This window comes from Phaeobacter sp. JH20_37, assembly GCF_048056015.1.
In the GTDB taxonomy this organism is placed as follows: Bacteria; Pseudomonadota; Alphaproteobacteria; order Rhodobacterales; family Rhodobacteraceae; genus Phaeobacter; species Phaeobacter bryozoorum.
In genome coordinates this window covers 1-57,671 of the sequence record NZ_JAYMWW010000020.1, presented here as the reverse complement: position 1 = coordinate 57,671, position 57,671 = coordinate 1, and the positions used below count along the sequence as shown (strand labels likewise).

The 57,671-nt window shown below is 57.8% G+C and carries 42 protein-coding genes, 1 tRNA gene and 1 pseudogene (1 of these 44 running past the window's edge); 18 read left to right on the top strand and 26 right to left on the bottom strand.

Annotated features, from left to right (window positions below; translation table 11 throughout):
* Positions 1-1,813, bottom strand: the 5' portion of a protein-coding gene (locus VWZ87_RS16885; RefSeq protein WP_416536384.1) for a Hint domain-containing protein. It extends 1,178 nt beyond the left edge of the window; only the first 1,813 of its 2,991 coding nucleotides appear in the window; its start codon is at positions 1,811-1,813; its stop codon lies off the left edge, out of view.
* Positions 1,814-2,658: 845 nt separating this feature from the next.
* On the opposite strand from VWZ87_RS16885, the gene VWZ87_RS16880 reads away from it, so the two are divergent.
* Positions 2,659-3,081 carry a hypothetical protein gene (locus VWZ87_RS16880; RefSeq protein WP_416536383.1) on the top strand — a complete coding sequence of 141 codons (423 nt, stop codon included), beginning with the start codon at positions 2,659-2,661 and terminating at the stop codon, positions 3,079-3,081.
* Between the two features lie 636 nt (positions 3,082-3,717).
* Here the strand turns inward: VWZ87_RS16880 and VWZ87_RS16875 are convergent.
* Positions 3,718-5,958, bottom strand: a complete 2,241-nt coding sequence (locus VWZ87_RS16875; RefSeq protein WP_416536382.1) for an AAA family ATPase — start codon at positions 5,956-5,958, stop codon at positions 3,718-3,720.
* Between the two features lie 246 nt (positions 5,959-6,204).
* The gene (locus VWZ87_RS16870; protein WP_416536912.1) at positions 6,205-10,050 is read right to left on the bottom strand and encodes a hypothetical protein; all 3,846 of its coding nucleotides are present in this window, start codon (positions 10,048-10,050) and stop codon (positions 6,205-6,207) included.
* 352 nt (positions 10,051-10,402) lie between these two features.
* Between VWZ87_RS16870 and VWZ87_RS16865 the strand changes: the two genes are divergently transcribed.
* Positions 10,403-11,548, top strand: coding sequence for an AAA family ATPase (locus VWZ87_RS16865; protein ID WP_416536380.1), 1,146 nt, complete (start codon positions 10,403-10,405; stop codon positions 11,546-11,548).
* A gap of 94 nt (positions 11,549-11,642) precedes the next feature.
* Here VWZ87_RS16865 and VWZ87_RS16860 read toward each other — a convergent pair whose 3' ends face one another.
* Positions 11,643-11,798, bottom strand: a complete 156-nt coding sequence (locus VWZ87_RS16860; protein WP_416536911.1) for a hypothetical protein — start codon at positions 11,796-11,798, stop codon at positions 11,643-11,645.
* An 81-nt stretch (positions 11,799-11,879) separates the two neighbouring features.
* Here VWZ87_RS16860 and VWZ87_RS16855 point away from each other — a divergent pair, with 81 nt between their 5' ends.
* Entirely contained in the window at positions 11,880-12,917 is a 1,038-nt protein-coding gene (locus VWZ87_RS16855; protein WP_416536379.1) for a MobA/MobL family protein, read from the top strand.
* A 182-nt stretch (positions 12,918-13,099) separates the two neighbouring features.
* Here VWZ87_RS16855 and VWZ87_RS16850 read toward each other — a convergent pair whose 3' ends face one another.
* The 12 genes from VWZ87_RS16850 to pcaQ form a co-directional block, all read right to left on the bottom strand.
* A complete protein-coding gene (locus tag VWZ87_RS16850) occupies positions 13,100-15,256 on the bottom strand; it encodes a tyrosine-type recombinase/integrase (protein ID WP_416536378.1) in 2,157 nt (718 codons plus the stop codon).
* 5 nt (positions 15,257-15,261) lie between these two features.
* Positions 15,262-15,336, bottom strand: a tRNA-Gln gene (locus VWZ87_RS16845).
* Between the two features lie 130 nt (positions 15,337-15,466).
* Positions 15,467-16,462 carry an NADPH:quinone reductase gene (locus VWZ87_RS16840; protein ID WP_416536377.1) on the bottom strand — a complete coding sequence of 332 codons (996 nt, stop codon included), beginning with the start codon at positions 16,460-16,462 and terminating at the stop codon, positions 15,467-15,469.
* Positions 16,463-16,604: 142 nt separating this feature from the next.
* Positions 16,605-18,269: a tetratricopeptide repeat protein gene (locus VWZ87_RS16835; RefSeq protein WP_416536376.1), complete on the bottom strand. Its 1,665-nt coding sequence runs from the start codon at positions 18,267-18,269 to the stop codon at positions 16,605-16,607.
* 395 nt (positions 18,270-18,664) lie between these two features.
* A complete protein-coding gene (locus tag VWZ87_RS16830; RefSeq protein WP_416536375.1) occupies positions 18,665-19,582 on the bottom strand; it encodes an MBL fold metallo-hydrolase in 918 nt (305 codons plus the stop codon).
* Between the two features lie 151 nt (positions 19,583-19,733).
* Positions 19,734-20,894, bottom strand: coding sequence for an ABC transporter substrate-binding protein (locus VWZ87_RS16825; protein WP_416536374.1), 1,161 nt, complete (start codon positions 20,892-20,894; stop codon positions 19,734-19,736).
* Between the two features lie 45 nt (positions 20,895-20,939).
* Positions 20,940-22,883, bottom strand: coding sequence for an AMP-dependent synthetase/ligase (locus tag VWZ87_RS16820; protein ID WP_416536373.1), 1,944 nt, complete (start codon positions 22,881-22,883; stop codon positions 20,940-20,942).
* Positions 22,884-22,914: 31 nt separating this feature from the next.
* Positions 22,915-23,688, bottom strand: a complete 774-nt coding sequence (locus VWZ87_RS16815) for an ABC transporter ATP-binding protein (protein WP_340544168.1) — start codon at positions 23,686-23,688, stop codon at positions 22,915-22,917.
* Positions 23,688-24,455, bottom strand: a complete 768-nt coding sequence (locus VWZ87_RS16810; protein WP_340544166.1) for an ABC transporter ATP-binding protein — start codon at positions 24,453-24,455, stop codon at positions 23,688-23,690. Before VWZ87_RS16810 ends, VWZ87_RS16815 begins: the two co-directional genes overlap by 1 nt.
* A complete protein-coding gene (locus VWZ87_RS16805) occupies positions 24,452-25,537 on the bottom strand; it encodes a branched-chain amino acid ABC transporter permease (protein ID WP_260082436.1) in 1,086 nt (361 codons plus the stop codon). Before VWZ87_RS16805 ends, VWZ87_RS16810 begins: the two co-directional genes overlap by 4 nt.
* A 4-nt stretch (positions 25,538-25,541) precedes the next feature.
* Positions 25,542-26,417 (bottom strand): branched-chain amino acid ABC transporter permease, encoded by an 876-nt coding sequence (locus VWZ87_RS16800; protein WP_340544161.1) that lies wholly within the window; start codon positions 26,415-26,417, stop codon positions 25,542-25,544.
* 234 nt (positions 26,418-26,651) lie between these two features.
* Entirely contained in the window at positions 26,652-27,569 is a 918-nt protein-coding gene (pcaQ, locus tag VWZ87_RS16795) for a pca operon transcription factor PcaQ (RefSeq protein ID WP_416536372.1), read from the bottom strand.
* An 86-nt stretch (positions 27,570-27,655) separates the two neighbouring features.
* Here pcaQ and pcaC point away from each other — a divergent pair, with 86 nt between their 5' ends.
* From pcaC to VWZ87_RS16775, 4 genes are read left to right on the top strand one after another with little or no spacing between them, the layout of a single operon-like run.
* A complete protein-coding gene (gene pcaC, locus VWZ87_RS16790; protein WP_416536371.1) occupies positions 27,656-28,081 on the top strand; it encodes a 4-carboxymuconolactone decarboxylase in 426 nt (141 codons plus the stop codon).
* A complete protein-coding gene (gene pcaH / locus VWZ87_RS16785; protein WP_340544157.1) occupies positions 28,068-28,793 on the top strand; it encodes a protocatechuate 3,4-dioxygenase subunit beta in 726 nt (241 codons plus the stop codon). The genes pcaC and pcaH overlap by 14 nt, the downstream gene beginning before the upstream one ends.
* Positions 28,793-29,440 (top strand): protocatechuate 3,4-dioxygenase subunit alpha, encoded by a 648-nt coding sequence (gene pcaG, locus VWZ87_RS16780; protein ID WP_416536370.1) that lies wholly within the window; start codon positions 28,793-28,795, stop codon positions 29,438-29,440. Before pcaH ends, pcaG begins: the two co-directional genes overlap by 1 nt.
* 9 nt (positions 29,441-29,449) lie before the next feature.
* Positions 29,450-30,286: a 3-keto-5-aminohexanoate cleavage protein gene (locus VWZ87_RS16775; protein ID WP_416536369.1), complete on the top strand. Its 837-nt coding sequence runs from the start codon at positions 29,450-29,452 to the stop codon at positions 30,284-30,286.
* Positions 30,287-30,582: 296 nt separating this feature from the next.
* On the opposite strand, the gene cueR is transcribed toward VWZ87_RS16775, so the two are convergent.
* Complete coding sequence (gene cueR / locus VWZ87_RS16770) at positions 30,583-30,993, bottom strand: Cu(I)-responsive transcriptional regulator (protein ID WP_340544153.1); 411 nt, start codon at positions 30,991-30,993, stop codon at positions 30,583-30,585.
* A gap of 469 nt (positions 30,994-31,462) precedes the next feature.
* On the opposite strand from cueR, the gene VWZ87_RS16765 reads away from it, so the two are divergent.
* Together VWZ87_RS16765 and VWZ87_RS16760 are read left to right on the top strand one after the other, a co-directional pair.
* On the top strand, positions 31,463-32,578 hold the full coding sequence (locus VWZ87_RS16765) for an S-(hydroxymethyl)glutathione dehydrogenase/class III alcohol dehydrogenase (RefSeq protein ID WP_340544152.1): 1,116 nt from the start codon (positions 31,463-31,465) through the stop codon (positions 32,576-32,578).
* A gap of 164 nt (positions 32,579-32,742) precedes the next feature.
* Positions 32,743-33,408 carry a GntR family transcriptional regulator gene (locus tag VWZ87_RS16760; RefSeq protein ID WP_416601202.1) on the top strand — a complete coding sequence of 222 codons (666 nt, stop codon included), beginning with the start codon at positions 32,743-32,745 and terminating at the stop codon, positions 33,406-33,408.
* Positions 33,409-33,434: 26 nt separating this feature from the next.
* Here VWZ87_RS16760 and VWZ87_RS16755 read toward each other — a convergent pair whose 3' ends face one another.
* Genes VWZ87_RS16755 through VWZ87_RS16745 form a run of 3 tightly spaced genes read right to left on the bottom strand, consistent with a single transcriptional unit; the run spans position 33,435 to position 38,222 of the window.
* Positions 33,435-34,943 (bottom strand): SpoVR family protein, encoded by a 1,509-nt coding sequence (locus tag VWZ87_RS16755; protein ID WP_416536367.1) that lies wholly within the window; start codon positions 34,941-34,943, stop codon positions 33,435-33,437.
* Complete coding sequence (locus VWZ87_RS16750) at positions 34,930-36,267, bottom strand: YeaH/YhbH family protein (protein ID WP_416536366.1); 1,338 nt, start codon at positions 36,265-36,267, stop codon at positions 34,930-34,932. The genes VWZ87_RS16755 and VWZ87_RS16750 overlap by 14 nt, the downstream gene beginning before the upstream one ends.
* Before the next feature lie 20 nt (positions 36,268-36,287).
* A complete protein-coding gene (locus VWZ87_RS16745) occupies positions 36,288-38,222 on the bottom strand; it encodes a PrkA family serine protein kinase (RefSeq protein WP_340544146.1) in 1,935 nt (644 codons plus the stop codon).
* Between the two features lie 704 nt (positions 38,223-38,926).
* Between VWZ87_RS16745 and VWZ87_RS16740 the strand changes: the two genes are divergently transcribed.
* The 4 genes from VWZ87_RS16740 to VWZ87_RS16725 all read left to right on the top strand — a co-directional run bounded on the left by VWZ87_RS16740 (position 38,927) and on the right by VWZ87_RS16725 (position 47,553).
* Positions 38,927-42,619: an Ig-like domain-containing protein gene (locus tag VWZ87_RS16740; protein ID WP_416536365.1), complete on the top strand. Its 3,693-nt coding sequence runs from the start codon at positions 38,927-38,929 to the stop codon at positions 42,617-42,619.
* Between the two features lie 100 nt (positions 42,620-42,719).
* Positions 42,720-44,024: a TolC family protein gene (locus VWZ87_RS16735; RefSeq protein WP_102853909.1), complete on the top strand. Its 1,305-nt coding sequence runs from the start codon at positions 42,720-42,722 to the stop codon at positions 44,022-44,024.
* Entirely contained in the window at positions 44,021-46,387 is a 2,367-nt protein-coding gene (locus tag VWZ87_RS16730) for an ATP-binding cassette domain-containing protein (protein ID WP_416536364.1), read from the top strand. Before VWZ87_RS16735 ends, VWZ87_RS16730 begins: the two co-directional genes overlap by 4 nt.
* Complete coding sequence (locus VWZ87_RS16725; RefSeq protein WP_340544139.1) at positions 46,384-47,553, top strand: HlyD family type I secretion periplasmic adaptor subunit; 1,170 nt, start codon at positions 46,384-46,386, stop codon at positions 47,551-47,553. The genes VWZ87_RS16730 and VWZ87_RS16725 overlap by 4 nt, the downstream gene beginning before the upstream one ends.
* A 200-nt stretch (positions 47,554-47,753) precedes the next feature.
* Here the strand turns inward: VWZ87_RS16725 and VWZ87_RS16720 are convergent, their stop codons facing one another.
* Both VWZ87_RS16720 and VWZ87_RS16715 read right to left on the bottom strand, forming a co-directional pair.
* Complete coding sequence (locus VWZ87_RS16720; protein ID WP_340544138.1) at positions 47,754-48,467, bottom strand: trypsin-like serine peptidase; 714 nt, start codon at positions 48,465-48,467, stop codon at positions 47,754-47,756.
* A 458-nt stretch (positions 48,468-48,925) separates the two neighbouring features.
* Positions 48,926-50,167 (bottom strand): MFS transporter, encoded by a 1,242-nt coding sequence (locus VWZ87_RS16715; RefSeq protein ID WP_416536363.1) that lies wholly within the window; start codon positions 50,165-50,167, stop codon positions 48,926-48,928.
* 79 nt (positions 50,168-50,246) lie between these two features.
* Here VWZ87_RS16715 and VWZ87_RS16710 point away from each other — a divergent pair, with 79 nt between their 5' ends.
* Both VWZ87_RS16710 and VWZ87_RS16705 read left to right on the top strand, forming a co-directional pair.
* Positions 50,247-50,645, top strand: a complete 399-nt coding sequence (locus tag VWZ87_RS16710; RefSeq protein ID WP_416536362.1) for a helix-turn-helix domain-containing protein — start codon at positions 50,247-50,249, stop codon at positions 50,643-50,645.
* Positions 50,646-50,765: 120 nt separating this feature from the next.
* Entirely contained in the window at positions 50,766-52,037 is a 1,272-nt protein-coding gene (locus tag VWZ87_RS16705) for an MFS transporter (RefSeq protein WP_416536361.1), read from the top strand.
* A 55-nt stretch (positions 52,038-52,092) separates the two neighbouring features.
* On the opposite strand, the gene VWZ87_RS16700 is transcribed toward VWZ87_RS16705, so the two are convergent.
* Positions 52,093-53,148: a YihY/virulence factor BrkB family protein gene (locus VWZ87_RS16700; RefSeq protein ID WP_416536360.1), complete on the bottom strand. Its 1,056-nt coding sequence runs from the start codon at positions 53,146-53,148 to the stop codon at positions 52,093-52,095.
* A 111-nt stretch (positions 53,149-53,259) separates the two neighbouring features.
* Between VWZ87_RS16700 and VWZ87_RS16695 the strand changes: the two genes are divergently transcribed.
* The gene (locus tag VWZ87_RS16695) at positions 53,260-54,588 is read left to right on the top strand and encodes a dihydrolipoyl dehydrogenase family protein (RefSeq protein ID WP_416536359.1); all 1,329 of its coding nucleotides are present in this window, start codon (positions 53,260-53,262) and stop codon (positions 54,586-54,588) included.
* 79 nt (positions 54,589-54,667) lie between these two features.
* Here the strand turns inward: VWZ87_RS16695 and VWZ87_RS16690 are convergent, their stop codons facing one another.
* Positions 54,668-54,829 (bottom strand): DUF1328 domain-containing protein, encoded by a 162-nt coding sequence (locus VWZ87_RS16690; RefSeq protein ID WP_340544129.1) that lies wholly within the window; start codon positions 54,827-54,829, stop codon positions 54,668-54,670.
* A gap of 119 nt (positions 54,830-54,948) precedes the next feature.
* Positions 54,949-55,788: a formate/nitrite transporter family protein gene (locus tag VWZ87_RS16685; protein ID WP_340544127.1), complete on the bottom strand. Its 840-nt coding sequence runs from the start codon at positions 55,786-55,788 to the stop codon at positions 54,949-54,951.
* A gap of 117 nt (positions 55,789-55,905) precedes the next feature.
* Between VWZ87_RS16685 and VWZ87_RS16680 the strand changes: the two genes are divergently transcribed.
* Together VWZ87_RS16680 and VWZ87_RS16675 are read left to right on the top strand one after the other, a co-directional pair.
* Positions 55,906-56,790: a mechanosensitive ion channel family protein gene (locus tag VWZ87_RS16680; protein WP_416536357.1), complete on the top strand. Its 885-nt coding sequence runs from the start codon at positions 55,906-55,908 to the stop codon at positions 56,788-56,790.
* 168 nt (positions 56,791-56,958) lie between these two features.
* A complete protein-coding gene (locus tag VWZ87_RS16675; RefSeq protein ID WP_416536356.1) occupies positions 56,959-57,465 on the top strand; it encodes a fascin domain-containing protein in 507 nt (168 codons plus the stop codon).
* A gap of 128 nt (positions 57,466-57,593) precedes the next feature.
* Here VWZ87_RS16675 and VWZ87_RS16670 read toward each other — a convergent pair.
* A pseudogene (locus VWZ87_RS16670) lies at positions 57,594-57,671 on the bottom strand (epimerase); the annotation flags it as partial.

The window sequence follows — 57,671 nt, the reverse complement described above, 5'->3', positions numbered from 1 at the left end:
CATCGGCCTGCTCGGTCAGGTTCAGACGCTCGATCTCCGAGAAACTGACCGTATCGGTTCCGTTGGTGATCGTCCCCATCTCGTCGCCGGTATAGGTCACAGTCACTGGCCCGGTCAGGCTCGACATGGAAAGCGTATCGCTGTCGTTGCCCCCTTCACCACCAACAATGGTGTCGTTGCCGAAGCCATCCTGGAGAAGGATGAGGTCCGCGTCGTCCCCGGCATCTATGCTGTCAGCGCCGGTTCCGCCCGCAATGGTGTCATTCCCGGCACCGCCATAGATGACGTCTGCGCCGGCGCCGCCAATGATGCTGTCGCCCGAGGTATCCGTGTCACCCGGCAGAGCATAGTCGGCATCTACCCGGGTTGCGGTGACGTTTGAGTAGCCGACAACGACACTATCAAGCGAAATACTCTCGATCGTCTTGCTGGTTAGAAGAACGTTCTCGGCGTTGTTCGAGGCTTCCGGCATCATGTAGACGTGGCCGTCCGTGGTCTGGATGACCACAGCCGTGAACGTCCCGGTGGTGCCGTCGGTGAACGTTACCGTTGCGTTATAGACCATGCCGGTGTCGACGAGCTTGTCTACACCGTTGATATTGATCGTTTCCGGCGCGGCTTCGTCATCGAAGTCGATGCGCGTATTCGCATTATCGTCTGACGCGATGGCAGTCTGGAAGTTGTTATATAGCTCTGCCCCCGCGCTCCCGTATGTCCCCAGCAGAGCGTTCGGGTTTTCGTTGGCGGCGTTCCCCTCGACGCTGTCGACCTCGGACGCCGTCCCAAGATGAATGACCGTGTAGGTGTTCCCTGCGGTATTGCTTCCGCCGACCGAGGTTGCCGGGTTTTCACCCCCGTAGATCGTGTCGTCGCCCAAACCCCCATCGATGGTGTCAGACCCTGTGCCACCGTAGATGAGGTCGTTGTCGTCCTGACCAAAGAGCCTGTCGGCCCCGGCGCCGCCGTCAACCGTGTCGGCCCCTACCCCGGCCCAGACAAGATCGTCGCCTGCGCCGCCGTCGACCACATCCGCTCCCGCGCCGGTCGATATCGTGTCATCACCAGCCCCACCCGTAACACTGTTGGCACCGCTGCCGGTTTGCACGTTGAGCGCCGAAGTCGCCGCAGATCCGTCCAGCGTGTCGTCTCCCGAATGGAGATAGAACCGCTCAAACTCCCAGAAATAGGCCGTCTGCCCCGCAAATGTGACGGTTCCGTCCCCATCGCCGGTAAAGGTGACGTTGACATCAACACCCGCATAATCGCCGTAGACCTCAAGCATATCGCCCAGGGTCTCTCCGGTTTCGCCACCGTAGAGCGATTCGCCATCCATGTTGTCATAGATTGCAACCCAGTCATCGCCGCCCTCACCGTAGAAGGTGTCATTGCCGGTATCGGTATCGTAGTTATCGTTCCCCTCGCCGCCGAAGATAATGTCATCGCCCGAGGAGCCGGTCAGGTAGTCATCACCATCACCGCCATAGATAACATTGTCATTGGCGTCGCCGTTGATTGCGTCATTACCCGATGTGCCCGACATCGAATTAGCAGGGATCGTCGTCGCATTGCCGGATCCGCTGGTCGTGTACCAAGTATCTGGAACAAAATAGACATTCCCGTCACTTCCATAGTGATAGGTGCCAGTGTCACTGATGTTTGAGTAGGTCTGACCGTCGCCCTGATAGACACCGCTCCAGGTCCAGCTGCCAGTCCCGATGACGTCGGCTGAAGTAAAGTTGGATTGGTTCGCAGAAATCCCGTCGCCGGCATCCAGTGTGCCGTCGCCAAGAGTGACAAGATACCCAACCGTCATGGCCAGCCTCCGAGTCTACCGTTCCTCGAGTGCGCGCCGGTGGGCCTGCCGCGTCTCGACGGGTGCATCAGGTTAGGCTGTTATGGTTGAAACAAAATGAATACAGGGCTTGCAACGGTCCGAAAATCGATACTGCTTTGTAAAATATATTAAAATTTAAATAGTATTTGCCTCTTATCCATTCTGATTTGACGAGCACCAGAGGCATTCAGCACGGATATCGCAGCTGAACAGAGCGAGACTACAACCGTAGAGCGCGCCTCCCCTCGGTCTTCACCTAAAGACGAATATGCCGCGAGGTATCAGTTGGCCACACCGAAACGCCGATTGTGGCCAGAGGAGCCAGACCCTCAAAAGCATCAAAAATATGTGGAAAAATGGCTGGGGTGGTAGGATTAAAAGTCGATCTTAAAAGTGTTTGAAATCAGTATGTTGGGCGAACTCTCGTGTAGGAATGTTGCGGGATTTGTTGCGGGAAATGTTGAGTGATGTTGCGATATTAAAGTAACGCAACATATTTTCCACATATCAAGTGCAAGAAGTGCTTTGATTCGCGTCCTAGATCGATCTACCGCCAATCATTTTCTGAACTTAATCGTTGAAAATAAAAAATTTTCCACGCTTCAAGGGTGGAAGTATTATGAAATCAGACTCACATATCATCTTAACATAGTTAAGATGATATGTGAGTCTGAGCAAAATGTCAATGCTGTAATTTATTGATTTTAAAAGATATTATGATTTATGGTCTGGAGTGTTCGAGATTTCCCTCGGTATTGCTAATATAATCGAGATGTGCGATGCGTTTATTCATGATGCAACGAGATGGCATAATCAGTCGGCGCTTGGAAGTAATTGAGCAAGAAATATACGACCTCGAATGCGAGAGGGCGTTATGGATTTCGCTTGGTCCAAAGCTGGTTGAGCGGGATGGGCTGCTTAAGGAGGGTGACAAGCTAACCGCTCGGTTTGCGGGTAAGTTCAAAGTTCTGGCGTTGGTCGCAGAGTATTTGGGCGGAGAGGATTGCCTGCTTTATGGTGGGGCTAGCACACGTGAGCTCTATCAGCACGTTGAGCAGGAGGTGTCTGAAGCTGACGCGGTCAACTACAATACCTTTAGGAGCCACATGGCTCGTTTTCTTAGGGAGGGCCGCCTCTACTACAATAGCGAAACTCATCGGTGGAGAGTGGGTAGGGATGAGCTCACTGTCAGCGAGGAAAATGTGGATGAGGAGTATGAGGAGTATCGGGCTAGCAAGGCCACTTAAAAAATGAAAGCTCGTGTCATGCCTGACGCGAGCCTTCAAATGAATTCTGTATCGTGCGACCGGGGCTTGACGATGCAGAGCCTCTCGGTAGCGCAAGCCAGTCTCCGAACAAAGACAGCTTTAGCGCATATCGGGTTAAAGGGCAATATACGCCCCAAGGGGGGATGGTGAAGTGACAAAGCGTACTTTCACCCCGCCACCCGGATATCGGTACGTTTTCCGCCCCTGGCGGACGTGTCCGAAGACCGGGCAGCGACTCTACGCGAAGGCGTTTGGGTTGCGCGCGTGGCCGATCTTGGTGCCTGAATAGGTCAACCGATCTGAGTCGAGTGCATAGTCATGGAAGGGGGCGGTCTGCGGGCGGCCCCTTCTTTGCGTTTACAATGTTGCGGGATTTGTTGCGGGATTGGGTTTGAATGACATAAACGGATTCGAACTCTGGGAAATTTTTCCCAATAAAATCAACGGATTATGTGAGAAAATGGCTGGGGTGGTAGGATTCTACATTTGGTTTCAGTTATCTAGCAAATCCACAGGAAGTGGGTTCGTTTGTCAAGTTGGCAAAACAGGTTTGAAACTCGGGGGAGTTTGGTCCGGAAAGAAGGAACTCGGCCCCGTGCCTCGCCGCAAGCGGGTTCACCTTGTGGCTGCCATAGCTCCATAGTGAATCGGGTCATGATCTCGAACAGCATCCAACAGTAGTGAAACGACTGCTTGCGCCTCACTCATGTCCGGCAGACGCATTCCCCCTGCGCGATTTAGAGTGTGGGAGTAAAAATGCATGAATTTCCGGGCCCGCTCGCAGTTGACTGGGTCAGTGATGATTTGGTCCAACTTGCTATCGACATTGACATGCTCAAACAGCTTAAAGGCCAAATAACCCTCGATGAAACGCCGCGCCATATTTCCCAGATTGAATATCACTTGAGGGTCGTTCGATGGGGCATCTTGGTAGGCCGACAACTGATGAAACAAAAATAAGTATTCAGATCGGTAGAGTTTGATAGCATCTGGGCATTCGATTATGCGCGAGCAGACCAGCCCGTTCGCATCAGTGCGTTCAATCAGGAAGGCTGAGCTATGCTCCTTCTTCATCTTGCTCATCCAATCCCATGTGAGATGGAAAAACTCGTAGTTGTGCGTAGACACAAAGAGCTGCTTAGCTAAGCAAGTATGCTTAGGGTTTGCCGTTGGGTCAAACTTGTAAAATGTATCTCGAATAAACGCGTTGATATGAAGGAGATGGTGTGAATCGAGGCTGGAAATTGGATCGTCGATGTAAACCACGGTGTCGGCAAGCTCATTGCCATTCTCTTGGAGCTTTGTGACGAAATAGCAAAATGCGATGGCTGTGCGTTCACCCTCACTCAGATTTCGCGCCTGCTGGGTCCCTCTCATCAGAACATACTTATCGTCTTGAGTGACTTTGACTTGCAGGTCAGCCTTTCCGAAAAAGCGCACCAAGGTATCATTGATCGCTACCGCGCCCTTGTTTGCCTGTGACAGTTGGGCCTGGAGAGACGAAATCTCGGCTTCGAGAGCGGCCAGACTGGTTGATGCAGACTGCTGAACAACCTTATGCTCTTGGATTTCAGCTAATAACTTGAAGCGATCAATTTTCCGCATTGCTTCAGAAGCATAGTACCTTTTCAACGTCTCAATCGCATCATCTCGTTCTTTTGAGAACTGCTCGGTGCGGTCGTTGTTTCTTTGAATTAGGGATTGGGCTTTCTTCACTGCCAGCTTGACTGGTTCCAGGTTTGGCACTTCGACGTCAAATTGAATTTTCTCGAATGGATTGCCATTTTTTTGGTTGAGGGCCTCAATGAGTTTTTGAAGCGAGTTGTTGAGGTGTGCGGTAGTTTGATCGAGTTCTTTCCATATCTCAGAATATTCGTCCTGAAAATCGACGTAAAACGCCGATTGGGGGTAGTCGATGGGTGAAAGATCCACGATGCGCTTTTCTAACTCGGAAATGGCAATTGTTACTTTGGATTTCAAACGCTCGAACTCGTCAGAAAAATGTTCATTCAGGGCTTTCAGACGTTCTGGAGAAAGTGGAGCCTCACAAAACTCACAGTGATCTTTATCCTTATGAAGATTGTGACCTTCCTCGACCCACGCACCGATTTCTGGGTGGTCAACCAGCCGGGAGATGGTTTCTGAAGAGCCAATTTCTTTGGTTAGGTGACCAACTGCCAGTTTCCAAATTCCATCAATAGCTTCGGTGTTTAGCGACAGAATTTTGATCGGCTGTTTTTGCTCCGCGGAGACCTTGGCGCGCGTAGTTTTTATAGTTTCGGCGTCCAACTCAGGTGGAAGAAACCCATTCCACTCAGCAAAAATCGGCCTCAGACTCGTTTTTATGAAGCGACCAACCGGCAGCTCCTTGGAGATTTGCGTGGCGCAGTCTGTCTCTGCCTTAGAAATAACCGTTTCGCGCTTTTTGACCTCCTGTCCTGCCTCATCTCTTTCGATCACCAATGCAGCGTGTTTCGCTTCTTTTTCATTTAGGTCATTGGTTAGGTCTATGTTCTCACTACCCAACAGGAAGATTGGATTGAACCCATCGGCTTCATCCCAAAGCAAATTTTCTTTCCGAAAATCCTCATTAAAAACTCGGACGATGCAGGGAAGCGCATAACGTTGATCATGGGTTGTTCCATCCATATCTTCGAGACTGAAGCTGGCGTTGGTGTAGTCGGGATGATGTTGACTATTTTCCAGGCATCGAAACATACGCGAAAGAGTTGTCTTTCCGGAGTAATTCCACCCGTAAATCAAGTTAAATGGCGCGAACTCTGGAAGTGCTGCACCAGAGAAGTTGTGAAACACACCAAGGTTTTGAATGTTAGTGATTTTCTTGAACATTTGCATTAGCGCCAGTCTACTTTGACAACCCAAACGTGGTTGCGAACGTGAGCCTATCCATTCTGAGGTTGACTTCAAGTCTCCACTTGCAATTTTAAGGGGGGAGACTTTTCGCCGCGCCGAACACCTAATCTGATGCTGAGATGGATGGCCACCCAGAATCTCTGGTGCGCCGGTCAGTGGCCCTTGCCGCTGCAAAATCGAATTAAATTTCAGGTTAGACGCAGAGATTTCCTGCAGCCTGAAGTGCGCTTACTCGAAACTTTGTTCCTTATCCTTGTTTCGCTTGGCTTCCCAGTCGCGTTCTCGATCTTCAGCCTCTTTCGCCCTTGCCAAAAACCTAACAGCCGCATCACGAACCTTCTGGTTGCTGTGTTCCAGCACTGCTTCCATAGATTTGGCACGAACGGCAATTTGCTCAGCAAGGCTACCCCACCACGATGATGGAGACAGATGCTCCAGGAAGCCATCAACCACGAGGTTTGGGTCTGGGGCTGTTTCCAGCAATGCATAAGCCTGTTTCGATAAGGAAAACGCTTCGTTGGCCGATTTATCAAATGAGGAAATCACTTGTGCGATCAGGTTCCAGCGGTGTTGATCATTTCCTTCCTGGCACCATTGAACAAGTTGCTCTGGAGGAATACCGGCTAACGGAGGAATCTCTCGTGCCGAATTCCGAAACAGACCAAACCGCTTATATTCTTCGATGGATGTATCCAGCAACGCGCGCTCCAGAAATGCTTTAGGCAGATGCTCAGCAATCACCTGGATGGAACCTTCGAAGTCGGAGAAAAAGCCGTATGAGTTAGCGACGCGCTCAAAGAGACCGTCCATCAACGCGTTCTTCTGTTTGTCATTTCCTTCGAAGCTCAGGCAAGCACGCAACACCTTTTGCATGCTGTAATCCTTCGAACCGCCCGGATCTGAATCTGAATTAGCGATAAGTTGGGTCGCAGAAATCAAACCTAATCGCCGGTGCTCCAGCCCAAGAGTATCAACCTCTTGGTCCTTGCCGTGAAGTTTCATCGAATAGGCCTCAAGAAGCTCACTCGCTCCCCCTTCCGAGGCCAAGATCTCTTCTGCCAATTCAATCATTTTTTGAGTTGAAACGACGTCATATTCAGATCGCCAGAGGAAACTTCCAATTCCTATTTGCGGTTGGCCTGCCTGTTTCAAAACAGTTACGCATCTGTCAAAATCGACCTCATTAAAGTCTTCGAACGGATGCAGGCGAATAATGCAAGGTTGCAGCAGTTCATCGGTGGCGCACTCATCTAATATTTGCGAGGCCAGCGACTTGTTTGTCTTGCCAATCTCCTGAAGAGCTCCACTAAGCACGTCAAAACTGAAGTGTTCGACTTCAGTTTTCCGCAATGCGATCACGAGCTGATCCCATGTTGCTCGGGCGTTAGGCGATCCTGCTACAAGGCCGCGTCCAAAGTCCTGTCTGTAGGGCGCGTGGATCGGTTCGAACAAATCACCGGCAATCAGGTCAAACAATCCTTCTTCAGAGCAACAAACCCGGCCAAGTTCAAAGGCCTGCTTTGCCTGCCGCTCTGCAGACTTTCTGTATTTTTGGGGATCATCGGGGTCGAATTCGTCGTCAAGAGACCAGATTTTTTGACCGGATCCAAGAACCAGCGCCCGGATTTCCCCAGCTAAATCGCTGGGCTTTAACTCCCTTTCGAGAGCCTCCAAAAGGTCTTTTTCGGTCTCCGATTGCTTCCGTCTTACCTTGGAGATACGAGCAAAATGGAGAATAGACCGAACACCGCGCCACCCTTCCAACCAAGGTGAGTCTGCGTTCAGGTTTCGTGCGACATCGGGCAAAACTTCTTGAAGATCCCTAATTCGCCAAAGCTCTCGAAAGCGTTCCGCCAAAACGCTTCTCGCAACCCGCCTACTCTTTGCATCCCCACCTCTTGCGATTGCTTCCGCAAATGCCAGGAAGGTTTGAAGCCATTCTACACTTTCGTCATGATTAGGGCGCCAGCCAAAGTCCCGTGGTCTGGCTCCAAAGTCTGAGGTGTCAGTCCCAGAAAATCGCTCGGTTCGAAGTGTTTCAGTTAGGAGTGAAAGACCAACTTCAACTACACTGGCGTCGTCGTGTTCTAAGCAGAATTTTACAAATGCAAGCCGTTGCTCAGTGGAGGCGTGTGTTCCAGAGTGGAGCAGGCCAAAGAATGATTTGATTTTCGATCGGGCATCATCGTGGTGACCGACTCGCCCTTCTTCAACGGCAAAGCGCAGAAGCATCATCATAGATCTTTCGAAAAGACCGGGATCGTAAGCGATCTTGGCAAGCAGAGTGAGCACCGTCACTCGTCTGGGGTGATGACGCGCAGATGAGAGCGCGGCAACAATTTCGTCAATTTGCGTCTCAATCTGTTCAAGAACGAGCTCTGGAGACACCGGAGCGACGTGCATTAGCATTTCAGCACCGTGCTCGTTAAGGCTGAGGAACTTGTTAAGAATTCCCCCTTCTTGAAGCCATTTTTCCACAATGTTCTTGGCAACGTCATGTTCATGAAGATAGCCGAGGCGTCTGCTAAATGACTTCAGAAGGCGCAAGCCTGCTTTGGCTTCAAATATCTCCAGAATCTCAGATTCCGGGATGTTCCTCAAGGCATCTGCGGCAAGTCGATTGGCGATTGCATGTGGCAGCACCGCGCGCCAGGGCCCGCGTTGTTGTGCAAGCTGTCTGTCTACCAAAGTCTGAGCGGCTCTGTGCATTCTTCGTCTTGAATGCTCGCACACCCCTCCAAGAATTGCTAATTCGTCAATACCCTCTTCATTCTCTTGGACTGAAAAGGAGTATACGAGGGAGAGAGCTTCAGCTTGCTCCTTGAGGTCTTTATCCGAGTCGTGGCGCTGGTAGAAAAGACGCTCGAAGAGTTGCCCGTCTGACAGTTCAGCCAAGCTTTCACCCGATGGAGCGGCGTCCGCAAGTGCAAGTGATAAGCGGCAGTTTCCCTCTGCAAACTCAGCAATTCTACGTGAATTTGGTCCAGAAAGTTTAGGGTGCCGCCTTGCAACCAAGCGTTCAGCGATCTCGGGCCCATGCGCCTTTATTCGAATGACTTCGGTTGTCTGGGGCTTGTCCTCACGAATATCATACTCAATTGTGACCAGCTTGATATTCTTGCCCTTACTTGCCAGGCGCGCCGCGAGAGAACCATGGAGGTCACTTGGGCAATTATCGAGCACAAGTATGACATCGCGCTGATCTGCAATAAGCGTGTCGAGCAAATTCGTTGCTGAGGGATCGGGGCCGTCGCCGATATCTGCGTAAATGACCGTAGTCCGATCTAACGGCTCGGTTGCGCCTACGTCCTCGAAAAACGCTTGAACAAATCTCGTTTTCCCAACGCCGGAAAGACCCGCGATCCGAATTGCTTTTGAGGAAGCCTTGATCAGTTCTCTCGCCGCAGGGATAGCATCTTCTAAGGAAAGCTCTGAGGTCTGACCGGGAACTGATACTGCTATTCCATCATGAAAAATAACAGAATCATCTGTGCCTTCTGGTGTCGCCGTCCATTTTTCGAATGGCCGCCAACAGCTGATTTTTTTGCCCAGAATTTTTCGGACCCAGAGTTGAACTGAAACATGTTGCCTCAACCATTGTGCCAGCCGTGATCGGTCGTAGAAATCCACATGAACGTTGGGATCTCCAACAAGTGCAGACAATTCCGCTTCCATCTTGTTTTTCCGAGCCTGGTAGTTTGGCGGAGCAGTGTCATCGCCAAGGCTAACGATAACAAATGCACCGGCTGCAGTGTTTAGGCGACCAAAAAGCTCTTTAGCGTTGTCTTTTCCCGTCATTTCCTCCGCTATCTTCGCTGGAGGCATGGATGGTTTCTTAACTTGGAAAACGGTCTCTGGACGTGGAACAAAGTCTCCGCAAAAATTCTCATCGGGCACAACCACCTGAACATCAATGCCACCATCTGGTGCGGTCAACGCCCCCATCCAACGAACGCAACTAACTGGATGCTGTGCTCTCGCTACTTCTGCCTCACTTAGGCGCGCGACCAGCTCCTCAAGCTGACCATCAGTCAGATTTGCGAGGTCATTCTTTTCGAGCTCAAAAATCGGCATCAATCGGTTCCTTTCAAAGCTCGGAAATTTCGATGGGAAGGCCTTGAGTTGGCAAGTTGGCTTAATACAGGCATCTCTCGACAGGGGTGTGCAACAATATCAGAAGTCATCTCAAAATTGTCCAGATCACAAAGAAGTTTCGAACCCACTTCTGAAAAATTCTTTGGGCTCTGCGGTCGCCGATCCGACAGGCCCAATGGACGGACAGACCAGCGCCCCCTAAGGGGGGCTTAGCTAGTCTGTCCGTCCATTTATAAAAAGTTCAGCGGTTTGTTTCTCAATTTTCCGAACAGAACAATCTCCAGTTCACCTGAGCGGCAAGGGGTCGCTCGGATGAACACTGGAGATTTCCATGACTACCTCAAACACGCAATCTAATGCGGCCACCGGTTTCGCTGACGGTAGCGCGTCCAATGCTGCAGCCCACAAGCCAGACTTGGACAAGAAATACATCGTCAAGCATTGGCTCCAGCCAGGGCACGTTGGCATGCTCGCAGCCCCTCCGGCACATGGAAAGACCGCAATCGTTGCGGCGCTGTGTGCAAACTTGGCGCTCGGCCACTCTTTTGCGGGCCTAAATGTTCGTCGGACTGCGATCTACTATTTGGCTCCCGAGGACCCGGTTGGCGTCAAAGATCGAGCATACCCATACTTGTCCGGAGCCCCTGCTGCGACAACACATTTCTACGTTGTGGATAAAACGCCGGAATTCCTGGATGAGCAACACATCGAGGGCATCATTGAAGACGTCGTTAAAATGAAGGTTAGGGCGCAGACTGAAACTGCCCTGGTTGTCGTGGACACGACCAATCTTTCAATCGGAAATGCGGATGAAAACTCATCTTCAGCAATGGGTGTTGTCATGTTGAATGCTCACCGAATTGCGCGAGAAGCAGGGTGCTACGTCTTGTTCATTCACCACACCTCTCACGCAGATAGCTCACGAGGCCGAGGATCGTCGGCCTTCGGTGCCAACGCAGATGACACCTTCCTCTTGCAGCGCCCCAAACAGGACACCGCTGAAAAAACCGTCCTGTTGACGCCGACAAAGCAAAAGGGTGTGCAATTGCAGTCGGCCATTTCCTTTCGGATCGACGCTTTCAAGGTAGGCCAAGATAGTGAGGGCGACGACGTTACCGTTCCAATGGCCGTTCCACTTGAAAGCAAAACTGACACTTCTGTGGCACCGGCTAACTCAAACCGTGCTCCCCAAGTAAAATCCTCCGGGGAAGCCCGCAAGGAAGACATGTTGCGTGTTTTGACGGAACTGCATCATGAAAACCCCGAGGCTTGGCACGAAGTCAAGCTTCTGCAGCGCCTTGCGGGAGATTCCTTCAACTCGTCACGTAAGAAGGCGGACTCTCTGCGCGTGGCCGTCAATCGTGCTCTGGCTTTGCTGGTCGAGGCAGGGAAAGTTGAAGCGAACGAGCGCCGCTTCCGACTCCTGGGTGAAGCTGCTGGACCCGTTGATGAACCAGGTCAGCACGTCAGTGATTGAACTCCCGAGGCGCGGGGCGCAGGTGTCTTTCACCTGCGTCGTCGCCCGGCGCTGTATCGGCCCGTGGGCCCTGGTTCGCAGTGAGGCATTCAATCTATTGCTCGAAATAATCCAGCGTCGCGGTGATCACCTCGCGTCGTTGGTTTTCTGGAAGGCGTTCGATTGTGAGATCAACCAGGCGATGCTTCCGGCAGTGGCTGGAAAGATGAATGATCAGCCGGTCAAGTGAGTTGTAAAAGTTTTCGTTCATGTGGTTTGGTTCCTATGTCCAGTTTGAAGGCGCACATCGGACAAAATCTAATGATTTTGTCCCACAAACCAAAACTGAGGCATGGCACTATTTTCTTTTCGACACAGCACAAAGACATTCTCCCCCAAAGTTGAGAGTGAAGCCCGCAAGGCACAGAAGGGGCAAACGGCAGCGCATCTTCGCTATATAGCGCGGCCCAAAGCGGCGCGTGTAGTGATCCAAGAACGCCTGCCCGCCTCTTCATTCGCCGCCACTGCTTGCGTGGTTGAGGACGCGGCTCAGAAGCGAAAAGGCCGCGTCTGCGAGCGCCTTGTTATTGCCCTTCCAGTCGAAGCCACCGGCACCCAACGAGAGGATCTTGTGCGCTCCTTTTGCGTGTTCATGACGAAGCAAAAGGCTGGTTATGTCGCTGCAATCCACGACCAGAGCGGCAACGACTTACGAAACCCACACGCCCATATTGTCCTATTCGACGAATATGAGCGCAATGGCGAGCGTGGACGCCCCCGGAGCGTGATTGGCATGGCCCGCAAGCACGCCATCGAGAACGCGGCGCGTGACTGGGCACAGTTGCACAACCGGATGATGCAGGGGTGGGGCTACGGCAAAAGCTCGATGATTGACCACAGGTCATATGCGGCACGTGGGCTTGAGCGCATTCCCACTATTCACGAGGGGCCTGCAAGCAGGGCCGTGCGCGCGAAGGGAAAGAAGCCGAATTCGAACCCGGCTTGGAAAAATATCGACGCCGGTCAAAGCCGCGCAGACGCAAATGCACTTATCCAAGAAATCAATGAAAACATGGAGAAGCTGAATGACCCAAATCGACTGGGAACGCACAATGAAAAATACCGAGACAGCCGCAAGGGCAGCGTCCAAACAAGCCGAGCGCGCCGTGGGGGGCTGGCACAGATGCTCGAAATACAACGCCGCCATTCTTCGGATCTCAAGAGCCTGAAGCAGGCCGTGGAGCGCTTGGAGGACCTTGTCACGCCCCTCTGCTCCGCGCCGACAGCAAGCCCCGAACCGAACACAGACCGTGTCCCTCGCGCGCGCCTGTGGCACTACCTGGGATTTTTCGCCGTTGGAGGCGGGTGCGGCGTGTTTTTCGTGAGTTGATGCTGCTGAGCGACACCCTCCGAGCCCGGCTCTCGCTTTATGATACGCAGAGCCAGACTTTGGAGATCGTAGAGTTCGACCGCCCCGCAGTGGAAAGGGACCTACCGCATTCGCCGAGAGTGCGATTTCCCCAATCGCAAGAGCGCATACGATAGGACCGCGTCATCACCGCGAACCCTACTTTAGGCAGCGGTGGAGTTGCCAAACGCCATGAACCTCTCAAAGGCTTCCGCCTGTGCGGAATTCCCAGGCGGGATCAAGGCATGTTCGGTGGTCAGGTCGTGCATAACCTGCGCGGCACGCTCGCGTGATACACGATCAAGGCCATGCCACTTCGGTGCACGAAGCCCGACCGAAGACTGGACGTAGACCGCGGCCAATTGCATGCCGTCAGCCTCCCGTGTAACACGCGCCGCTCCTACGCAGCCCTCGGCGTCCAGAGTGATTTCAACGTTTGCAGGCAGCCCTGTTACCAAACCACAGTCCGCGATGACCGGGAATCCATGAACACGGAAGTTGAAAACTTTCAGCCTGAAATCAGCCAGATCAAGCATCGACTTCAGCACCTGCATGTCAGGCGTTGTGTAGTGCTTCCCGATCACCGTTTTGGATGCGTGTCCGATAATCAACTGGCGGTCTGACTCGCTCACTCCGCCACGCCAAAGAGCCGAGGAAAGGGACATACGAAGTGCATAGAAGTCCTCGCTATGGTCAAGCAGCCCGAGGTTTTTGCGCACCGTCTGAAAGCGCTTTGTGAAGGTTTGATCCGTGAACTTTGGATTTTTCTTGTAGATTTCTGGAAACAGCAGGGCGTTCGGATCAATGCTCTTTCGTTTGATCCATTCTACCAGGCCGAGTTCCAGGAGCACTTGTGGTATTGGGACAATGCGTCGACTGGCATCGGTTTTGCCGTCTTGCTCCACAGACCAGGCAAAGCGAAGACAAAAAACGCCATCTTCGTGCCAAATCAGGTCACCTGATTTCAGTTGCAAAACTTCGGTCAACCGGGTCCCCATAGTCATCACGATCAAGGGCACCCAATACAGCGCGTCTCGAAGGATCGTTTTACCTGCCTGAGTGCGCCGGGACCGGCTGGAGCATCCACGGTAGAGTGGGGAAGTCAGTAGCTTTTTTAGGCGCACGCCACTCCAGCGAGAACGTCTCTTTGGTCGTGTCACCCGGAGAAACAAGGGCTCTGTTTTCCGCAACTCCTCGTCAAAAGCTTTCATCGCCTGGGAAAGCTCGGAATATGTCACTGCCTTTGTTGCACCGGTATACCCAAGATGCTTGGCTGCCGCCCGGAGAATTTCATGCACGCGATCCAGATGCCTCTCCAGGTTGGTTTGGGTCATGCGGATCGACAGAAGATCGGGGAGCACTGCCAATTGTTGGCGTTCACTCGCACCCGGAATCGCGCGCGCCTGGGAATAGCATTCGGAATCGTGCGCATCCGCAGCGGAGATAATGTCATACTTTGAGGGTGCTTCCCCTTCATCCTTGAAGCGGTTCTTGCCGTGCTTTTGGCCATGGTCACGCGGCAACCGATGCAGAAAGCGGGAGAATTCGACAATGCGCTGGGGAACCAGTTCGAGTGATATATCGCCAAAGAACTCCCCCAGCAAACTCGCAGTGGCATCGAGTTTGCGGCACATTTCTTGCGACTTACCTTGTTTTGCAACTGCAACGGCACGCGAGATAGAAACAAATGGCGGAATCTTCCCGCCCTGCGGCACAATCTGAAATCGCGCAAGGAGGCTACTTGCCACCGAAAGCGGGTCCTCGAAGTCTTCCAAGGCTGTCAGTTCCGACTTCCAGACCGATTTCAAAGTCGTTGCGAACTGCCGGGCAGCGCCAGGGTCCATTGAATTGGCTGGCTGTTCTCCAATCCTCTCAGCGGCTGTTAGCGCATGCTGGATGGGACGCGACAAGTCTCTTGCCCGTAACTCACTCTGGAAAAGATCCAGCTCTTCGCGCAACTGCTCAATCCGGGCTTCTGCGTCGAAAGCGGGATCCCCGAGATTGCCGAGTAATTCCTCGAAATTGCTGCGGACGATTTCGCGCGAGATTGCATGGATGGCGTCGGGTGCAACGGGTGTGATCGGCTCGATAAAGATTTTTTGCTCTCCTTCCTTGAGCGTCGTGATGAAGGGCTTCGACGCTGGTGTGGGAAGGAGGTGAGTTCCGGTTTGTCCGGACAGAAACGAGTTTGATAGTTTTTTTGAGTTCCGACCGGAGAACGTATTTGAGGGGGAATCGTAGCGGAAACGGCGAATAGCCGCACTGTACGCGCGGCGCGCATCAACCCTTGGTTGATTGTTGATTTTATTGGATTTTTTCATGGTTTTGGCTGGGGTGGTAGGATTCGAACCTACGATCTTCAGTACCAAAAACTGTTGCCTTACCACTTGGCCACACCCCATCGGTGAGCGGGTGTCTAATGCCAGATTTCAGCAGGTGCAAGAGGGTTTTTGGAAAAAAATGCAGTTTTCATGCTTCCCTTTGGCTGGTCTGTTCTGACCCGGAAACACTCAGCTCTGGTGCTGGGTTTCTCAATCTCTTCCGGTCCTTACAAGGATGGAGCCGGCGCGATGCCCCCGTTCGACGGCGTGATGCGCCTTGGCGGTGTCGACCAGATCGAAAACCTCAGCGATGGGCAGATGCAACGCCCCAGCGGCTGCCGCATGTTCGATACGTTTGATCGCTGCACGACGGGCCACGGGCGGCAGCAGATAGACCAGCATCATCTCCAGCGTCACCGATTTGAACATCAACGGGTAGAACGGCAGCTGCGGTGTCATCTGCTGCGCCGACCCATAGGCCGTTATCCGACCATTTGGTGCAATGACCTCGGTGTCGACGGCACAGTTCGCACCAAACTCAACCTCGACGATATGGTCGACGGGGCGACCATCATTTGCCGCCAGGATCTGCTCTGTCAGGTCCCCGTCGGCATAGGCCAGGGTGGCGTCAGCTCCGGCCTGCCGGACCCGGTCCGCCGCGTGAGATGCGCAGGTCGCGATCACCCGCGCCCCGCCCCATCTGGCCAGCTGCACGGCCAATAGACCAACGGTGCCGGCACCGCCCTGAACGAGCACCGTTCGATCGGTGACATCCCCACCCGAGAACACCGCATGAGCAGCCGTTAGCGCCGGGATCCCCAGAGCCGCGCCCTGTTTCAGGTCAAGCCCTTCCGGTAGCGGAACAGCCTGCTCAGCCGGCAGCGTTATGGAGGTGGCGGCGGTCCCGAACGGCCGCTGCCACTGACCGTTCCAGATCCAGACGGCCTCCCCGATACGCGCCGGATCGACACCCTCGCCGACCTCCGCAATCACGCCCGACCCGTCACTATGGGGAATGATCACCGGATAGGGCAGCTCAGTCACTCCAGCGCGGGCGCCGGCCCTCGCCTTCACGTCAGAGGGGTTTACGCCGGAATAGGTCAGTTCCACACGCAGCTCACCTGGCCCCGGTGCGATATCGGGCAGGTCTTCCAGCTGCAGGACGGTTTCTGCCGCTCCAAACGCGCGATAGGTGACTGCCTTCATGATAGGGACCTCTTCGTACTGGCGAGCGCGATGCACACCCTCTGCTGCCCCCGTAGATGAGCGAAGACACGGCAGGCCTGCAAGCCCCCGCGTCTCCACCGCTCTCACCGGGTCGATGGTCCGCCCGATGGATTTTTACCGCTCAGGCAGGCACACCCGCGGACCGCAGCGCCTTGCTCCAATCCTTGCCGAAGGGGGCATTGGATGCCGCGTGATCTTTTTCGTAACGTGCAATGTTGAACCCCGGCTGCACGGTGAGCAGCGATTTCACGACATCCCGCGCCTTGTCCGATTGCCCCAATGCCTGCAGGGCGATGGCTTTGGTCCGTAACGTTGCCGGGAAGGTCGGGTTGGCCTGCAAGGACCGGTCCGCCAGGTTGACTGCACGCTCGTAATTCTGCGCGCCCAGATTGGCCGTCGCCGAATACGAATCGAAGTAATAGCGCTGCGGTCCCAGCGGAGAGAGCCGCCGTGCGGCATCCGTCAGCCTTACCGCATCCTCCGGCTGGTTCTGATAGGCAAGGGTTGTGCCCTTCAGCAACAATGCCAATGCTTCGTTCGGATTGTCCTTCAGTGCGAGGTCATAGGAATCCTGCGCCAGATCGAACCGGAACATCAGGTGGCTGGCTATCAGCCCCCGTACCGTCAGTGCCAGAGAGAACGTCGGATCCTGGGCAAGCGCCGCTGCCACCAGCTGGTTGGCGAGATGCGCGTCAAGCTGACGATCCGTGGAGAAACCTTTCTGCACGCGCATCACATGCCACATCGCCATCCACGTCAGGGCAACCGGGTGCTGCACTTCACGTTCCAGCAGGACTGCGAGGATTTCCTGCGCCTGGTTGAACTGCGGCATCTGCATGTCCTGCATCAGCGCGATCGCCGCCATCAGCAAGGTATGGCTATCGTGTTTGGACAGTGGCCTGAAGCCAACCAAACGCACCGCTTCACCGACCACGGTCCAGCCGATCTGCGCGGTAACCTCTCGCAAGGCCATGCTGCACCCATTGGTCAGCATCGCGAGGGTTTCGGTGAAGTCTCGCGACCAGATGACCCGCTCCCGCTCGGCGTCATGCAGGTCAACCTGCAAACGGTAGGTCTGGCCCGTAACATTGACGGTCCCCGATACAAGATAGCTGGCACCCGCCATCGAATAGACTTCGCTAGGGCGGATCTGATGCGGATCGAACTGCCGCGACGCCAGATATGACGTGACGCAAAAGGCATGGCTGCGCGACAGGTGGCGCACCAACTCCTCCGAGAGCAATGCCCCAAGCGGAGATTTTGCATCCCCCGGCGCGCGGTGCACAAACGGCAGAACGGCGATCGGCGGCAACAGGCTGTCCAATACGGCGCGGCTGTAGTCACGCAGCATGCCCGTGGCGGCCCGATTGCGGGCATCGGCGCGCGTCAGCTCATTGCGCTGCTGTTCCAACCAGACCGCAAATGTCGTTTCATGCGGCAGCTCAAAGCCTTCCATGAAATCGCCCTTGGCAGGGTCTGCATCTACTTCGATTTTCGACAGATCCAGGACCACGCGCTCTCGATTGGCGGACAGAAAGGACGCACATTCGCTTCCAAGATGCCGACGGAGAGTCGAGAGCGCGGTGCGCAAACTGGCCTTCGCCTGCTCTGGCTGGGCCAGACTCCACAGGGTACGCTCCAAAAACGCTCGTGTTCGCACACCGCCTTCTGCAGTAGACAAAAGTGCCAACAGTGCCTGGTGCTTTGAGCCGAGGAGAAGACTGTCTCCGTCGGGCAGAAAAACTCCAAACGCGCCAAAATGGCGAATTCTAAGTTTATTTTCCATATCCCAAACCCATTACCTCTAGCAATACAACCGGAACCTATAAACCCCAACTCCGACCGAATTGATTACCCACTCATTAACCATCTCACAAGAATCAATAAAAGTCATCACAAATAATACAACCTAAAGGATTTCATCATGTTTGAATAACGCACACTTGTGGAGTATTCCCTCCAACATCCAAACCACTGATCGGCATCCAGCTATTGACCACGGCTGAATGAGACGACAGCCGCAATATATTGTCTCCTCCAGATGGAGAAACTGCACATCCGGTGTCAGGACAGCCGAGCCGCGCAGGCGGAATAGCCGTCACATCCGACGCCGTTCTCTAACAGTCATTGATCGGGAGACCGGATACGGATGCGAAATAATGCACCCTATGATTGTTTTGATTAATTTTCAGATATAAACCGATACCCGCTGCCGACAGTATCGACACGACCCACGCCACCATTCGGTAGGTGATACCCTACAACCATCAGCTGCTCAGATGACAGCCGCTGCAACAGCTTTTGCCGCACCCTGGCCGCGGCGGCCGGGAGTTGATCGGATGCGATTTCCCAGCCCGGCTCGGAGAAGCTGACATGTGCATTGGTGATTGCATCACCCAGCACCATCACGTTATCCGTCCCACCTGAAATTTCAAACGACATATGGCCGGGTGAATGGCCAAAGGTCGCGTGTGCAGCAACACCCGGCAGGATCTCGGCGCCATCATCGAACAGGGTGATACCATCGGCAAGGATCTCCAGACGTCGGCGTGCGCCAACCGCCATGGACTCACGCGCCGCGCCGATTGACCCCACGGTTGCAGTATCAAACCAGTAGTCCCATTCCTTGCGCCCCATAATATGTTGAGCGTTACTAAAGAGCGGTTCGTCAAAATCATCCAGAACGCCCCAGAGATGGTCAGGATGGCAATGCGTGAACACCACATGCGTGACATCCTCCGAGCTGATCCCCACGGCAGCTAGCGCATCGGGCAGCTGTCCAGTCCCATCCTGAAAAGCGGGCCCAGCACCGGTATCAAACAGAATGATGTGATCCTTGTCGCGCAACAGCGTGACATTCACCTCCGGTGTGAGCGGCTCATCAGGAGACATCCCATGCTCCGCAAGGACACGCGCAAGCGCAGATGGCTCCAGATCCCCATACAGAAAAGAGGGCGGCAACTGCATTCGGCCATCTGAGAGGCTGAGCAGCTCCGCTGCGCCGAGCGACACTCTGGTTTCCGCCCAAACACGCCCGAAGGGCACCAGCGCGAGCCCGGCCCCCAACCCCTGCACAAAATGCCGTCTTGTTACTGCCATGGTTCAACTCCCTCTTCCGCAAGAGTAATAATATTCAAATATGTGCATAAAATGAAGCCCAATACGCCGGATAGAGGGCCTGACCCAAGAATAGCAAAAACCGACAGATAGAAACCTGTCGGCTTTTCCTTTTTGTTTTCGAGGCGGTCGCCTATTTCCGGCTCAGCTCTTTCCAGACGCCATTCTCTACCACCGAGATGACAATGACATCGGCGCCCCTATGATCATCCGGCCCATAGGTGATCTGGGTATCGGTCAAGGCATCAAAGAAATCGAGGCTTTCCATCCCCTTGATAAAGCTTTCATGAGTCAGATCGGGGCCTGCGGCCTCCAGCGCATTCACCACGGTATTGGCTGCACTATACCCGAGCATGGCAAAGCCACCGGCGGGCTGGCCGAACTTTGCTTCGTAATCCGCCATAAACTTCGCCGGAACGTCGTCTTCAGCCCGCGCGATCAGGTCAGCCCAGCCAGCCGCAGCATAGAGACCCTCCGTTACGCCGCCGGGCACCGCCGCCACCACCTCAAGAAAACCGGCGGAGGTGTTGAGGAATTTCGCCTCAGTCCAGCCCAGCTTCTTGGCGGTGCCAACCACGGTAATCCCCTGCCGCACGCCAAGAGCCATGGTGATGATATCGCATCCTTCGGACTTCAGCTTCGTCAGCGAACCGACGAAGTCCAGCTCATCCGGCTTATGGGTCGTCTCGGCAGCGAAACTCAGCCCTAGTTCGGCAGCAACATCCTGGCTGCCCTCCTTGATCTCCTTGCCGAAATCCGACGGGATATACATCGAGCAGACTTCTTTCGCATCGAATTCTTCCGCCAGATAGGTCACACCGGCGCGGACCTGATCGTAATAGCTGGAAAACCCGATGAACTTATTGTCGATCGGCTCCTGCAACATCTGACGCGCAGCTGTCAGCGGGCTGATATTGGGAATGCCTTTCGGATCCAGCAATTTGAACCCTGCGATATTCATGGGCGTTCCCAACGACAGGAGCATTGCAAAGACCTGATCGCGATTCAGAAGCTTATTGTAGCCCTGCATGGCCCGCGGAATCTGATAGCCATTGTCTTCGACCACGAAACGAATTTGGCGGCCGTGAATGCCGCCATTGGCATTGGCCTCGTCAAACCGCAAATTGGCGCCGTTTACGGCCGGCACACCAACAGCGGCAAATATTCCACTCAGGTCATTGACCGAGCCGAGCACAATTTCACTGTCGCTCACTCCTTGGGTCTGCGCCATCGCCTGAGGCGCAAGCCCCGCCGCCAGTGCGGCCCCGATAAAGCCCGCTGTCCATCTCTTCATCTGCGCTTACTCCCTTGTGTCCCCCGGCGCGGATGCGCCTGTTTGTCAGTACATCTGGTCGATCAGGTTCTTGTGCTTTTTCTCCACCAGCCCACGTTTCAACTTCATGGTCGCGGTCAGCTCGTCATCCTCGGCCGTGAGCAGAACGTTGATCAGACGGAAATCCTTGATCTGCTCGACACGCGCGAAATCACGGTTGACCGCATCGACCTCACCCCGGATCAGATCAACCACCGGTTCCGCAGCACAGAGCGAGGCAAAATCACTAAACGGGATTTTCCGATCCTGCGCAAATTTCTCGACGTTTTCCTGATCAATCATGATCAGGCAGGTCAGGAATTTGCGCCGGTCACCGATCACCACTGCGTCGGAAATATAGTGGCTGAACTTTAACCGGCTTTCGATTTCAGCCGGTGTGATATTCTTGCCGCCAGCGGTGATAATGATGTCCTTGATCCGCCCGGTGATGGTCAGGAACCCATCTTCGTCCAGCCGCCCGACATCGCCAGTGCGCAGCCAGCCGTCCTCGGTATAGGTCTCAGCCGTTTTTTCAGGCTTGCGCCAATATCCCTGGAAATTGTTGAGCCCCCAGAGCTGAATTTCCCCATCCGCCGCGATACGAATATCAACGCCCGGCACGGCCTGGCCAACAGTGCCCGGCCGATGCGACAACACCCGGTTTGCCGCCGTAAGTCCTGCGTTTTCGGTCATCCCGTAGCCCTCGATCAGCGGCACGCCAATCGACCAATACCAACGCAGCAGTTCAGGCGAAATCGGTGCCGCCCCGGTGCCGCCCCGGCGCAGCCGGTCCAGCCCGAGCATTCGGCGCAGATTACGCAGAACCAGCATATCCCAGATCCGATAGCGCAGGGCGATACCCGCAGGGACGGGTTTTGCGGCCAGCACATACTCGGCCCGCGCAGCCCCCGCAGCGACCGCCCGACCAAAGGCCCAGCGCCCCAGCCAGGTCGCCTCCTGCGCCAGGACCAGAACGCGGGAATAGACTTTTTCCCAGACACGCGGCACCGCAAAGAAGGTGGCCGGCGACACTTCCTGCATATTGTCGAAAACGGTTTCCGGGCTTTCGGCGAAATTCACCGTACTGCCGGCCGCCATTGGCAGGTAGACGGAGACGTTGCGCTCAAGGATATGGCAGAGCGGCAGGAAACAGAGCTGCTCATCCGTGGCGTAGCATTCCAGTGCACGCGCGCCTGACTCCATCGTCGCGAGGATGTTCTCGTGACTCAACATGGCGCCCTTGGGCAGGCCAGTGGTACCCGACGTATAGATGAGCAGCGCGGTTTCATCTGGCCGCGACCGGGCCACCGCGTCCTCGAAAGCGGTTGGATTTGCCATCTTGAAGGCCGCGCCCTGATCATAAAGCTGATCGAGAAACAGGCATCTGTCATGCTCCAGATCATGCAGCCCGTCGCGCTCCAGAATGATAACCCAGCGCAGATGCGGGACCTCGGCTTCGATCTCTAGGAACTTGTCCAGCTGCTCGTCGTTTTCCACCACCAGAAACCGGCTGCCGCTGTCATTGATCAAATAGGCCAGCTGCTGGGCGGAATCTGTCGTATAGACGCCAGACGCAATGGCCCCGGCGCCCTGGATGCCCATATCGAGATAGAGCCATTCCTTGCGGTCTTCGCTCAGGATCGAAACAACTTCACCTCGCTCAAGCCCCAGCGCCATCAGGCCCAGGCCGATCTTTTCCGCATGGTCCCAGTAGTCCTGCCAGGAATAGGCCTTCCAGATGCCCATATCCTTTTCGCGATGAGCCGTCCGTTTGCCCAGTTGATGACAGCGCAGCGAAAACAATTTTGCCACGGTATCGCAGCCATCGACCATGACGGGCCGCTGCCCCGGCGTGGCATTGTAGCTGGCGCCGTTCAGTTCAACCTGAGGAAGCGGGGCCGCATCGCCGCCCGCCTGTGCTGTTATGTCTGCCGCCGACGCTGTCTGTGTCACCGCTGTCCTCGCATCCATTCAGGTCCCTAGTTGATCTCAGTCGCGCCGATCAGCGCCATGTCTTCTTGCGCTTCCAGCGTTTCTCGCTGCGCTGCCCGGCCTCCTGATGGCCGAGGTAAAACGCTTTGATATCCTCGCTGTCCATCAGCCGGTCGGCGCTGCCATCCATGACGATACGCCCGATTTCCATGACATAGCCGACATGCGCCAACTCCAGCGCGATCCGCGCGTTCTGTTCCACCAGCATCATGGTCACCCCCTCATCGCGGTTCAGCCGCTTCAGGATGCCAAAGATTTCCTGTACCAGCAGTGGCGACAGGCCAAGGCTTGGTTCATCCAGAAGCATGATGCGCGGACGGAGCATCAACCCACGCCCGATCGCCAGCATCTGCTGCTGACCGCCTGACAGTGTGCCAGCCTCCTGATGGCGCCGCTCGGCCAGGATGGGGAAATAGTCAAACACCATCTGGCGGTCGCGCTCGATCTCGGCCTGATCACGGCGGGTATAGGCCCCGAGGGTCAGGTTTTCGTCAACGCTGAGCAACGGAAAGACCTCGCGCCCCTCGGGCACATGTACGATGCCCCGGCGGACGATCCGATGCGGTTCCTCACCTTGGATTTCTTCGCCGTCGAAGCTGACCGTGCCCTTCTCAGGATCCATGATACCCGAAATCGTCTTCAGCAGGGTAGATTTTCCAGCGCCATTGGCGCCCAGAACCGTGACGATCTGCCCGGCCTGAACCGATAGCGAAACACCGCGAATGGCCATGATCGGCCCGTAGAAACTCTCAAGATTGCGAATGTCCAGCAAGGCCGCGCCCATCACACCGCCCCCGCGCCCAGATAGGCTTCGATAACAGCCGGGTCGGCCTGCACTTCAGCCGGGGTGCCTTCAGCCAGTTTCGCGCCATCGGCGAGGGCCAGAACCCGGTCCGACACGCTGGACACCAGACCCATGTCGTGTTCCACCATCAGGACAGTGATCCCCATCTGTTTGCGGATATCGTCGATCCACCAGCGCATATCCTGGGTTTCCTCCACCGACAGGCCGGAGGCGGGTTCATCCAACAACAAAAGCCGCGGCCCCGAGGCCAATGCACGGCCAAGCTCGACAACCTTGCGGATGCCATAGGGCAACCCGGCAATCATCTTGTTGCGGTAGGCTTGCAGATCCAGGAAATCGATGACCTCCTCAACAGCAGCCCGGTGCAACCGTTCCTCGCGCCGGACACGTGGCGCAAAAAACAGCTCTTCGATCAGGGTAGTGCGCCGATGACGATGCCGACCGACCAGCAGGTTCTGCAGCACCGTCGCATGATCGAACAACTCGATATTCTGAAACGTCCGCGCAATGCCCAGATCCGCCACCGCATCCGCGTTGCACTGCAACAGGTCACGCCCATCAAAGCGGAACTGGCCGGAATGTGGTTGGTAGAACCTGGAAATCAGGTTGAATACGGTGGACTTCCCCGCCCCATTTGGCCCGACGATGGCATAGACCTCACCTTCCTCAACCGAGAAGCTGAGATCATTCACCGCCACAACGCCACCGAATTTCAACGTGGCATGTTCAATCTCCAACAGGCTCATCTGAGGCGCTCCGTCTTGAGATAGGATTTCTGACGCCGGAACATGTCCTTGCGTGCGAAGGGGAACAGCTCGAACCAGATGCGAATCTTCAGCCAGCGTCCATAGAGGCCCATCGGCTCAAACAGAATGAACAGGATCAGGATCATGCCAAAGACGCCGGTTTCCAGACCCGGAATGGCAACCCCGCTGCCGAGCACGCTGTCTTTCAGGATCGACAGCCCCTGCGGCAGAAAGGCGACCACCACCGCGCCAAAAAACGCGCCATGTATTGATCCCAGCCCGCCAATCACGATCATCATCAGCAGCGTAATCGAGATCACCAGAGAGAAGGTCTCATTGTTAAAGGCACCGGCGTAATAGCCCATCAGCGCCCCGGCCCAACCGGTGATCATGCAGCTTAACCCAAAGGCGGTTGCCTTGGTCCGGGCGATATGTACGCCCATCGCGGTGGCGCTGACTTCACTGTCGCGCACCGCTGCAAAGGCCCGGCCAAGCGGTGACCGTAATAGATTGCGGTAAAACAGCGTTGAAATCACCGTGACACCAAGAACCAGATAGTAAAAGCGCACCGGCATGGTCCAGCGTTCAATCTCGATCCCAAAGAGACGGATCACGTCAGGAAATTTGCCCGACACACCACCGGTCCAGGGTTCAAGCAGAACGATGATGTCATCGGCCAGGATCGACAGGGCAATGGTAGCAATCGCCAGATAGATCCCGTGCAATCGCAGGGCCGGAATGGCGATGATGGCCCCAACAACCCCGGTCAGTACCCCTGCCAGCGGGAACGCCAGAACAAAGGGCACACCCTGTTCAATCAGGATGGTATTGGCATAGCAGCCAATCGCCAGAAACGCAGCATGGCCAAGGCTGGCCTGTCCCGTCTGGCCGGTCAGCAGCATCAGCCCCAGCCCGGCAATCGCCCAGATCAGAACATTGGTGACCTCGCCGATGTAGAATTCGTTGATCAGCAGTGGCAAAGCCAGCGCCAGCACAATCAACGCACCATAAACCAGCAGGCTATGACGGTCAGGAAACAGGCGGATGTCGTGGTCGTAGCTGGTTTTGAACTGAATCCGCATCGCCTTATACCTTCTTTGTGCGCACTTGGCTGAACAGACCATGCGGACGGAAGACCAGCACCGCAAGCAACAGCACATAAGGAGCAATCTGCGAATAGCCAGCCGCCAGGTAACGCGCGGCAAAAGGTTCGATCACGCCGACGATCAACCCGCCCGCCAACGCACCCGGAAGCGAGCCGAAGCCACCGATCACCGCCGCAGCAAAGGCCTTGATGCCCAGCAGCCCGGCATTTGGATCAATCGCGCCCTTCGACGCAAAGAGGATTCCCGCAACAGCCGCCGTCGCTCCCGAGAGCCCCCAGATGAGCCCCTGCACCCGCCTGACCGGAATGCCCATAAAATAGGCCGCCATCTGGTTTTGGCTGGCCGCCTGCATGGCCAGACCTAGCTTGGTGCGCTGAAAAAACTGGTAGAGCGACCAGGTCAACAGCACCGTGACAACAATCACCGCTATATCGGCCAGCCCCAGAACGACGCCGGCAAGCTGTACATCTCCCAGCGCCAGCGGGCTCTCAAGCGTCTGTGGCTCATGGCCCCAGATCGCACCGGCAAAGAAGCGAATGACAAAGCCCAGCGCGATCGTCAGGATGACAACCGCCGTCTGGTTCTGCCCAAAGAGATGACGTAGGATCAGCAGGTCAAGCAGATACCCAAGCCCGGCCATGATTGCGATCGACAGCGGTGCCGCGACCCAGAAGGGTAAGTCCAGATATTCAGCATTGGTCAGTCCCAGCGTAACGAAGGCGCCAAGCATCATGAAATCGCCCTGAGCGAAATTGACCGCCTCGGTCGCCTTGTAGATCAACACGAAGCCAAGCGCGATCAGACCGTAAACACAGCCGTTCGCGAGCCCGCTGACCAGCAGCTGCACTCCGTCCAAATCGTCCTCCCCCACCCGTTCAAGGCGGCTTTTCTTTTTGCGCAGGTCCTATGCGTTTCAGACCTCCTCAAGCCAAAACGCCGCTGCGATTAAACCCAGAGTAGAGAGGTTGAAATTCACCTGTCAATCCGCGCGACACTGCGTCAGCGCCAGAAAAACAGGCTACCGCATTCGAAAAATGCCTCTACCATTCGCGGCGCAATCTTGGGCCTGAACGGTGCGCGAGGTGACCAGTCAGCCGCAGACGCTCTTTAGCGCAGCGCAGAATCTCGCGGCCGCTGCCGACAAGCGGTGCTCACTCCGCAGGCAGAGCCCGACCGGCCCAAGAGTGCTGTCAGTGTCCAGCGGCAGCTCTACCAGGGCGCCGCTGGCGAGGTCAGATTTCACCACTCCATGGCTGATGATCCAGACCGCCTGATGTGCCAACGTGAACTGGCGCCCAAACGTCGACGAGACTGTTTCAATGGCGGCTTCAGGCATCGAAATGCCCTGTTCCAAGAACATGCGTTCAACCGAAGGGCGAATAATTGACTTCGGCGGCGGCATCAAAACCGGAAACGCGCCGAACAGCGCATAGGGGAGATCCTGCGGTGCCAGCTCCGTCAGCGGATGGCCCGGTGCGACGACCACGGTTACCCGCTCACGGAACAGCGGATCGAAATCCAGGCCCACCATATTTTCGGGTGCCGGTAGTCGCCCTACGACCACATCCAGCTCTCCGCGCCGCAACAGATCCAGAAGATGCTGATTGTCTCCCGACATGACGGAAAACCGGTTGCGCGCGCCCTGCGTCCAGATATTGGCCAGTGCCTCCGGGACAACGGTTGCCGAGACCGTCGGCAAAGCCCCAATCGCGACCTTGGATCCTGCGGCCTCGTCCATCCCACGTAGCAATTCGACACCGTCGCGTGTCAGGGCCAGACTGCGCCCCGCATAGTCCCTGAACATCTCACCATAGCTGGAGAGTCGAATGCCGCGACCGTGTTTCTCGACCAGAGGTTTATCGCAGACGGCTTCCAATTCGCGCAGCGCCCGCGTCACTGCCGGCTGGGTCATGCCCAGGCGCTCCGCCGCTTGGGTCACGCTCATCTTTCTGGCAACCTCGACAAAGACCTCCAGATGGCGGAGCTTCAGCTGAGATGAAAGGCGCATATCATTTTCGACATAAAAATATCCACACAAGGGGATTATACAGATCAATTACGATATGAGATAAGGGATAATCCATGGAGGTGCATATGCACAAGCCGCAGTATGACGCAGGGATGAAGGTTCGTCGCGAGGTATTGGGCGAAGCCCATGTGGCCCGCGCAGATGCTGCGACAACAGCGCTGGATGCGCCTTTCCAATCCCTGATTACCGAAGCAGCCTGGGGGACAGTCTGGGCCTCTGAGCAGATCAGCCGACGCGAACGCTCGATGCTGACGCTGGCCCTTCTTGCGGCGCTCGGCAATTTCGATGAGATCCCGATGCACATCCGCGCAACCGCAAATACCGGCGCAACACCCGAAGATATTGCTGAAGTTTTCCAACATGTTGCCATCTACGCGGGGGTGCCGCGCGCCAATCATGCGCTGAAGCTCGCCAAGAGGACCTATGCCGAAATGGCCGCCGAAGAACGAGGCGACGCCACCCCCGCAGGAGACAGCTGTGACGCCCCCTGATTATTTTACCCGCGACCGCCGCTGGCACCCTCCTGCCTTCACGCCGGACTACAAAACCTCGGTCAGCCGATCCCCCCGATTGCCGCTGCTCAGCCTCGAAAACACTGCCAGCGAAATCACCGGCCCGACGTTTGCGCCCAGCGATATCGCGCCCGGAGACAATGACCTTCTGACCAATTTCGCCCACGATGGCGGCAGTCCGATCGGCGAGCGCATATTGCTGCATGGGCGTGTTCTGGACGAAAACGCACGTCCCGTTCCCAATACACTGGTCGAGATCTGGCAAGCCAATGCCTCGGGCCGCTACCGCCATAAAAAGGACGGCTATCTGGGTGCATTGGACCCCAATTTTGGCGGCTGCGGTCGTGTTCTGACCGATGATCAGGGCGCCTATGCCTTTCGCACAGTGAAACCGGGGGCCTACCCCTGGCGCAATGGCATAAACGACTGGCGGCCTGCACATATACACGTTTCGGTGTTTGGCCGCGCCTTTGCGCAGCGGCTGATCACCCAGCTCTACTTCGAGGGCGATCCGCTGATTGCCCGCTGCCCTATCGTTAGCACCATCCCCGATCCCGCCGCCGTTCAGCAACTGATTGCGCGGCTCGACATGAACGAGACGCTGCCGTTCGACATGATTGCCTACCGCTTTGATATCGTGCTGCGCGGGCGTCGCTCTACCCTGTTTGAAAACCGGCCGGAGGGGAACTGATGGTGCCGCCACTGAAGGAAACCCCGTCTCAGACCGCAGGCCCCTATGTGCATATCGGCCTAGCGCCCGGTGCCGCCGGGTTTGAAATCTATGCGGCCGAGCTGGGTCAGGATATCGCCGGGCCAAATGCCAGGGGCCAGCGCATTCGGGTTCAAGGCCGGGTCTTCGATGGCATCGGCGCAGCTCTGAAGGACGTTTTAATCGAGGTCTGGCAGGCCAATGCCGACGGGCGCTATCCGCATCCGGAGACTCCAACATACGATGATGCGCGCGCACAGGTCGAACCCGGTTTTCGTGGCTGGGGCCGCGCGATTTCTGATTTCGACACCGGGGACTGGCAGTTCGAGACCGTGAAACCGGGAGGTGTCTGCGGGCGTGACGGGAAGACCATGGCACCACATATCAACCTCTGGATCGTGGCGCGTGGCATCAACATCGGGCTGAATACCCGGCTCTACTTCGACGATGAGCCGGAGGCCAACGCCAGCGATCCCATCATGGCGCTGATCGAGCAGACCGAGCGGCAAAAAACCCTGATCGCCCGCCGCCAGGATCACGGCAGGGCGGACGATGCGCAGGCACCCGTGACCTATCGCTTTGACATTCACCTGCAAGGGCCGGACGAAACCGTGTTCTTCGATATCTGAGGGCTGATCATGACCAATCCCTGTATCATCTGCGTCGCGATAACCGGCTCTGTGCCTCGCAAGGCCCATAACCCGGCCGTGCCGATCACTGTTTCCGAACAGGTAGAGAGCACACAGGAAGCCTATGAAGCCGGTGCCAGCATCGCCCATTGCCACGTCCGCCAGGACGACGAAACACCAACCTCCGATCCCGACAGGTTTGCTGAACTGATGGATGGGATCCGGCGGCACTGTCCCGACATGATTATCCAACTCTCTACCGGCGGCCGCTCCGGCGCTGGTCGCGAACGCGGCGGAATGCTGTCTCTACGGCCTGATATGGCTTCGCTCTCGGTGGGCTCCAATAATTTTCCAACCCGCGTCTACGAGAACCCGCCGGATCTGGTCGATTGGCTGGCTGCGCAGATGCAGGCCTACGACGTGAAACCAGAAATTGAGGCCTTTGACCTTTCCCATATTCATCAGGCGGTGGCGATGTCGCGTGACGGCCGGTTGAAGGCCCCACTCTACGTCCAGTTTGTACTGGGCGTGAAGAATGCAATGCCGGTGGATCGTGATGTGTTTGACTACTACGTCAAGACCATGCAGCGCCTTGCCCCAGATGCGCAGTGGTGCGCGGCCGGGATCGGAGCCGGACAGATCGAGGTCAACGAATGGGCCATCGCGGCAGGCGGGCACACCCGTACCGGGCTGGAGGATAATCTGCGACTGGACCGGCATACGCTTGCCCCCTCCAATGCCGCACTGGTGCGCCGGACGGCGGATCTGTGCGAACGCTACGGGCGACCCGTTGCTACCGCTCATGAGGCCCGCAGCATTCTGGGCCTGCGCGCAGCCAACGGCTGAAACGGGGCGACCGGCTATCACCTGTCAGCGCAGCAATAGGCCGACCCAAGACACCTCTTTCGGCTGTTTCATGCCCAACCCAACGGACGCGGCGTCAGCCGGCCTGACCCCCTTGTCTGCGCGCATATCGCACCCTATTTCGAGGATGCGCGCGACGCATTCGCAGCAAGAGCCGCTCCTCCCTCGGCTGCTGTAGCCTGATTGCCTAACCCTCCCGAGTTGCACAGGGCTTGGAATGCGCCGCGCGTTACCATCCCTCGCATCCCATTGGCCATGAGATATAGCGCCAAGCCTCCTCAATCCGCGACGTCTTGCTGCTCCGGGATCTGCGACAGATCACGCAATATCGGGCAGTCCGGGCGATTATCGCCGGAACAGCAGGTGACCAGTTCCGACAATGTGTCCCGCATCGCTTCCAGATCCGCGATCTTGAGGTTGATCTTGTCCAGATGTTCTTGCGCCAGTTGTTTGACATCTGCGCTGGCACGGCTCTCATCCTCGTAAAGCGCAAGAAGCGTGCGGCAGTCCTCGATCGTAAACCCAAGCGCGCGGGCACGACCCAGAAACGCCAGCTTGTGAAGGTCGGTCTCCGCAAAACAGCGATACCCGTTTTCGCTGCGCCGCGGTTTGATCAGCCCAATGTCCTCATAGTATCGAATGGTCTTGGCCGGTAGGCCGGAGCGGTTCGCCACATCGCCTATATTCATGGTCGCACCTCTGCCAATTGCTGCGCGCCTCGCGCGTTTGGGAACTTTCCTAAGGGATCTATTTCGGAACTCATTCGACGCAAGCCCAGGCTGTTGCCGAGGCCGGTCACCTTAACGTTCAGTTTTCTGACACGCGCCTGTTCCATGGCTCACCCCTTTCGACATCTGATCATCCCCTTTTGCGGCAGATATGAGGCTTCCAGTCAGGGGAAGGTCAAGGGCAGATAGCGTAGGTTTCTCGAACAGATGACGTGGCCATACTTACGCCCACCGGATCGGCAGGTGACGGGAACGAAGAGGCCCTCGTCGTATTCTTCTGAGGCGCAGCCAGCCGAAGCCGCTAGTGTGGTAGCGCAAGAAATACACATCCCGCGACGGCCGATGGTTTACGCCCCCCCAATGGGTCTGCCAATATGCCGCTCAGCGCAATTGGCGCCTGCCGTCACTGACAGAACAAAGGAATTTCGCAATGATACGCACTCGCGCCGCTGTGGCCGTTGCCCCGGGCAAACCGCTTGAGATCATGGAAGTGAACCTCGAAGGTCCGAAAAAGGGCGAGGTGCTGGTCGAAATCAAGGCAACAGGCCTCTGCCACACGGATGAATTCACCCGCTCCGGGGATGACCCGGAAGGGATCTTCCCGGCCATCCTGGGCCACGAGGGCGCAGGCGTCGTGATCGAAGTTGGCGAAGGCGTCACCAGCCTTGAAGTGGGCGATCACGTCATTCCGCTTTACACCCCCGAGTGCCGCGAATGCGAGTATTGCCTCAACCCAAAGACAAATCTGTGTCAGGCGATCCGCTCTACCCAAGGTCAGGGCCTGCTGCCGGACGGATCCACCCGTTTCTCGATGCTGGATGGGACACCGATCCACCATTACATGGGCTGCTCGACCTTTGCCAATCACACAGTGGTGCCTGAGATCGCCCTGGCCAAGATCCGCAAGGACGCCCCCTTTGACAAGGTCTGCTACATCGGATGCGGCGTCACCACCGGCATCGGCGCGGTGATCAACACCGCCAAGGTCGAGATCGGGTCGCGCGCGATTGTCTTCGGCCTTGGCGGCATTGGACTCAACGTGATCCAGGGTCTGCGACTGGCAGGTGCGGATCAGATCGTCGGCGTCGACCTCAACCCCGGCAAGGTTGAGATGGCCAAGAAATTCGGCATGACCGACTTCGTAAACCCCTCAGAGGTGGAGGGCGATCTGGTGGCGCATCTGGTTGAGCTGACCAAGGGTGGCGCCGATTACACATTCGACGCGACGGGCAATGTGCAGGTCATGCGGACCGCGCTTGAAGCGGCGCATAAAGGCTGGGGTGAGAGCATCATCATCGGCGTGGCTCCGGCAGGCGCCGAGATTTCGACCCGCCCGTTCCAGCTGGTCACAGGCCGCAGCTGGCGTGGCACCGCCTTTGGCGGCGCCGCCGGGCGTACCGACGTGCCCAAGATCGTGGACTGGTATATGGACGGCAAGATCGAGATCGACCCGATGATCACACACAAACTGTCGCTGGACGAGATCAACCATGGATTCGAACTGATGCACGAAGGAAAGTCGATCCGCGCCGTGGTCGAATTCTGATCCACCCGCATACCCGAGATCATGACGCAGGCCGCAGGGCCTGCGTTTTTTTTTCACTTCATCTGCCTGCATTCGGGGAACGTCCTGCCAGCAAGGGGTGGCGAGCCGCGTCAACCAAAGGCATAATTGCCCGGCACCTGCCCCGCTTTGGTTGAGGACCTTGCTTGAAACTACAAGCCGTTGACATCTCCCGGACCGAATCCGCCGCGACGATCATCTTTCGCACCCTGCGCAAGGCGATCATCACCGGTGAGCTGTCGGATGGAACCCCCCTGCGGCAGGATGAAATCGCCAAGGCCTTTCACACCTCGCGCTTTCCCGTCCGCGAGGCGAATGCCCGCTTGGAACAGCAGGGGCTGGTCACCTCCCAGCGCTACAAGGGTGCCGTGGTCGCAACCCTGTCGATGCAGGACGCCTCAGAAATCTTTGAGCTGCGCGCCAAGCTTGAAGCGGATATCATCCGCGCCGCCGTCCCGAATATGACCATGGACATCCTCGCACAGGCGCGCGCGCATCTGGATGCCTTTGCCGCCTGCGATGCGCCAATGCAATGGGGGCCGCTGAACCGAAAATTTCACGGCACGCTCTATAGTGTCAGCGGCTTGCCCTATCACGTCGAGATCGTCGAAACCTCGATGGACCGGATTGATCGCTACCTTCGCGCGCAGCTTGTCATGAGCGACGGCATGGCCCGCAGCAGCAGGGAGCATCGCGCGATACTGGCGGCTTGCGAAACAGGTGATGCCGATCTCGCGGCCCAACTGACAGCAGAGCATATTCTGGCTGCCAAAACCTCGCTTGAGGATCAGCTACGCGCGCAGATCCCCTAACGCCGCACTGCCGCCCTACCGCACCTCTAGGATCCGGCGTCCACCGCCTCAAGGCTGACATCGTAGCCCCACAAGCGGCGCAGATGCTTCAATACCTCGTCGCGGTCATCCTCCGACAGGTGAATGCCGTCGCGCACCGTATGGGTCAGCTTCAGCTCGCGGTCGCCTTTCAGATCGGCATCGGTGACCTGAATATCAGGCTCTAAATAGGCCAGATCGTAGGAATGCGCGAGATCGCGCCGCACCGAGCGATAGCCACTGCGATTGTGGATCTGGCTCACCACCAGATGTGACTGCTCGGCGTCATCAGCGAGGGTGAACAGTTTGAACTTGCGGATGAGATGCGGCGACAGGAACTGCTGGATGAAACTTTCATCGCGGTAATTGGCCCAGGCATCCCGCATCACCCGGCGCCAGTCGGGATCACCCGCGAAATCCGGAAACCATTCGCGATCTTCATCGGTCGGGTTCTCGCAGATGCGGCGAATGTCCTGCATCATCGCAAAGCCCAGCGCATAGGGATTGATGCCAGAATACCGCGGGTCGTCATATTCCGGCTGGAGCACCACATTGGTATGGCTGTGCATCATCTCCATATAGGCGCCTTCGGTCAGGCGGCCCTGCTCGAACAGCTTGTTGATAATGTAATAATGCACAAAGGTCGCGCAGCCCTCATTCATAACCTTGGTCTGTTTCTGGGGGTAAAGATACTGCGCCAGCATCCGCACGATGCGCAGGATTTCAGATTGCCAGGGATCAAGAACCGGGCTGTGTTTCTCCAGAAAATACAGCAAGTTTTCCTGCGGCAGATTCATCAGCTTGCGACGGGCACTATAGGGCTCGTCCCTGATCTGCTCCAGCTTGTCGCCACCCATGGTCGCATCGGTCCAGATATCCAGAACGCTCTGACCGCTTTCATAACCTTCACGCACCTTCTGCATCGCTGCCAGTTCTTTGGTGGTGGGTTTGGGCGGACGCCCATAGCGAAAGACCCCCTGCGATTGCAGCGCATGGGCCGCGTCCAGGATCTCCTCTACTGCGCTGAGCCCGTAGCGCTCCTCGCAGGCGGCGATGTAGTTCTTGGCAAAGGCCAGATAGTCGTGAATGCCGGCCGCATCAGTCCATTGCTGAAACAGGTAGTTGTTCTTGAAAAAATGATTATGCCCAAAGGCCGCATGGGCCATGACCAGCGTCTGCATGGCCATGGTATTTTCTTCCATATTGTAGCTGATACAGGGGTTTGAGTTGATGACGATCTCATAGGCCAGCCCCTGCCGCCCGGTCCGATACAGCGCCTCGTCGCGGGCGAAATGCTTGCCGAATGACCAGTGCTGATACATCAGCGGCAGACCGACGCAGGAATAGGCATCCAGCATCTGCTCGGCCGAGATGATCTCGATCTGGTTCGGATATACATCAAGCCCCAGATCATTCAGCGCAATATCCTCAATCGCGTCCCGCGCAACTTCCAGAAGTTCAAAGGTCCATTCCGGCCCCGTAAACAGTGGCTTCGCGATAGTATCACCCGCCTGCATTCTGCGCCCCTTTTGCCTTGGGGAGGAAGAACTCCCTGAAAATCGGATAGATATGGGAGGGTTGCGACACACGCTGCATCTCAAAATGCGGGACCTGAGCCTTGACCTGCCGGTAGTTCTGCCAGAGATCCTCACCCGCCTCGGGATTGCTCAACAGCATCTCGGCGTTCTCATCGACGATTTCGACATAGGCGTAGTACTGGCAGACCGGCAGCAGCTCTTCCAGAAGCAGCGCCTTGCAACGCGCCGAGTCATTGCCGAAATTCTCCCCATCAGAGGCCTGCGCCCCGTAGATGTTCCACTCATCCGGCGGGTAGCGTTCGGCAACGATCTCCTTCATCTTCTCCAGCGCGGTCGACACGATGGTGCCGCCTGTCTCGCGGGCATAGAAGAAGGTTTCTTCATCAACCTCCTGCGCGTGATGGGTGTGACGCACAAAGACCAGTTCGGTATGCTCATAGCTGCGCGCCAGGAACAGATGCAGCAGCAAGAAGAACCGTTTCGCCAGATCCTTCTCCCGCTCCTGCATGGAGCCAGAGACGTCCATAAGGCAGAACACGACCGCACGGGAGTTGCGGATCTTCTCCGGCACGTGGGTGTCATATCGCAGATCCAGCGGGTCAATATACCCCACCACGCGACGTTTGCGCTCCAGGGCCTCCAACCGGAGCATCAGCTCTTCAAGATAGGCTTCCTGTTCGGTGCTGCGTTCCGCCAGCGCCTGAAGCTCCTCGATCTGTTTTTGCAGCTCGGCTATGGATTTGGCAGTCGGGCGTTGCAGTGCGATCCGACGTCCCAGCGAATTGCGCATCGTCCGCACAAGGTTGAGGTTGTTCGGCGTGCCCGCAGTGGTCAGCCCGGCACGGCGTGTCCCGATGGTTTCAGTCTCTACAGAGGCTTTTTTGACCAGATCTGGAAGCTCAAGGCCATCAAACAGGATCTCAAGGTATTCGTCGCGCGTCAGGGTAAAGGAAAATTCATCCGCGCCATCGCCATCCTCGGACGCCTGTTTGCCCCCCTCTCCGGCGCCCCCCTGCGGTCGCTTGAGCGTGTCGCCGACAACAAAATCCTTGTTGCCGGGCAGCACGTGACGGCGGCGGCCCCCCTTGGCGGAATGGTGAAACCGGGGTTCTTTCAAACCCCGTGAGGGAATAGTGACCTTCTCACCTTCGGCAGGAATACCACCACCATCCTTGATCGATTTGTCGCGGACCGATCTGTCCACGCGCTCCTTGATGCTTTCGCGGGCGCGTTCGAGGAACCGTTGCCGGTTCCCCAAACTCTTGCCCTTGGGATTGGCGCGCCTGTCGATAAAGTGATGCATCTGCCACCCACCCTTTGCTGTTAGCCCGCCTTATTTACGCGCATGTACCATTCCACCAACCTGCGAACCTGCCGGTCGGTATAGCCGTGGCTGCGCATCCGTTCGACGAACTCCTGATGTTTGCCTTCGGTCTTGCTGTCCTTCTTCGATCCGAAGGAGATAACCGGAAGCAGTTCCTCGACCTGGCTGAACATGTGTTTCTCGATCACATCCCGCAGCTTCTCGTAGGAGTTCCATGCCGGGTTCGAGCCGGTATTGGCGCGATGACGCAGGGCGAATTTGACCACCTCATTGCGGAAGTCCTTGGGGTTGGCGATGCCTACCGGTTTTTCGATCTTGCTCAGCTCGGCGTCCAGAACCTCGCGGTCATAGAGCTGGCCGGTGTCCGGGTCCTTGTAATCCTGCTCCTCGATCCAGGCATCGGCATAAGAGATATAGCGATCGAACACGTTCTGCCCGTATTCGGTATAGCTCTCCAGATAGGCTTTCTGGATTTCATTGCCGATGAATTCCTCATAGCGCGGGGCCAGTTCCGTTTTGATGAAGGCAAGGTATTTCGCCTCTGTCTCCGCCGGGAATTGTTCGCGTTTGATCATCTGCTCCAGCACATACATCAGGTGCACCGGATCCGCCGCCACCTCATCGGTGTCAAAGTTGAACGTAGTCGACAGCACCTTGAAGGCAAAACGGGTCGAAATCCCGTTCATCCCCTCGTCGACACCGGCGCGATCCTGATACTCCTGCACGGTCTTGGCCTTCGGGTCGGTGTCCTTCAGGCTTTCGCCATCGTAGACGCGCAGCTTGGAATAGAGATTTGAGTTTTCATGCGGTTTCAGCCTGGTCAGCACCGAAAACCGGCTGAGGATCTTCAGCGTTTCAGGCGCGCATGGGGCCGCAGCCAACTCGCTGTGTTCGATCAGCTTGTCGTAGATCTTAGCCTCTTCGGAAACCCGCAGGCAGTAAGGCACCTTCACGATCGACACACGGTCGATGAAGGCCTCGTTGTTCTTGTTGTTCTTGAACTGCTGCCATTCACTCTCGTTGGAATGTGCAAGGATCAGCCCGGTGAAGGGGATCGCGCCGAAGCTCTCGGTCCCCATGTAATTGCCTTCCTGCGTCGCCGTCAGCAACGGATGCAGCATCTTGATCGGCGCCTTGAACATCTCGACGAACTCAAGAACGCCCTGGGTCGCACGATTCAGGCCACCTGAGAAACTATAGGCGTCGGGATTGTCCTGGCTGTAATGTTCCAGCTGGCGAATATCGACCTTCCCGACCAGCGTGGAGATGTCCTGATTGTTCTCATCGCCCGGCTCAACCTTCGCAACGCAGATCCGGCGCAGCCGCGACGGATAGAGCCGCACCACCGAGAATTTGTTGATATCGCCGCCGAACTCATCCAGCCGCTGGACCGCCCAGGGCGACATCAGCCCCGGCAGCCGGTGTTGGGCGATGCCATATTCATCGCTCAGCAATTTGCCCATCCGCACCGGATCGAAAAGGCCAAGCGGGCTCTCGAAGATCGGCGACAGCTGATCGCCAGCCTTCAGCACGTAGATCGGCTGCTCCTCTACCAGACGTTTCAGACGTTCCGCGAGCGAGGATTTACCACCGCCGACCGGACCCAGCAGGTACAGGATCTGCTTGCGCTCCTCCAGCCCCTGCGCGGCGTGGCGGAAATAACCCACGATCCGCTCGATCGTGTCCTCCATGCCGTAGAAATCTTTGAAGGCAGCGTATCGCTTGATGGTGCGGTTCTGAAAGATCGGACCCAGTCGCGCATCTTTTGACGTATCAACCAGCTCCTCTTCGCCAATCGCCTTGAGCATACGTTCGGCGACATTGGCATACATGCTGGGATCATCGCGACAAGCATTCAGATAGTCCTGTAACGACATCTCCTGCTCGCGCGTTTCGCCGTATTGTTCGGCAAAAATTTCGGCAATGTCTTTCATCTGGCTCTAGCCTCCTAGTTACTGCGCGCCGGTCCTCCTGGGGTCCAAGATCGCACACGGACAGAGGGCGCCCAGCGCGAGGGCCAAGTAATGTCCGCGTGAAAATATTCGTCTGAATTCTGCTCGGCGCCGGATCCGGCGATACAAGACCAGCGGGTCACTCTGAGCGGTGACATTCCAGCTGTGGCCTGGGTTTCGGCGTCGTGTACTTAGGATCAACTCTACACCAATTATGTCCTTCAGCCTATCTGAAACTGGTGTCTTTTTGGTTAATTGCCAGTGCGTTTTAATAGAACGCTTGTTCACACATTGGCGATATAGACGTGACCCGAACAGCCGAAACCGGCCCCCTTTCTGACGGCTCTTCAGCCTGCGGACACATGGAACCACCATAAACAGAAGGCAAATAAACGCAGCGCCCATCGCAAATGCACCGCAAACCCACCGCAGCCACCTCCCTAACGTCAACCAGAGGGGATCATTAACAAAAACCGACGGATAAACTTCGATGCAAATTGAATACAAATTAGCCACACCCTGATCTTTTCGGTAAAAATCCGCTCATCAAAACCTAGACAAGGCCGCTGGGAAGGCAGCAATATGGCGGCAATATGGCCGCGGAGACGGCTGATGGGCAAAACAATGCAGGCTACCTGGGCGTCACGGTTTCGGCGCTTTGGTCTTTTGACGAGCGGTATATAAAAATGAGTACGGTTGGATACATCGTCCGCGACATGGCGGGCACCAAGCAGCATGGTACATCTGCTGACACCCCCCAGGCGACAATTGCGACAGCAACCGCGAAAGACATTTCGCTGAACCTCGGACCCTCCGATGTCGAAAGCTACGCGCGGCGGGGCCAGGACCTGCATATTACGCTGATCGACGGTCAGGTGGTGGTGCTGGACGATTTCTTCAACACCGATGCGACAGGTGGCAAGAACCTGTTCCTCAGCGAGGAAGGCAACTTCATCGAAGTGGTTCTGGAGGACCGCACCGATGGCATGCTCTATGCCAGCTACGAACCTCTCGACATGAGCGGCAAGTGGAGCGCCTACGATGACATGGTGTTCCTTGACGTGGACCGCATCGAACCGGTTGTCGCCCCCCTTGTGGCCCCGCTGATCGGCGGCCTCGGCACCGCAGGCGCCGCAGCTGGCGTCGTTGGCGCAGCGGCCATTGTTGGTGCAGGCGGCGGTGGTGGTGGCGGAGGCGGCGGGGCCGTCACGCCAACCGTCGACAATCCCGATGCGACCTATCCGGTTGCAGGCTCGACCACCGAAGATGTGATCGTCAGCGGCACCGGCGCCCCCGGCTCCACCGTGGAAGTCACGCTCGGTACAATTACCGAAACCGTCACGGTCAAGGATGATGGCACCTGGGTTGCCAACTTCCCGGTGACCAACCTGCCGCCGGATGGCTCCTACGAGACCACAGTTTATGTAAAAGATCCGGCCGGTACCGAATTCAATCTGGATGGTCCCTCGGTCATCATCGACACCACCCCGCCGCCAATCGACGTCAACACTGTCGAAGGCGACGATCACATCAACTATATCGAAGTGGCCGACGGTGTTGTGATGAACGGCACCGGCGAAGCAGGGGCCAGCGTCAGTGTTGTGTTCCAGGGTGTGACCCGCACAACCACCGTGGCCGATGATGGAACATGGTCGGTGAACTACAGCGTGAACGAAGTGGCGACGGGCATCTACAGCTCCACCATCGAAGTCACCAGCGCCGATTCCTTTGGCAACACAAGCACCACGACTCACACGGTCGACGTCGACACCGAAACCCGGGTCACGATCAACACCCAAGTGGGCACTGATCACATGATCAGCGGCGCGGAACAGGCAGCGGGCATTACCCTCACCGGTACAGCCGAGGCGGGGTCGAGTGTTGTGGTGACATTCCAAGGGGTCAGCCGTACCGTAACCGCAGATGCGCAGGGTAACTGGTCGGCCAGCTATCTCAGCTCTGAAATCGCAACCGGCACCTATGACGCAAGCGTCTCTGCCGTGGCAACAGACACCAGCGGCAATACCAGCTCCACCTCCACCAAGATCCCGGTCGATACTGAAACCATGGCGTCGCTCGACGCGGTTCAGGCCGGCGATAATGTGATTTCCGCGCCGGAAGTCGCCAGCGGCGTAACCCTGACCGGCAAGGCCGAGCCAGGCGCCAGTGTCGCGGTGACGCTCGAGGGAACGACACGCACGGTCACTGCGGATGCGCAGGGCAACTGGAGCGCCGATTTCACCAGCAGCGAGATCCCGACCGGTGAATATGACGCCAATGTTTCGGTGACAGCAACTGATGCACTGGGCAACACTGCCTCCACCACCGGCACCGTCCGTGTGGATACCGAAACCGATATCACCCTCAGCAATCCGCTGGCGGGCGACAATATGATCAATGCGGCAGAGGCCAACAACGGTCTGGACCTGACCGGCACCGCCGAAGCGGGCGCCAGCGTTGTGGTCCAGCTGGGGACAGCTACCCGCACTGTGACAGCCAACGCCCAGGGGCAATGGACGGCCAGCTTCGCCGGCTCGGATATCGCCGATGGCACCTATGACACAACGGTGACCGCAACAGCGACCGATGCCTACGGCAATACCGCCTCCACCAGCAGCCAGATCCGTGTGGATACCACCACCAGCGTTGGACTTGATAGCGGGCAGGCCGGTGGCGACGATGTGCTGAACGGTGCCGAAGCCGCAGGTGGTCTGACCCTGACCGGCAGCGCCGAGCCAGGCGCCTCTGTCGCGGTGACCTTCCAGGGCATCACCCGGACCGTCACCGCCGACGCACAGGGCCGCTGGAGCGCGCCCTACGCAACCAACGAAATCACCCCCGGCGAGTATGACGCCCCGATCAGCGTCACCGCGACCGATGCGGCCGGCAATAGCGAGAGCACCTCCGGCACCCTGCGTGTCGATACCTCGACCGCTGTCAGCATTGATGCCAACCAGGCAGGCGGCGACAATATCGTCAACGCAGCAGAGGCGCAGGCCGGTGTCACGCTCACAGGCAACGCCGAGCCCGGCTCCGTGGTTTCGGTGACCGTTGCAGGCGTGACCCGCAGCGCAACCGTGGCTTCAAATGGCAACTGGAGTGCGCTGTTCGAGCCCGGCGCGCTGGCTGCTGGCGAATACAATACCTCGGTCACAGTGTCGGCAACGGACGCGGCGGGTAACACCGCTTCGGCCTCCTCTGCCCTGCGGGTAGACACCGTTGCGGGCACTGTGACGCTATCTCCCGACCCGATCGAGATCGACGATGTGATCAACGCTGTCGAACGCGCCGACGGTGTCGAAATCAGCGGCACCGCGACGCCGGGCCTGACCGTGACGGTTGGCCTTGGCACCGCAAGCCGTCAGGTCGTCGCCGATGCAAACGGCGACTGGGCGACCACCTTCCCGGCGGCCCAGATCCCGACCGGCACCCGCAACCTGCCGATCACCGCCTCCATCATCGATGACGCGGGCAATACTGCGAGCGTTTCGGATAGCGTTGCGCTCGATACGCTGGTGACGCCGTTGACGGTGCAACCGAACCAGACCTCGGACGACATCGTGAACAAGGCAGAGCAGCAGGCGGGTGTCACCTTCAGCGGAACTGTCGAAGCAGGATCGACGGTGGTGATCAACGTTGAAGGCAAAGAGCAGACTGCCACAGTCGACGCCCTCGGCAACTGGACGGCGACGCTCGACGACGCAACATTGCCGGACGGTGACCGCACCGTGACAGCCTCCATTACCGCGACCGACGCTGCCGGTAACGAACGCAGCATCACCGAGCAGTTCGACATCGACACATTGGTTGATCCGGCGTCCATCTACGCGCTGAAAATCACTGGCCAGGGCATTCTTGAGCTGGAAACCAAGGACGCGACCGACAATTACGCGGTCAATACGCTGAACCCGGCAGGCACTGTTGGCTCTCCCGCGGCGACCAAGACGGTCGACCCGCAGGATGGCACCGAGTTTGCCTTCGGCACGCCGATCCCGGATGGAACACATCTGGTCCTGTCGCGCAGCGATGATGTTGGCAATACCTCCAGCACCTTGGTGATCTTTGATGACAACGCAACGAACAGCGGCACCATCAATCACGCCGGGCTGGGCCAGTTCAACATCGACCATCTGGACCTGCAATTTGCAAACGATGTGCACCTCACACTCAATGAAGCTGACATCAAGGCACTGTCGAACAATTCCGACACCCTAACGATCCACGGCAGCGACAATGACAACGACCAGATCACCCTCACCGGCGGCAACGCCGCGAGCGCGGGCACCCGTGTGGTCGATGGTGAACTCTACAATGTCTACACCATTGGCAACGATGGCACGACGCTGATCGTCGATCAGGACGTTCAGGTGGTCTTCTGATCCACAGCGATCACCCGGGGGCCGTTTGGCGCAAACCAACGGCCCCCGGCAAAACTACCCGGCAACAAGGGTAAGGGCACAGGCGATGCGAGGGGGCAGAATGCAATTGGGACGACCCATTGGCGCGGTGGCACTGTTGTGCTGCCTGTCGGCCTGCATGCAGTCCCTGCCCTTTGCCAAGCCCGGCGAAGGCGCCGAAACGGATGTCAGCCGTCGCGCCAGCAGCTTTGCCCAACCGGATGCCAAGAACCCCTCTGCTGTAATTTCCACGCTGATGCAGCGTCAATCGCTGCTGGAGGACGGCAGCGTCTATGACGTCGTGGCACAGTCAACGATCTCCGCCTCTGCCCGCGCTGCAGAGGCAGAGCTGACCAGCGCCAAGCTGCGCGCCGAAGCCAAGTCCAAAAACTGGTTACCAACGCTCGGCCCCTCGGTCAGCCTAACGGATCTTGGGGATCTGGTGGCTGGGATCCTGATTGAGCAGGTGCTGTTCGACAACGGCCGCCGCAAGGCCGAGCGCGCCTTTGCCGCCGCCGACGTCGAGGTCGCCGCCGTCAACCTGTCGATTGATATGAACGAGCGCGTCGAAACCGCGCTCAGCCTCTATGTATCGGGGTTGCGTGGCGCCGAGAAAGCCGCCGTCGGCACCCGCGCCCTGTCACGGATGTATGAATTCGAGCGCATTGTGTTGGGCCGCGTTGAAGGCGGCGTCTCGGATCGCGCCGATCTCAATGTGGTACAGAGCAAAATCAACGGTATGCGCTCTGCTGTAGCGACAGCCAAGGACGCCACAGCAACAGCCACCGCCGAGTTGAAAGCGATCACCGGTCAAAGTTTTGCGGAGACCCCGAGCCGCTTACATCTGGCCTCCCCTCCGGAAGCCGGAACCTATTTGACCGTGCTGAAGGCCGAAGCCGAGGCTACCCGCAGTGTGGAACAGGCCAAGATGGAACGCGCCGGCCTGCTGCCCCAGGTCTCTGCGGCGGGCAATGTCACCAGTGACGGGTCCGGTGCGGGGCTGACACTTGATCTGGCACAGCCCTTTGGCCTTGGCACTCCTGCCGCGCTGAAGGCGATTGAAGCCTCCAAGGAAATTGCCAAACGTCAGGTCTCCGAAGTCGAAGAAGACGCGCGCCGCGACTACAGTCGGCAGATGCAGCGCCTTGCCTCCTATCGCAGGCAAGAGGCCGAAGCCGCAACGCTGGCGCAGACCAGCCGCGAGACCTATCGCCTGTTTCAGGCACAGTTTAAGGCCGGGCAACGCTCGGTCATGGATGTGGTGTCCATCTATGAAGAAGTGGTACGCCGCGAACACGCCCATATCGATGCAAAATACGAAGTCGTTCTGATCCAGCTGGCGCTGGCAAGCGATATGGGACTTTTGGCCGATGGGGACCGGATTTGAGCAATTCCAAACGCCCGACAGATGAGACCGTGCTGCGGACCGTCCCCCCAGCCCCCCGCGCGCCGGATGATGCCGCACGCGTCGGTGGCGCCAAACCTGTGCTCCGTGCTGTTGAGACCCAAGCCGCACCACATCTGGCACCGGCTTCTGCTGCGCCAGCGCCCCCCCCCGGCCCTGCTGCCCCGCCGATGGCTGAGGTGGATCTGACTGGGCTGTTGGAAGACGGTGACATCGGTGAGGTCAGCGCGCTGATCGAGGATGCGACAGCCCGCATTCAGCACCGCGCCGCATTGATCGCGACCTTTGCCGCACTCAAAGGTACCAATGTCGCTCTCAGCGACATTGCCGAGCACATGTGGCGCAATGACCCTGGCGATGTCTCCGTGGACTCGCTTGCACGTGCGCTTCAAACCACTGGCATGCAGGCCCAGATCAATCATCAGGTGCTTCTCACCGCCGAAAGCTGGCCCGCGCTGGCAATGATGAACAACGGCCAATGTGTGCTGGTGCTGTCGCAGAGCCGCGACATGCTCAGCGTCTATGACACCACCTGCACGGACAATCGCGCGGATGTTCCGGTGGGCGAGTTCGGCCCCTACTTCACCGGCACCACGCTGGGCGCGCGGAATTCATTGAAGCAGATCGCCGCCCGTCATACCCCGCAGCTGGAAAGTGACCATTGGTTCTGGGGGGAATTCCCCAAATACCGCCGTCAGGTGGGTGAAATCATGCTCGGCTCTCTGGTTGCCAATATTCTGGCAGTCTCGGTCGCGCTGTTCTCCCTGCAGGTCTATGACCGCGTCGTGCCGCACCAGTCCCATGCAACGCTTTGGGTACTGGCTGTTGGTGCTTTCCTCGCCATCATGCTGGAAGCGCTGCTGAAACTGGCCCGTGCCCGGCTCACCGATGCTGCCGGACGCCAGATTGAGCTCTCGGTTCAGAACAACCTGATGCGCCGCCTGATCGGAATGCGGTCGGATAAGAAACCGCTGCCGCCATCAGGCTTGTTTGCCGCGATGCGCGATTTCGGCTCGGTGCGCGAGTTCTTCACCTCGACCACGATTTCGACACTGGCTGACATCCCCTTCATCGCCGTGTTCCTGCTGCTCGTCGCCTCAATTGCCGGCCCGATCGTCTGGATTATCATTGCAGGTGGCATCCTGATGCTGCTGCCCGCCTATTTCATGCAGAAGCGCATGATCGCGCTGACACGTCAGACACAGGGCGCAAATGCCAAAGCCGGACGCCTGCTGCATGAGGTCGTGAACGAGCTGGACACGCTGAAGAGCCAGCGCGGCGAAGACCGGGTTCTGCGGCTCTGGGATGAGCTGAACACGCTCTCCACTCATGCCGCGACCGAGCAGCGCCGCCTTGCCAGCGCGCTTACCCACTGGTCGCAGGGGGTCCAGCAGGCCACCTATATCGGCTCTGTCGTGGTGGGCACTCTGATGGTTTTCGCCGGTGAGTTCACCGTCGGTACCATCATCGCAACCGGTATTCTAACCAGCCGCACGCTGGCACCTCTGACCCAGTTTGCCGCCACGCTGGCCCGCTGGAGCAACGTCAAAGGTGCGCTGGAAGGACTGGACGCCATCGCCAACTCCGCTCAGGAAAAAGAAGACGAACGCTCTTATCTGCGCCGCGACAGCCTGCAAGGCCGGTTCGAACTGCGCGAAGTGATGTTTCGCTATGACGAAGACGGCGCCCCGACGCTGGACGTGCCGGGCGTTGCCGTTACCCCCGGCCAGCGGGTTGCGGTTCTTGGCGTCAACGGCTCCGGCAAATCGACGCTGTTGAAACTGATGTCGGGACTTTATGCGCCGGACCGTGGCCGGGTGATGATTGACGGCACCGACATGACCCAGATCGACCCGCGCGACCTGCGCCGTCATATCGGCTATCTCAGCCAGGATGTGCGGCTGTTTGCCGGGACGCTGCGCGAGAACCTGAACCTCAACCAGCTGGAACGCGACGACGACCGGCTGATGACGGCGCTGGATTTTGCAGGTCTCGGCGCCCATGTGCGCAATCACCACAAGGGCCTCGATCTGGAAATCTTCGACGGTGGCGGCGGGCTGTCCATCGGGCAGCGCCAGTCGATCGGCTGGGCGCGCCTGTGGTTGCAGAACCCGTCAATTGTGCTTCTGGATGAACCCACTGCCGCACTGGACCAAACGCTGGAACGCACATTGGTCAGCCGTCTGGAAACCTGGCTGGAGGGTCGCACGACCGTGATTGCGACACATCGGATGCCGATCCTGTCGCTGACCAACCGGACGCTGATCCTGCAATCCGGGCGCATGGTGGTCGACGGACCGCGTGATCAGGTTCTGGCACATCTTGCCGCAGGTGAGGGCAAATGACCTCGACCGGCTACGATCTTCGCGAAACCTCGCGCGGGGCGAGCCGCATCATCTATCTGGCGGCGGGCGCTCTGGTGGTGTTTCTGATCTGGGCCAGCTTTGCTTGGGTCGACGAAATCGTTCGTGCCGACGGCGAGGTTGTGTCCTCCTCGCGCTCTCAGATCGTGCAGAACCTTGAAGGCGGCATTCTTGCCGAACTCCATGTGCATCAGGGCGACACGGTGAAGGCCGGGCAGATCCTCGCCCGTCTGCAGGACACCAAGTTCCGCGCCGCCGCTGATGATCTGCAGGACCGGATCGACGCGTTGGAAATCAAACAATACAGGCTTGAGGCCGAACTGGAGGGTGCGTTTGATTTCAATGTTCCCGACGATCTGGCCGAACGCTCCCCAGGCATCTACACCTCGGAGCGTGCGCTGCTGAATGCCCGGCAGACCGATTTCACCAGTCGCCGCGCCAGCGCCCGCGAGATCCTCGACCAGCTGAAGGACGAACTGGCCAATATGCAGCGTCTCTACAAGAAAGAGATCGTGGCGTTGATTGAGGTCAACCGCGCGCAAAAGGCCGTGAGCGACGCCCAGGCCAAATACAATGAAATTGGCACCCAGTCAGAGCTGGAGCTGGCGGAGGATTACTCCAAAACCCTTCGCGAGCTGACCTCATACCGGCAGGAGCTGCGGCTGGCGCAGGATCAGCTTGACCGAACCGTGATCACCTCGCCCATGGCCGGGATCGTCAACAGCCTTGCGGTCACCACCATCGGCGGCGTGATCCGCCCCGGTGAGGAAATCGTCGAGATCATCCCGCTCGGCGAGGAAATGTTTGTAGAGGCACGGGTGAAGCCCGAAAACATCGCCAGCGTCCAACCCGGCCAGGATGCCACGATCAAGCTTTCAGCTTATGATTACACCATCTACGGATCGCTGCGCGGCAAGGTGGATTTTGTCTCGCCCGATACCTTCGAAGACGAGCGCAATCCCCGTGCAGAGCCGTACTACCGGGTGACGGTGAAGGTTGATCGTTCCGAATTTACCGAACGCCAGCAGGCCATCGAGATCCGCCCCGGGATGCGCGCCACCGCTGAATTGCAGACCGGCAGCAAAACGATCCTGAACTACATGCTGAAACCGCTGTATAAATCCCGCGAGGCCCTGCGCGAACCCTAAGGCAACACATCCAGAAACCCCGCGATCCAATTGGATGCAGGGGGGCTGTCTAAGAGGTTGATCGCTTGGAGAAAACCGGCGTGCATCTGCGGCCGTCAGCTGGTTTCCTCGGATCGGTGCTGCCTAGAGATCCTTCGCAAGATGGATGAACGGGGTCTGCTCGACCGGTCTGAATGCCGGTTTGTCCCCGTATCGTACCATCAGCTGGCCGACCGCATCATCGCCAGAACAGTCTGATCAAACGAAGTTCCGATTGAGACCCGACGATTGCCCATCGCCGCTTTGGCCGAGATAACCGAGACCAGTCGCGGCATCCGGCCCGGAACGACGTCAAAGACAGGCGCGCCCGACGCACCGAAATCAACCCGGCACGTCATCACCACGACCTGCGCCTGTCGCGCCAGAACGTGGCAGTTCTGTTCCAGATTTGGACGGTTCTGCTGCGCCATCGAATAAGACAGCACTTCAACCGACGCCCCGCGCGCCGGACGATTGGCCAGTTCAAAGGGCTGGATCATGTTGCGGCTGATTGGCCGATCCAGACGCAGGATCGCAATATCGCTGCCCAATTGTGAATCGCCGAGTGGCTGATACTCGTAGCTCGGGTGGACAACCGCCTTGGTGACAGACCGCGCCGCCTTGGCATGTCGCCCGTTCAGCCCCGCTTCGAACCGGATGCTGGTCGGATCAACCTGGCGGCCGGTGTCGGGGTTGTAGACGCAATGCGCCGCCGTCACGACCAGATCGGGTGCCACCAAGGCCCCGGTACACATATTCCGTCCTGAAATGTTCAGCCGACCCACGGCTTCCCATCCAATAACGGAGGTGATGCTCGACTGCGGATCTTCCGCAGCAGAGCTGTCAGGCATGCCAAACAGGAGGCATGCCGCAAAAGCAGCAAAAATGCGTTTCATCGCCCACTCCAAATTCCCACGCTCACACCTTGGTTCAAGCGTGCGGCTGGAATGAGACGCAAAACTGCCCGACATGGCCGAAACCATGCGCAAAATAAGTCTCTCTACACAAATCAGGACCCCCCCCAGGGTTTTGATGCCCCATCATCGCAAAAAAACCGCAGAGCGCACACAATTTCTCGGGTGTTTTATTAACTTTTTAGCAAACCTTTGTGATCGCTTAATAAATTCTCACGGTGGCAAATCAGGCTGCAGCCGGTCGCTGGCAGCTGACGATGGCATTACGGCCACCGTGCGGCAGGGTTGCCACATTGCCGCAGGCGCCGCGCGGCGGGTCGGTCGACAGAGCACAGGAAGAGCCGTTTTAACTTTCAAATAACCAAAACTCCGCCTTAACCTTCCCTTAGGACTTATCTGCAATATCTTAACGCGCGGTGGTGTGATGCTGCCAATTCGACCTATCTGGAGCGGCGCAGCCCCCTGATCGGCTCAAGAAGAATCGCATAGAGCCGGGGAATCAGGGCCCACATAGCAGCGCCAATCGCCAGGCAGATCAGCAGCACAGCCGCCGCACGAAACATCTCCAGAAACCCCAGGGTCGCAATGCCGGGTATGCTGACGGCAGGCGACAGAATCTGTCCCAGGAACACCGATGCCATCAACGCGCCCGCCACAACGCCGCGCCGCGAGGCGGGTGACAGCGCCAAGGCCAGCGCGACGAAATTCGGCATCACCGTGGCCAATCCGGAACCGATGGCGACCATCGCCAGGCTTTGCCACAGGGTGCCGCCCCCCGTCAGCATCAGAAACCCGCTGCTCATCAAGGCATATCCCAATGCGTAGGCGCCCGCCGCACCGAGCCAGCGATTGATGCGCAGGTAAAGAAAACCTGTCATCCCGCCAGATAGTGTCAGCACCCCCAACAGAAGCCCAGTTTTTGCGGAATGATCGCCAGCCTGCGTCGCCAGAAAAAATGGCAGCTGTGTCGGCATCATGAAGAAAACCAGACTGGTTATCATCTGCAACGATGCCAAGCCGACAAGCAGCACAGGCCAAGCCGAACGGGCTGCGCCCTCGGTTGATCCGGTTGCGGTTTCGCTCCGCTGGGCCGGATCCGGCTCTGCCAGGTAACGCCAGACCAGCGGCAAAAGAAGGATCGCAACCGCGTAAATCGCAAAGGGAAGCCGGGCTGAGATCACCGCCAGCGCCCCAGCTGAGGTGATGAAGATCAGCCCCCCGAAGTTGCGTGCCGAGGTCTGCAAACCCATCATAGAACGCCGCGCGTCGCCGGTGAAATAATCGCCGATCAGCGCTGTCTGGGCAGTCATGATCATCGCCACCGCCACGCCCAAGAGCAACCTGCTGATCATGATCGCCGTCAGGTTCGGCAGCACCGCCCCTGCGGCGCCGCTGACGGCAAACAACGCAATACCCAGCAACAGCATCCAGCGCCGCCCGTATCTATCCGCCATCCACCCGGCGAGCGGCGCGCAGATCAGAACCGACAGCGACGGTGCAGAGACCAGGAACCGCGTCAGCAAGGCCGCATTCGGCGTATCGGCGAACTCGGCCTCAAGCCCGGGAAGGGCCGGGCTGATGGTGGCGTTCGCCATAATGGTCAGGGTTGCGGCGAATAGCAGGGCCAGCGCGCGCGGATCCTTCCAGACGGCATCAGAAATCGGGGCTGCCGGTACAGACATGCCAGTCTCCTCTTGTGGGTGTGAGCATTCTGGCGCAGCCTGCAACTTCAAGTCCACTTTAGGTCAAGAGGAAAGAGCGATGCGCCTGTACGACATCGGAGAAGTAGCCGCCCGATGTGGCGTCACCCCCGCCACATTGCGGTATTACGAAGAGCTCGGCCTTATCACCTCGCTCGCGCGCAAGGGATTGCGGCGGCAATTCGGGCCTGAGACCTTGTTGCAGCTATCGGTCATCGCGCTTGGCAAGGCAGCCGATTTCTCGCTGGCGGAAATTTCGGGGATGTTTGGCTCGGATGGGCGGCCGGACCTGCCACGCGATGAGCTGCACCAAAGGGCGGACAAGCTGGATAAACAGATCCGCAACCTGTCGACGCTTCGTGACGCGATCCGCCATGTGGCCGACTGCCCTGCGCCATCGCATATGGAGTGCCCAACCTTTCAACGGCTCCTGAAGGTCGCGCGACGGACCCGTGGCTGAAACCGGGCCACCTCCTCCTTCGGCGACGCTTTCTGGCGGCAATTGTATGTGATCGTAGACTTCTGCGCCCGTTGCCACATATCGCAGAGGATATCGGAACAGCGCGAGGCGGAGACTGAAATGGGTTTTGCAAATTTGACGTATAAGCTGACGGCCGGGTCTGAGGCTTCCGATCCCAAAGCCGCCCGCCGGGTTGCGACCCATGTCACCGCCCTCACTGCGACGAAGCTGGCCGATGGTTTGATTGATCCCAAACTGGTGCTGGCCTGGCTGATGAACGCAATCGGTGCGCCGGGCTATCTGATTGGGGTGCTGGTCCCGGTGCGGGAAACAGGATCGCTCCTGCCGCAGCTGGTCCTTGCCCAGCGGATCGAACAAAGCCGATATCGCAAATACTATTGGGCTGCCGGATCGGCGCTTCAAGGTCTCGCTGCGCTTGGCATTGCCGCCGCTGCCCTGCTGCTACCAGGTGTCATGGCAGGCTGGGTCATTCTGGGCTGCCTTGCCATGCTGGCCCTGGCGCGGTCGGCGTGTAGCGCCAGCTACAAGGACATCCTCGCCCGAACCGTGGACAAGGGCAAACGGGGGTCCGTCTCGGGAACGGCGGGAACCGTCGCCGCCAGCGGTGTGTTTCTGTTTGCGATTTTGCTCAGCACCGGGCTATTGCCCCGCAGCCCGATGGCCATCTCGCTGGTTGTTGCCGTATCAGGCCTGCTTTGGCTCGGTGCCGCTGCCGTCTTTGCACGTTTGAACGAGCCAGAAGCCGAGCCTCAGTCCGAAGAAGGATTCAGCCCGCAGGAGCTGTTGCTGCCGTTGCGGCAGGACAGCGAGTTGCGGCGTTACATCGGCACCCGGGCGCTGCTGATCTCAACCGCCTTGGCACCGCCGTTTCTGGTGATGCTTGGTGGACGCGACGCCGAAAGCGGCTTTGGCAATCTCGGGCTGCTGGTGCTGGCCTCCTCCATTGCTGCGATTGTCTCCTCCTACATCTGGGGCAAGCTATCGGACCGATCAAGCCGCCAAACCCTGATGGTGTCGGGTGCGCTGAGCGCTGTGACGCTGGCGGCGGCGGCGGCGTTCGGCTGGGGTGAGGGCGTTGTTGCCAGTGCCTTGGTGGCCTGCTTCGTCTTTGTCGCCCAGATCGCCTATCAAGGTGCGCGCGCCGGTCGAAAAACACATCTGACCGATATGGATACGGATGGTCACACATCGGTCTATACCGCACTTTCCAACACGATGATTGGCGTGCTGTTGCTGCTGGGTGGGGGCTTTGGGCTGCTGGCCGATGCTGTTGGCGCAGCACCGGTTCTGGCGCTCCTCGCCCTGCTTAGCGGGCTGGGCGCGGCACTTGGCTCACGGTTGAGCGAAGTGCAGGAGGATGCCGAAGGCTAACACCCCAACTGGCCCGCGTCATCTCCCTGTCGCCTCTCCCGATCCCATCGCTCCGTTAGGCGGCGTGGGGAGCTGGCACGTGATCCGCTGTCAGCTTGTCTTCACGCGGCGCGTCACCCGGTACAGAATGGCCGGTTTTCACCACCGCGCGGCGCTCGGCATCAAGCCCGGCCCCGAACAGGATCACAAAAGCAGACAACCACATCCAGGTCAGCAGAACGATCACCCCCGAGAGGGCACCAAAGGTTTCGTTGTAGCTGCCGAAAGCTTGCACATAGAGGCTGAACCCGATGCTGCCGACGACCCAAAGCGTACAACTCAGTATCGCGCCGGGCGTGAACAGCTGCCAGCAATCCCCCGACCGGTCCGGTCCAAATCGATAGAGCGCCGAAATTCCAGCGATGCCGACTGCGAACATCAGGGGCCAGCGCAGGAGTTGGGTCACCATCGACAACAACGCTGACTCGCCCAGGAGCGCAGCCGCGGCGGGTATCGCTGCAACGACCAGCAGCAGGACACATCCGCCAATAATGGCCGTGAAAGTAATGCCGACAGTCATCGCCTTCAGAACGATGAAACTGCGCCCCTCCCGGGTGCCAAAAATCACGTTCAGCCCCTGGATCATACTGTCGGTGCCACGCGATGCGGACCAAAGCGCCAGAGCAGCGGAGATTGCGGCGGCCCAGCCCAGCGACTCTGGGCGCGCGCCCGCTACCTGCACCAATTGCTGATTGACCAGATCCGCAGCCGACGGTGGCAACAGCCCGGTCAGCCAAGCAGCCTGTGCAGTGATCAGGGTTGGATCCGCAATCAGACCAAACAGAGCAACCGCTGCCGTAATACCTGGAAAAACCGACAGGAGGCCGTAAAAGGCGACTCCGGCGGCGAGCAGCCCGCCGTTGGTCTGTCCCATCCGGCCCCAGGCCCGCCAGAGCAGTTTCACAAACGACGCCAGTTGCGCAAGCGATCCATCCTGTGTCTGCCCGCTCCGGTCCCGTCCGGGGTCACTCGGTGGACCGCTGCGGTCGAGGTTGGGGGCTGTTTTCGACTGGTCGGTGGTGGTGGTCGTCCCCGACTTGGAGGTTGAGCTGTGATCTGACTGTTTTGGCATGAGGCTGTCTCCCGCGTTGCCAACTCAACGCAGCAAGATGGCGTTTTGTTTCTTGGAACTTAGCCTTTGCCCGCGAGTTGAGGTTTTGACGCAATCCAATTGGAGACAACCATGAGCCACTTCACCCATCACCCGGCTGCTTCCCACGATCTGGTGGTCATAGGAGGCGGTTCCGGCGGGCTGGCGGCCGCCAAGGCGGCAGCGCGGCTGGGGGCCTCGGTCGTGATGATCGAACAGGCTGAGCTGGGCGGAACCTGCGTCAACCGCGGCTGCACCCCGAAGAAGCTGATGTGGAAAGCCGCGGCCCATCGCCAGAGCGACCGTGATATGGCCAAGGTTGGCCTGACGGCCTTGCCCGACTTTGATTTCGCCGCGCTGCGCCGTCGCTCCGATGCCAAGATTGACCACCTCAACCACCACTTCGAGGATCAATTGCAACAGGCCGGTGTGCGCCTGCTGCGCGCCACTGCCGAGATTGGCGAAGCGGGCCAGATTCACGCCGGTGGTGAGGTTTTCCAGCCCGGAAAACTGTTGCTTGCGACCGGGGCGCGCCCACGCGCGTTGGATATTCCGGGTGGTGATCTGGCCGCCACAAGTGATGATGTCTTTGGGTGGAGTGATTTACCGGGGCGGCTGCTGATTATCGGCGGCGGCTATATCGGATGTGAATTCGCCAGTATCTTCGCGGCTTTTGGCAGCGAGGTGCAGCTGATGACCGATGGCGACAGACTGCTTGATCAATTTCACGCACCGGCGATCGCCTGCGTGCAGGCCGGTCTTCAGAAACAGGGCGTCACCATCGGCTTTGGCCGCAAGCCGAAGCAGATCGACTTCAACGGGACAATGTTCAAAGTCAGCTTCGACGATGGCAGCATCCAATATGCGGATCAGGTGATAGCCGCCATTGGGAGAGTACCAAACACCGACACCCTTGGGCCAGGGGTGCAGGGCATCGTCCATGCGAAATCCGGCGCGCTGGCCATTGATGAGCATTTCCAAACATCCATTCCCGGCATCTACGCGGTCGGCGACGCTGCCGACCGTCTGCCGCTTACCCCTGTGGCAACGCGAGACGGCGCTTGTTTTGCGACCCAACACTTTGGCGACGGCGCCGCACAGATAGATCTCAATCTGGTGCCGCAGTCGGCCTATACCATCCCGCCGGTCGCGCAGGTCGGCCGGATGGATCAGACAAACACCGGCGGTGAACAGGTGTCTGGCCTGTCCAGCGATGTGCTGGACGACGGCACGGCTGCCAACTCGTTCTTTGACAGATCGTTCAACGGCCCCCTGCTGAGCGGCGTGGCGCTGGTCGATCACGCAGCACCGGAGCTGATCGCCCCCTTCGCCGCGCTGATCGCAAGCGGAGCCACCGCAGACGATCTTGACGCAGTCGTCGGCATTCACCCCAGTTTTGCAGAAGAGACGGTCGGCCCGTAAGATACTGCGGACAAAAAAAGACGCGATCCGCTCTGGGTCGCGTCTTTTTTTGTCTGCTCTTATCGGAGGCGTCGTCCGGTCAGTCGCATAGCGTCCGATCGATGAGCGAAAGCCCCAGCAAGAACATTGAAATCAGGAATACCACGTTGGCAGCAAATGCCGCCCCTGCCGCGACACCACCAAATGCCAGTACTGCCGAAGCAGCTGCAATCAGAGAAAAAACCAGTGGCCAATTCATCATCGATCATCCTCGTCTCTATCCGTTATGGTTCTGCAAACACAACGTTTTTGACAGGAAAAGGTTCCGAGACTTGGCCGGTCCTACGCCTGACTGGCGCGGACCGGGTCTGAAACAGACGCCTATTTCTCGTCAATCTCAGGCTTGATCTGCGCGTAGGTCAACACGGTGAAAACCGCTGTCCCGCCGATGATATTGCCCACCAAGACCGGCAGGAAAAAACCAAAGACAGCCTGCCCCAGAGGCAGCATCCCCTGCACCATCAGAAACGCCATCTCAACCGAACCCGCGACGATATGGGTGAAGTCCCCGGCGGCAATCAGCCAGGTGAAGATGACGATTAGGGGGATTTCGCTATGCTGCGCAGAGGGCAGCATCCAGACAATTGCCGCAATCAGGATCCCCGACGGGATACCGCTGATCATGCCGATAAACGGAGGCATTCCGGTGGCGTGTTCGCTGATTTCCACCATGGAGGCGCGCAGGGCCGGGTCCAGCACCGGGGTCAGGGCAAAGAACGACGCAATCAGGAAGGCCCCGACAACATTCGCAGCCAGCACCACCGACCAAAGCCGCGCGGTGCGCAGCAGGCTGGCCTTGTCCCCGCGCAACATGACCGGCACCACGGTGGTAATGGTGTTTTCGGTGAACAGCTGCATTCGGCCAAGAATGACCATCAGAAAGCCTAGTGAATATCCAAGGTTCTCAACAAGCGGGGACCAGCTGGCATCTGGCAGATGGGTCTTGAAAACGGCCTTGCCCAACACCGAGAAGCTGATCAATAGCCCGGCAGCGATGCCAGACCACCACAGCGCCCGCACGGGTCGCTCCAATTCTTCCTCACCGTTGCGACGAATGGTTTCAAAGATCAGCCTTGGAGACAGGCCTGTTGCCTCTTCGACGGCCTCATTCTCGGACTCTTCCTGGATGAGGTCTTCGCCGGACGTCTTGGCCTCGATCATCTGCAACTCCTGTTTTCCATATCCAGTTCAACGCCCAAGTGTCCCAGTAGGTTCCGCCGCGCGGAACCTTTTTCACGCCGGAGCGTTAGCCCTAGAGACCTGTAAAGGGATACGCCGATGACTGCCGAGATCAGCGCCACACTGATGGACCAATTGACGGGGTGGCTGGAAGGCGCCATCGATGCGCTACCGCGTCTGGCCGTTGCCATCATCGTTCTGGTGCTGACAGCTGCGCTGGTCTGGGCGGCAAAAACGATCATCCGGCGGATCAGCAGCCAGCTGAAACTGCGACGCAATCTCTGCGATGTGTTACAGCTCCTTGCCAGCGTCCTTCTGTGGCTTATCGGCAGCCTGATCGCAGTCACCGTTGTTTTCCCCACGATCACGCCGGGCAAGGCGCTGACCACCCTTGGCCTTGGGTCGGTGGCGATTGGCTTTGCCTTCAAGGATACCTTTGAAAACTTCCTGGCTGGTATTCTGCTCCTCCTGCGAGAACCCTTTCAAATCGGCGACTTCATCGAATGCGAGGGTGCCGAGGGCCAGATCGAGGCGATCACCGTGCGCGACACCCGGATCCGTCAGACAGACGGCCAACTGGTTGTCGTCCCCAACGCGCAGCTGTTCCACAACGCCGTCACAGTGCGCACCAACCGCGAGCTGCGGCGCGCCACGCTGATCTGCGGCGTCGCCTATGGCGAAGACGTCGATGCCGCTCGTGATGTCATCTCAAAAGCGGTCAGAGGCGTCGATATGGTGCGCAACGACGTGCGCGACATTCAGGTCTTTGCCAAGAGCTTTGGCGCGTCCTCCATCGACTTCGAAATCACCTGGTGGACCGGATCCGAACCGGTGGATATCCGCACCAGCCGGGATCAGGTTGTCGGTGCAGTGAAATCCGCCCTGGACGATGCGGGTATCGAGATTCCCTTCCCCTACCGAACCCTGACGGTCAACGCGCCGATCCCGGTCGATATTGCCGCGGCGCAGAAACCCAGCGCGTGACCCACCCCCCTGTGGCCGAGCGCTGGATCACTGTTTGCGATCATCAAACGCTCCTAGCCACGAGGCCGCAATTCACTCTACCATCGCGCTGGGATGATGGCGATTTAACTCAATCTTTGATTGTGTTTCATGCTATTCAAACCTCCCTGAAACGGAGGAGTACCTGCTATGAATCTCGGTTTACTGGAAGAGAACGCTACCGCATCAGCGACGCAGAAGCTGACCTATGCTCTCAAATGCGCGGCCTATGACGACGCCTATCTTCGCATGGATGGCAGCGGTGTCGACGCGCCCGCCCCCGAAGGCGCCGGAACGGTCAACGCGCAAATCGGCGCAAGTTCATGGGAGCAGTTTATTCTGACACCGCAGGAAGACGGTACAGTCGGCCTGCTCTCAGCGGCATGGAACAATTGCTACGTACGCATCGGCACCCCATCGCCGGGAGAGATCAAACCGATCAACTGCCAGTTCGGTTGCGGCGGGCTCGAGCGCTGGATACTGCGTGTCGTCGGCGCCAATTATTTCGCCTTCGAATGCTCGACATTTGCTGGCTATTATCTGTCGCTCAACACGGAGGGCGCAACGACATTCGGCAGCAACGGCGTCGGCGTCGCCCAGGGCATCCAGGTTCTGAACGACAATGCCACATTCGAGCTTGTGTCAAACGCTGGCTGACGCTGTATCCCGGCCACCTCCCCGTCGTGGAGGGGTGGTCGACAATTGGTTTCTATTGCCAGAACATCTGTCGACGATCACATCTTCGGCCAGGTCGCCCAGCCTCTTGAACACGCGCCACTATATCCTCAGCCCTCGGTGCTGACCGGCAGGTCCATGCCGTGTTCTTTCAGCAGGGCGTGGCGGCGGGCGGTTTTGAGGTCTTC

What these genes read in the sequence shown, in the direction of transcription:
- VWZ87_RS16700 (WP_416536360.1), bottom strand. Translation starts at nt 53,148, where the DNA reads ATGCCAAAACAGTCAGATCACAGCTCAACCTCCAAGTCGGGGACGACC.
- VWZ87_RS16855 (WP_416536379.1), top strand. Translation starts at nt 11,880, where the DNA reads ATGGCACTATTTTCTTTTCGACACAGCACAAAGACATTCTCCCCCAAA.
- VWZ87_RS16675 (WP_416536356.1), top strand. Translation starts at nt 56,959, where the DNA reads ATGAATCTCGGTTTACTGGAAGAGAACGCTACCGCATCAGCGACGCAG.
- VWZ87_RS16810 (WP_340544166.1), bottom strand. Translation starts at nt 24,455, where the DNA reads ATGAGCCTGTTGGAGATTGAACATGCCACGTTGAAATTCGGTGGCGTT.
- VWZ87_RS16835 (WP_416536376.1), bottom strand. Translation starts at nt 18,269, where the DNA reads ATGGAAAATAAACTTAGAATTCGCCATTTTGGCGCGTTTGGAGTTTTT.
- VWZ87_RS16710 (WP_416536362.1), top strand. Translation starts at nt 50,247, where the DNA reads ATGCGCCTGTACGACATCGGAGAAGTAGCCGCCCGATGTGGCGTCACC.
- VWZ87_RS16815 (WP_340544168.1), bottom strand. Translation starts at nt 23,688, where the DNA reads ATGGGCGCGGCCTTGCTGGACATTCGCAATCTTGAGAGTTTCTACGGG.
- pcaG (WP_416536370.1), top strand. Translation starts at nt 28,793, where the DNA reads ATGGTGCCGCCACTGAAGGAAACCCCGTCTCAGACCGCAGGCCCCTAT.
- cueR (WP_340544153.1), bottom strand. Translation starts at nt 30,993, where the DNA reads ATGAATATAGGCGATGTGGCGAACCGCTCCGGCCTACCGGCCAAGACC.
- VWZ87_RS16850 (WP_416536378.1), bottom strand. Translation starts at nt 15,256, where the DNA reads ATGAAAAAATCCAATAAAATCAACAATCAACCAAGGGTTGATGCGCGC.
- VWZ87_RS16705 (WP_416536361.1), top strand. Translation starts at nt 50,766, where the DNA reads ATGGGTTTTGCAAATTTGACGTATAAGCTGACGGCCGGGTCTGAGGCT.
- pcaQ (WP_416536372.1), bottom strand. Translation starts at nt 27,569, where the DNA reads ATGCGCCTTTCATCTCAGCTGAAGCTCCGCCATCTGGAGGTCTTTGTC.
- VWZ87_RS16725 (WP_340544139.1), top strand. Translation starts at nt 46,384, where the DNA reads ATGACCTCGACCGGCTACGATCTTCGCGAAACCTCGCGCGGGGCGAGC.
- VWZ87_RS16840 (WP_416536377.1), bottom strand. Translation starts at nt 16,462, where the DNA reads ATGAAGGCAGTCACCTATCGCGCGTTTGGAGCGGCAGAAACCGTCCTG.
- VWZ87_RS16735 (WP_102853909.1), top strand. Translation starts at nt 42,720, where the DNA reads ATGCAATTGGGACGACCCATTGGCGCGGTGGCACTGTTGTGCTGCCTG.
- VWZ87_RS16765 (WP_340544152.1), top strand. Translation starts at nt 31,463, where the DNA reads ATGATACGCACTCGCGCCGCTGTGGCCGTTGCCCCGGGCAAACCGCTT.
- VWZ87_RS16820 (WP_416536373.1), bottom strand. Translation starts at nt 22,883, where the DNA reads ATGGATGCGAGGACAGCGGTGACACAGACAGCGTCGGCGGCAGACATA.
- VWZ87_RS16860 (WP_416536911.1), bottom strand. Translation starts at nt 11,798, where the DNA reads ATGAACGAAAACTTTTACAACTCACTTGACCGGCTGATCATTCATCTT.
- VWZ87_RS16680 (WP_416536357.1), top strand. Translation starts at nt 55,906, where the DNA reads ATGACTGCCGAGATCAGCGCCACACTGATGGACCAATTGACGGGGTGG.
- VWZ87_RS16830 (WP_416536375.1), bottom strand. Translation starts at nt 19,582, where the DNA reads ATGGCAGTAACAAGACGGCATTTTGTGCAGGGGTTGGGGGCCGGGCTC.
- VWZ87_RS16825 (WP_416536374.1), bottom strand. Translation starts at nt 20,894, where the DNA reads ATGAAGAGATGGACAGCGGGCTTTATCGGGGCCGCACTGGCGGCGGGG.
- VWZ87_RS16685 (WP_340544127.1), bottom strand. Translation starts at nt 55,788, where the DNA reads ATGATCGAGGCCAAGACGTCCGGCGAAGACCTCATCCAGGAAGAGTCC.
- VWZ87_RS16875 (WP_416536382.1), bottom strand. Translation starts at nt 5,958, where the DNA reads ATGCAAATGTTCAAGAAAATCACTAACATTCAAAACCTTGGTGTGTTT.
- VWZ87_RS16745 (WP_340544146.1), bottom strand. Translation starts at nt 38,222, where the DNA reads ATGAAAGACATTGCCGAAATTTTTGCCGAACAATACGGCGAAACGCGC.
- VWZ87_RS16870 (WP_416536912.1), bottom strand. Translation starts at nt 10,050, where the DNA reads ATGCCGATTTTTGAGCTCGAAAAGAATGACCTCGCAAATCTGACTGAT.
- VWZ87_RS16695 (WP_416536359.1), top strand. Translation starts at nt 53,260, where the DNA reads ATGAGCCACTTCACCCATCACCCGGCTGCTTCCCACGATCTGGTGGTC.
- VWZ87_RS16805 (WP_260082436.1), bottom strand. Translation starts at nt 25,537, where the DNA reads ATGCGGATTCAGTTCAAAACCAGCTACGACCACGACATCCGCCTGTTT.
- VWZ87_RS16750 (WP_416536366.1), bottom strand. Translation starts at nt 36,267, where the DNA reads ATGCATCACTTTATCGACAGGCGCGCCAATCCCAAGGGCAAGAGTTTG.
- pcaC (WP_416536371.1), top strand. Translation starts at nt 27,656, where the DNA reads ATGCACAAGCCGCAGTATGACGCAGGGATGAAGGTTCGTCGCGAGGTA.
- VWZ87_RS16720 (WP_340544138.1), bottom strand. Translation starts at nt 48,467, where the DNA reads ATGAAACGCATTTTTGCTGCTTTTGCGGCATGCCTCCTGTTTGGCATG.
- VWZ87_RS16755 (WP_416536367.1), bottom strand. Translation starts at nt 34,943, where the DNA reads ATGCAGGCGGGTGATACTATCGCGAAGCCACTGTTTACGGGGCCGGAA.
- VWZ87_RS16865 (WP_416536380.1), top strand. Translation starts at nt 10,403, where the DNA reads ATGACTACCTCAAACACGCAATCTAATGCGGCCACCGGTTTCGCTGAC.
- VWZ87_RS16715 (WP_416536363.1), bottom strand. Translation starts at nt 50,167, where the DNA reads ATGTCTGTACCGGCAGCCCCGATTTCTGATGCCGTCTGGAAGGATCCG.
- VWZ87_RS16740 (WP_416536365.1), top strand. Translation starts at nt 38,927, where the DNA reads ATGAGTACGGTTGGATACATCGTCCGCGACATGGCGGGCACCAAGCAG.
- VWZ87_RS16690 (WP_340544129.1), bottom strand. Translation starts at nt 54,829, where the DNA reads ATGATGAATTGGCCACTGGTTTTTTCTCTGATTGCAGCTGCTTCGGCA.
- VWZ87_RS16775 (WP_416536369.1), top strand. Translation starts at nt 29,450, where the DNA reads ATGACCAATCCCTGTATCATCTGCGTCGCGATAACCGGCTCTGTGCCT.